Below are 55,702 nucleotides of genomic sequence, written 5' to 3'. Positions count from 1 at the left end.
TTAATACGGCGATATCTTTTCTAACAAGGGTTTCAGGACTTTTCTGCACCACTAATATCCCGACATTGACCGGCTCGATCGACGCAACCGAAAACACCCATCTTTTCGATAAAATAGGTTTCCCCATTAACGCTGTTTTTCCATGCGGGCGACGCGCTGTTTCACCGCCACCACACTGTCAGGATTGAGGGAAATCGAATCGATTCCGACACTGACGAGAAACGCGGCAAAATCCGGATAGTCGCTGGGGGCTTGTCCGCAAATTCCCACTTTTCGATCGAACTGATGGGCGGTTTCAATCAGGCGTCGCACGTTACGTTTAACGGCGGGATGGCGTTCGTCGAACAAATGCGCCAATTCCGAAGAATCGCGATCGACCCCCAACACCAACTGCGTCAAATCGTTACTTCCAATGGAAAAACCGTCGAATCGCTGGCAAAATTCGTCCGCCAGTTCCACGTTCGCGGGAATCTCGCACATAACATAGACTTGCAATCCCTTTTCGCCCCGTTTCAAACCGTTTTCTGCCATCACCTCCAACACGCGATCGGCTTCTTCTGGAGTCCGACAAAAGGGAATCATCACCAGCACGTTATCTAAACCGATAGATTCGCGCACTCGTTCGATGGCGCGACATTCTAAAGCGAACCCTTCCCGGTATCGATCGCTGTAATACCGAGACGCGCCGCGAAATCCCAACATGGGATTGGCTTCCTCCGGTTCAAACTGCGCCCCGCCGATTAAATCGGCGTATTCGTTGGTTTTAAAATCGCTCATACGGACGATCGCAGGATGGGGATATTGCGCGGCCGCAATTTTAGCAATTCCCCGCGCCAAACGTTCCACGAAATACTCAGTTTTGTCCGGGTATCCCCGGGTCAGTTCTTCAATTTGCTTCCGCGCCGCTTCGTCTTCCAACTCGTCGAACTTCACCAACGCCATCGGGTGAATTTTCACGATGTTATTGACGATAAATTCCATCCTCGCCAAACCGATGCCTTCCGTGGGGAGTTTCCACCAGCGAAACGCCGCGTCGGGAGAGGCGATGTTCGTCATAATTTGAGTTTCCGTCTGGGGAATCTCGTCGAGATCGACTTCCTCCGCCTCAAAATCGAGACATCCCTCGTAAATGTAGCCGCGATCGCCCTCCGCGCAAGAGGTGGTAATTTCCCGTCCGTCGTCGAGGCGGTCCGTGGCGTTTCCCGTTCCCACGATCGCCGGAATTCCCAACTCGCGACTGACGATGGCGGCGTGACAGGTGCGTCCGCCGCGATCGGTGACAATGGCTTTAGCATGTTTCATCACCGGAACCCAGTCGGGATCGGTCATTCCGGTGACGAGAATCGAGTCGTCTTCAAAGCGATCGATCTCCTCAGCCTCTTGAATACAGCAAACTTTCCCGGCGGCGATGGCGTCGCCGATACTCACCCCAGACAACAGGGTTTCGCCATCTTCCTTCAACTGATAGGTTTTGAGGGATTCCGCTGCTTTCTGCGATTGGACGGTTTCCGGACGCGCCTGAACGATATATAACTCGTCCGTTTCGCCGTCTTTCGCCCATTCAATATCCATCGGTTTGTCGTAGTGAGATTCGATGGACTTCACCCACCGCGCCAGTTCGACAATTTCCTCGTCCTCGAGAACGAAGCGATCGCGTTCCGATTTCGTGGTTTCGATGTTTCGCGTGGTTTGAGAGCCACCTTTGGCGTAAATCAGTTTTCGTTCTTTTGTTCCCCGTTTTTTCTCTAAAATGGGTTTTAAATTCGGATCGTCTAACAACGGTTTAAAAACGCGAAACTCGTCCGGCGTGACGCTTCCGCTGACGACGTTTTCTCCGAGTCCCCAAGCGCCATCGATGAGGACGACATGGGGAAATCCGGTATCGGTATCGAGGGAAAACGCCACGCCTGCCGAAGCTTTATCCGATCGCACCATTTTTTGGACGCCTACCGATAAAGCAACTTTCATGTGGTCGAAGCCCTGAGTTTCCCGGTAACTGATGGCGCGATCGGTAAATAGCGAAGCGTAACATTTACGACAGGCGTCGAGAACTTCGTCGTCTCCCGTTAAGTTGAGAAACGTCTCTTGTTGTCCGGCAAAACTGGCTTCGGGAAGGTCTTCGGCGGTGGCGCTACTACGGGCGGCTACGTCCACTTCCTCGGTATTGTACTGTTGGCTGAGTTCGTGATAAGCTTTGCATATTTCTGTCTCGATATCGTCGGGGAATTCCGCGTTGCAAAACAGTCGGCGGATGGCTTTTCCGACTTTGTCGAGGGGTTTGCGTTCCTCGTGTAATTTGTCGAGTTCCCCTTGGATTTGATCGACCAAATCGTTGGCGTCGAGAAACCGTCGATAGGCGTCGGCGGTGGTAGCGAAACCGTCGGGAACGCGAATTCCCCGTTCTTGCAGGGTTTGAATCATTTCGCCGAGGGAAGCGTTTTTCCCGCCGACGATCGACACATCGTTAGAATCGAGCGTTTGGAATTTGCGGATATAGGGATTTGGGTTCGTCATGGTTAAATCGATCGATTGGGTTTTGGTTGGAATAGAAAATACAATAGAAGAGTCAGAAATAAATTCAAAATTAGTCAATTTGATTGCTTTTTTAGCTCTCATTTTTATATTTATTTTATGGTTTTAATACCACAGAAATACAGAGAAAACAGAGCAGTTTGGGGACAAAAATAATTGGTATCAGTTCCGTATTTCTGTCTTTGTATCCTCCGAATTTCTGTGGCAATAGTCAAGACTTAAAGCCTAGTTTAATCTGTTTTTTAAATTAATTATTCCCGGGAATTTCGAGATTATTGATAACCTCTTTCGCCCCAGCTTCGTAGGCTTCTTCTGTCGCTTGCATCTTTTCAAACTGGCTGTCTACTTGTCCGGTTAGCATGACGATGCCGTTGTTTGCAGAGACTTCGACATCTTGATATTCCACCATCGGCGACCAAATCATTTGATTTTCGATATCCTCGACCAGTTCGGGATCGGACTTGGTGACGATCGCCACATCGTAATCCATCAAAATCGGATTCCAATCGTAAAAATAGGTATCGTAACTGAGGAGTTCGTAATCGACTTCAATGTCGTTAATTACCGAGACGACGCCTTCAGACAACGCAGCTAAATCCCCCGCTTCCCACTTCTCGAAATAGGAATCGACGACGCCGTTGAGGGTGACAATACCATCGCTGACCGATATTTCAACATCCTCCGCTTCCAGATAGGGATCGCGGCGCAACGAGGCTTTGATATTTTGCGAAATTTCAGAATCTGCCGGACGCGCTTCCGGTTCGACGTTGATATTGTTTTCCACTTGCCAAATGCCCATCGTATTGCTGGCATCTTGGGCGGCGGCGCGTTTAGCTTTGAGGTTGTCTACGGTTCCGGCGAGGGTGGCGACGCCGTTATCGACGGCCACGGCGATGTTAAAGGAAGAGACGCGAGGATCGTAAAGTAAGGCGTCGTCGATGGCCGCTTCGATTTCGCTGTCGGTGGCGTTGGTAAACGTAGAGTCCCGGGTCATGGTGTCTCGCGCCCAGGCTTCCACTTGCAGTTGTTCGATATCCACGGCGTCGACGCCGGCCACGTAGGCTTTGGCTTCGGCGAGGGATTTTTCAAAGGCACTGCCCACGGCACCGCTGAGGACGACGCGATCGCCGTTTTCCACCGATACGTCGATCGAACCGCTATCGATGCGAACGTCCCATTGCAACGCCTGTCTGACTTCTTCGGCAATTTCACCAGCGGCGCGGGTGTCGGCGGGGTCGATGCGGACGTTGTTCTCGATGTCCGTTAAGCCTTCAACGCCTTTGACGACGCGGGAAACGAGCTGTTTTTCTTGCCAGGATTCCACGGTTCCCCCCAACATGGCGGTACCGTCTTCGACGTCTACGGTGATTTCCCAGGCTTCCGTGGCGGGATCGGCTCTCAGGGCAGCTTGCACGTCTGACACGAGTGCGTCGTTGCTGATTTCGGGGGGTTGCACTTCGATGTTGTTGACGACGGCGCGAACCCCTTTAGTCATTTCAGCGATGCGTTTGGCGCGATCGAACGCCAGTAGGTTGTCCACGGTTCCTGAGAGGGTGACGATTCCTTCGTCCGTTTCCACGAGAATATCGGAAGCGGTCAGGCCGCGGGCGACGCGATACTCGACTTCGATGGCGTTGGTAATTTCACTGTCGTTGGCCGCAGCGTCGGACAGATCGCTGACGGTGCTGTTGGTGGTAACGGCGTCGGGACTGTCGGTTTCGGGGGTCGATCGCTGACATCCGGTCACGGTCAATACGGTAACGACCGTTGCCGCCAGTGGAAAGGTTTTTAGAGATTTCATGGTTCGTTCGATCGTCGAGTCAACATCAAGCTTGTTGGGAGGAGGACGAGACTGATTGAAGCGAGAACACCTCGTTCCGTCGTGGGGATAAAGGTAGGGAAAGATGCGATCGCAAGGGCTGACTTAACGATCGCACCTTTCTACAGACCCCACACCCTCACTCTAAAAAACCCACCACAAACCCACGTCTACCAAAAGAAAGACTGTATTCTCGTTCGATCGAGATAGATGGGGGAATCAACCCAGACAGAATCGGACAATCGCCGGATTCAAGCAAATTGCAAAGAAATGTATCGTTTGGGTAAAAATCTGTTACTGTTGCAAGCAAACAGAGTAACGCTACCGATCGCGTCAACGAAGAGGTTAAAAAAGAGGTCAATAATGCGAATTCTATTTGTCGCGGCAGAAGCAGCCCCCCTAGCCAAAGTCGGCGGAATGGGCGATGTTGTGGGCGCATTGCCCAAATACCTCCGGAAATTAGGACATGACGTTCGCGTCTTTATGCCCTACTACGGCTTTTTGCCCGACAAAATGGAAATTCCCCAAGACCCGATTTGGTGGGGAAATGCCATGTTTCAGTCCTTCGCTGTCTACGAAACGACACTTCCGAAAAGCGACGTTCCGCTTTACCTGTTCGGACATCCTTCGTTCATGCCCCGTCGCGTCTACTACGGAGACGATGAAGACTGGCGGTTCACCCTCTTCGCTAACGGAGCGGCAGAATTTTGCTGGAACTATTGGAAACCGGACATCATTCACTGTCACGACTGGCACACCGGGATGATTCCCGTCTGGATGAACCAGTCGCCGGACATTACCACCGTGTTTACGATTCATAACTTGGCCTATCAAGGACCCTGGCGTTGGTATCTCGATCGAATTACCTGGTGTCCTTGGTATATGCAAGGCCACAACACGATGGCAGCGGCAGTTCAGTTCGCCAATCGCGTCAACACAGTCTCTCCCACCTACGCCCAGCAAATCCAAACGGTGGAGTACGGAGAGAAAATCGAAGGATTGCTCTCCTTCATCAGCGGCAAACTCAGCGGGATTCTCAACGGTATCGACACGGAAAGCTACGATCCCGAAACCGATCCCCATTTGGTGCAGAACTTCACCGCCGACACCATCGAAGATCGCAAAGCCAACAAAGTCGCCCTGCAAGAAGAACTCGGCTTGGAAGTCAACGCCGACACCTTCCTCATCGGTATGGTGACGCGACTCGTCGAACAAAAAGGCATCGATTTACTGCTGCAAATTCTCGATCGATTCATGGCGTACACCGATTGTCAGTTCGTGTTGCTGGGAACTGGCGAACGGTACTACGAGACGCAAATATGGCAACTCAGCACCCGCTATCCGGGGCGCATGGCCAGTTACTTACTCTATAACGACAGTCTCGCCCGTCGCATCTACGCCGGAAGCGACGCCTTTATGATGCCGAGTCGTTTCGAGCCTTGCGGTATCAGTCAAATGTTAGCGATGCGCTATGGTTGCGTTCCCATCGTCCGCCGCACTGGGGGATTAGTCGATACGGTATCTCACCACGATCCTATGGGCGAACAGGGGACGGGATTCTGTTTCGATCGATACGAACCTCTAGACTTGTACACCTGTCTGGTGCGAGCCTGGGAAGGCTTCCGCTACAAGGATCGCTGGCAAACCCTGCAACAGCGGGGAATGCGTCAAGATTTCAGTTGGGATCGATCGGCGTTAGACTACGACAACCTCTATCGCAGCATCTACGGACTTCCCCCGCGCACGATGGAAGATCTGGCCGCCGAACGAGCGGAGAAAGAGGAATCCGAAGCCCAAGCAGAATCAGAAACCAAAGAAGTCGCTGCTAAAGAATCATAGACGGTGTACATTGGTGGTGCGTGACGATTTCTTGGTCTCATTGCGACACCCGATTTTTCAAGTCACGCACCCTACCCGTCTGTTTCCTGTTCCCTTGGATTACGGCATCACCATCGGAATCAAACCGTTTTCGGGAATGTAATCTTGGAACCGCTCGTCTTCAGCGAGAACCGCCACCAAATGCAGGTTCCAATCCGGCTCGGTGGGTAAGTCCACCCAGGGAACGGCGATTTCCAAACATTTGTTCACGGCCACTTTGACGCGGCTTTTACTGGTACGCCAGCCATCGTGTTCGATGGACTGATTCATTTGGTACGACTGACTGATTAAATTCACTTCCAAATGAGTGGCGAAGCGATAGTTCAGCGGCGGCGCGTCCGGTAAATCCCGCAACGGCGCGGGACTGGTGTACATGGGGCGCTGGGGATAGTACCACAACAGATGCAACTCTGAGGGACAATCTTTCCCCGGTTCCACGCCTCGCTTGAAGTCCAAGCGGAGATAGAAGTTTAAGTGGTCTAATCCATACCACAACCGCTGTACGGGACTGCTGCGGTGCATGGTTCCCCGCGAGCCGCCCACGTCGATACGTCCGGCGTGGTCCCAATCCTGCTCGTCTCCCACGCCGTCGATGACGGGATGGATGAAACTTTGCGGGCGCATATCGCCTTTTTTCTCGTGGGCTTCCAGGGGATAGCGCACGTCGTCGGGAATGGGTTCGTTGAGGGCGTGGTAGAGGGCGCCGAGGTGTTCGCGGAACAGTCGATCGAAAATGGCGTCCTGTTCGGAGGAATGACCTTCGCCGAACCACCAGAACCAATCGGAGCCTTCGGCGGCGTAGAGAGCTTCCCAGGCTTCTGGGTTGTTTTCCTCGGTGGCTTCGGGATGGTTGGCCAGGGTTTGACGCGCTCGCGTCAGCATATCCCAGGCTTTGTTTTTGATGGGGTCGCCAATCCAAGTGGTGAAACTTCCATCGACCCAAGAGCCGCTGTGCAGTCGATCGCTCGGGAGGGTTTCGGTGGGGGGGAATCGATCGATAAAGTCCGAGACTGTCACCAGTTCGATCCCGTGATGGTGACTGAGAATCTGGTACAGGGATTCGAGGAAGGGTTTTCCGTCTTCTTTGTAAAACTCCCAGCAGTTTTCGCCGTCGAGGGCGATGGTGACGAGCCAGGGACGCTCTAAACCATCGCCTTCTTGTCGGTGTTTGAGCGATCGACCGATGGCTTCGAGGTGTCCCACCAAATCCGCAGCCGCTTCCTTCGGGGCCATCGACCCGTAAGTAAAGCCGATGAGGTCGGACAAACGGTGATCGCGGAACACGATCGCCAAATCTCCCGCATCGGTTTTCAGGCGATAGGGACGATACAACAACTCTGGCTCAAAAACATTTCCGTTACTGTCGCGGTGGAAGAAATGTTTCTTCGTCCAACCGAGAACCGCTTCGTCCGAACACAGCCAGTTAAAGCCTTGTTTGGCCACATCGTACAAAATCTCGGGACTCACCGATTGTTCGGAAGGCCACAAGCCGCGAGGTTCCCGTCCGAATCGATCGCAATAGAGTTTCCAAGCTTTATGTAAATGTCGCGGAATGTCTTCTTTCCACAAAAAGCGATTTTTGGGAAGTTCCATCTCCGGCACCGCCACCCGACCGGAATTCGTATCCGCCAACAGCGGTAAAATCGGGTGAGTGTAAGGTGTGGTGGTGACTTCGAGCTGTCCCGCCTCCTGCATCTTGCGGTGTTGCGGCACGATGCGCGAGATAATCTCTTTTTGCTTGGACAAGATGCGCTGTCGATCGCTGAGGCTGAAATCTCGTCCTTTTTTCAACCATCCCGCAATATCCGGGTCGTCCCAAAACAGCGGATCGATCCAAGCTAAATTGTGCCACGCCAGCAAGTCGCCGTAATCCCGCTCTTGCCAGTTGTCCAAACACCAAGCAATCCCCTTCTCGTGACGCTCCTCGAACAGTTCCCGATATCGCGGATGGGGGTCGATGAGGGTGTGGTGATTGGCATCGAAAAACCGCTCGAGAACGAAGTGTTTTCCCTTGAGATCGAGCTGGTCGGTCGGCGTCAGCAGCAGCTTAAGATAGGGGTCGAGAGCTTTTCCTTCGGCGTAATCCTCCAGTTGCAAAATCAGCGACGGGACTAAGTTAACCGTCTGGTGCAGCTTGGGATACTTTTCCAGTAACAGAACGAGGTCTAAATAGTCTTTCGTTCCGTGAAGGCGCACCCAGGGAAGGCGATACTGTTCCGAATCGGCGGAACTGGCGGCTCGACTTTTGTAGAGGGGTTGGTGCTGGTGCCAGATAAACGCGACGTAAAGCGGATGTGACATAATCCCGGTGAGTTGCTGTGAAGGATGGAACCCAAATTTATGTTACGTCGAAGCTATAGATAGTACAAAGCCGAGGGGGTACCCCTCGACTTTGACAATACGCGATCGCGTTGCGAGACCAATGCAACGAACGCGATTAAGTCACGCGATTACATCACCTGTTCGACTTCGGCGATTTCGGGGATGTACTCCCGCAGGCGGCGTTCGATACCCATTTTCAGCGTCATTGCCGAACTGGGGCAAGAGCCACAAGCCCCTTGCAGGCGCAGTTTGACGATAGGGCCGTCGATGTCCATCAGTTCGACGTTACCGCCGTCAGCCATCAGATAGGGGCGCAGTTCGTCTAAGACTTTTTCGACGTTTTCTTTAGTGAGTACGAGCGTCTCCATAGTGATGCCTCAGTAGGTGTGTCTGTCGGTTCAGATCGAGAACCGTTCGCATTTTCTCGATTGTACCGTTTTCGTCCCGTCCTTGCGGATCGATCGCCCTCGAGCAAACCTGCTACGCTGAGAAGAGAAAACAATCCTGCCCAGATCGATGAGTCAAGAAGACACTAAGGCGATCGCCCGAGAACTGAAACTCCACGCTGTCATTCTCGGCGGATTCGTCGCCGTGATGTGGGTTGAGGAAATTCTCGACCAATTCGTATTTGGCGGCCAACTCAACGCCTTCGGAATTTACCCCCGCGAACCGGACACCTTGCGGGGGATTTTGTTCATGCCCTTTCTGCACGGCAATTTCACCCACCTGATTTCCAATACTGTCCCCTTTCTCATCTTAGGATGGTTGGTGATGGTGCGGGGAATCCGCGATTTCTTTATCGTCACCGCCGCCGCTATGTTACTCGGCGGGGTGGGGGTGTGGCTGTTCGGCGCACCGGGCATTCACATCGGCGCCAGCGGTGTGGTATTCGGTTATTTGGGCTTTTTGCTGTTGCGCGGCTTGTTCGAGCGCAGTTTTCAATCGATCGCCCTGTCGCTCATGGTCGGATTTTTCTACGGTGGTCTAGTTGGGGGCATTTTGCCCGGACAACCGGGAATTTCCTGGGAAGGCCATCTCTTCGGTTTCCTCGGTGGAATTTTGGCCGCCAAGTATATCTCCCGCAGACCGCATTAATTTTTCAAAATGGGTAAGAAAAAACAGAAGTTTCCCCATTTGTTGGGGTCGAAATGGACGGCGGTGCAGAAAACTTGGGGCTGGCGACATTTTCAAGTGGTCAGTCGTAAAAACGAAGGCGGATTTGTCTTTGCGGAAATGATGGCCTCTTGCGATTCGCAAGTCCGGTTTTGGCTGAACGCGAAAACCCTCAAAAATCGCAGCCAATGGCGTCCGGGTTGGAAGTCGCTACAGGAACAGGAAGAACTGGAGATTCCCCCAGACGTGGAGGTTTTGGAAGAATGGTAGGGCGGCGATCGCGCTTTTTTTAGACCTCGACGATTCTCAAAATTTCTTCTCTGTGCTAGGATAACAAACCCGCAAGACCCTTTCCGATAAAACGACTTAAACTTTAATCTTAAAATTCCTATGTCTCGCTCTTCTTTAAAAACGTACAATAATCCTAAATCCTTAAAACCACCGCTCAAATGGGCGGGGGGAAAACGCTGGTTAGTGAAATACTTACAACCTTGGTGGGAAACCCATCAAGACAAGCGTTTAGTCGAGCCGTTTTGCGGCGGACTGGCTGTCACTTTGGGGTTAAGTCCCCAACAAGCCTTGCTCAACGATATTAATCCCCATCTCATTAACTTTTATACCTGGGTACAAAAAGGCTTAAAGCTCGAAATTCCCACTTGCAACGATAGCGAAGTGTACTATCAACATCGCGAACGCTTTAACGAACTCATCGAACAAAATGCCTACCACCAAAAAGAAGCCGCCGAAATTTTTTATTATTTAAACCGAAGCGGATTTAACGGGTTGTGTCGGTTTAACAAAAAGGGAAAGTTTAACGTTCCGTTTGGAAGGTATAAAACCATTAATTATATAGCTGACTTCAAAGATTATCAAGAGTTATTTGAAAATTGGGAATTTAAAAACCTTGATTTTGAAGAATTAGACATTGAAGATAGTGATTTCATCTATGCCGATCCCCCTTACGACGTGGACTTTCGGCAATATTCCAAAGATGGCTTTGACTGGGAGGATCAAGTACGTTTGGCGAACTGGCTGGCGGATCGATCGAATCCCGTCGTCACCTCCAACCAAGCCACTGCGAGAATTGTCGAACTGTATCGCAATTTAGGCTTTGAAATTAAAACGATCGACGCGCCCCGATTCATTAGTTGCAACGGCGATCGCACCCCTGCCAAAGAAATTTTAGCCTTCAAAAGGCTGTAAGTTAAAATCCCCCCAAGTTCCCCGAATCACAGAAACATCGACAACTGTCTTTTAGAGTTTAATTTTTATAACAAAAGCTTGCGGATTTTGCGATATTATTGTAAGTTGGCTAGAACGAAGTGAAACCCAACAGAGCCAACCCAATGGATAGGGGAAATCCATGGCTAGAAATACGGGAACCGGGGCAGTATTAGAAAGCATGATTTTGCCGAGTTTGTACCGGGGAAAATACGCCTGCGAAACCCAGAAAATCATCGGAACTCGACCGGGAGGAGGCCGCCATAAAATCGATGCCGTTGCCACCTCACTGCATTCTCGCCAACAATTTCTAATTTCATTAAAATGGCAACAATCGGGGGGAACCGCCGAACAAAAAGTTCCCTTTGAAGTAATTTGTCTTCTCGACGGCATGCGTCAAAGCAGCGGTCGATATCAAAAAGCCTATTTAGTCTTAGGCGGTGAAGGCTGGTCGTTACGCGAATTTTACGTCAGTGACGGCTTAAAAGAGTATATCGACTATCATCCCTATGTTCGCATCGTAACCTTAGAAAAATTCGTCGCCTTAGCCAATTCCTCCCAACTCTAATCGGCGAGTTGCGTTCGGTTTGAATGAATAAGGCGTTGCAGTTTAAGAATTTTTTAAAAGTCAGTTCTCTTGACGTCCGTGCAAGGTGTGATATAGTCGTGTCCGAGTCGATCGCCGAACCTTGAAAGCTATTTCGTATCGATGAATACTAATTTCAACAGCCAACTCAACTCCGAGGAAATCAAGACTTTGATTTCTCAATTTTCTGCGGATGACGTACTGGAGTTGAAAGAAAGTTTGGAAGATTGGTTAGAGTCTACCGCCACCGTATCGAGTGAAGAGGCGGGATTGTCGGAATTGGGAGAGGGAGAGCAAGTCAGCTAGTTCTCGTTTTAACCCGTTTTAGCTTTCTGCTTGCGTTGGCGGCTGTCGCGATTGCGATCGTTCTCTTTTCTAGTATATTCAATATAATCGTAAAACTTTTTCGGCATCGGAATTTTCTGCGGTGGTAGACTTTCATCGACCGTTTTCAAATATCGGATGAATTCTTGACCCAGAACCTCTCCGAAAATCGTGGGAACAGCGTTCCCCACTTGCTTGTACTGTTGCGCTTTCGTTCCGCAAAATCTCCATTGAGGGGGAAATCCTTGCAGTTGTGCGACTTCCTGAAGCGTCAACCGTCTTAACGAACCATCTTTGAGGCGAATCCAATCTTGAGATGACGAACCCGTGACAGTTCTCGCCGGAAGTTGGGTATCGGCGATAAAGGTACCTTGTCGATATCCCCAATGTCCGCCGGGTCGCGTCGATTCCACAACTCCCGAACTTTTCAAGCCAGATCCTTCGGGAATATCTTTTAACTTTTGTGCGAGTTCTGGTGTCGGTCGAATCCAGTTATCTGAATTGGAATCGGCGTATTGTTCGAGAAATTCTCCCAGGCTTTTCCAAGGTTTTAAGGGTTGATGGAGTAAATCCAGTTGAACGGCGTCCCCTGCTTTTCTGGAAAACGTGGCTGGGGGAAATAATGGTGCAGTTCCATGTTTGACTCCCATGATAAAACAGCGAACTCGTCTCTGAAAAGCGCCGTAATCTGCTGCGTTGAGTAAATCGACGCGACAGGAGTAGCCGATGGCTTCAAAGGATTCGATTATCGTTTTAATGACACCGCCGGGAATGCCGTTTTTGTCTTTGGCGGTGACGAGTCCTCGGACATTTTCAAATAGAAAACATTTGGGTTGCAGTTCGTCTACGATTCGGACAAATTCTAGAAATAATTGCCCTCTGGGGTCGAGGACACTTTGCATTTTTCCAGAACTGCTAAAGGTTTGACAGGGTGGACCGCCGACAACGAGATCGATCGATCGTCCTTGCGATAAGTCTTGTCCTGAGAGTTTGGTAATATCGCCAGGGACAATTTTCGTATGTTCGAGAAATGTGCGATTTTTATGTTTGATGGGAAGTTGTTGTTTTTGGTTTTCTCGTAGGGTTTGACAACAGACTTCTTCTACGTCGTTGGCACCGACGACGGTAAAGCCAACTCGTTCTAAGCCGATATCTAAACCCCCGGCACCGGAAAACAGGCTGACGACTGTAAAATTAGACATCGATGTTATTCGCTCAAAAACTGACTGATCTCTTCTAGCCCATGTTCCCAGAATACAATATGACCCGAGGATATCAAAGATTCAACCTCTGAAATTGGTATGAATCCCGCCAAAACTGCACCAAACACGAAATTTTCACCAAAGGAATTTTTCCACTCTTGCGCTTTGTCGCGACATTCCTTGATTCGTTTAAAGGCATCGATGCGAACGCCAATCGCTTTCGCTTCGAGTAGCATTAACTTTTTGCTTTTTTTGAGACGGATTGCAAAATCTGCTTTTTGGATGTTGTGTCCTTGAACCCTACATTCTCGCGAATACTGTCCGGGCAGTAAATCCGTAATTTTACGGATAGTTGTTCGAGATGCAACTTCTATGTATCCGGCTTGAGAAATGGCTAATGCAATTTGATTTTCTTGTAAATCCTTTCTCCAGTTCCTGAAAGCTGTGATTGAATTTTGATTTCCAATTAACGAGCAAGTCCATTGTTTAGCATAATGCCGAGCCAATTGAAGTTGTTCGCGATCGAGGTCAGTATTATGCCACACAAAACGGTTGCGATCGAGGTTGTTTGAAATAATATTTGCAATACCAGGGGCAAGTTTTATTAGTCGCGAATATTGAAGTCTAGTTTGAATTTTTTGATGTTCATAATTAGCAGTTGTACGAAGTCCGACTAGCTGACCTAACTTCATTTGACTTAAGCAAGGAATCGTACAATATCTTAATATTTTAATAATTCGACTATCTTCCAGAATACAAGATTCAGTTATAAACTGAAAGCCGTGAGTTAAATCTTCTGCAATATCGTAAATCTCATCGCATCGATCGGCTGCATCTACATAAAGCTGCTGAGCCATGTCAAAATAGATTTCAACTTCGCGATTCTCTGAAATTTTACAGTTTTCTTGATAGTTCATTGCAATCGATCGATAACCTAAAAAGGTCAGGCAGAGCCTCTTCAGACTCCACCTGAAAACAAGACGGCGACAAACTACCGACTCAATAACTTCGGTAAACGGAAAAGTTTCAATCCACCTGAAAGCGTTTCTCGAAACGAACCGTTGAAATTGTCGATGTAGGTAAACAACACCGGAACCACCACCAGCGTTAACATCGTCGAAGTGGAAAATCCGCCAATGACCGAAATCGCCATCGGGGAACGCACCTCGCCGCCAGCACCCAACTCCAAGGCAATGGGTAACATTCCCGCAATCGTCGAAATGGCGGTCATGAAAATCGGACGCAATCGCGATACTCCCGCTTCTACAATGGCTTTGAATTGCGGTAAACCTTGCTTCTCGTTGGCTAAGGCGCAATCGACGAGGAGAATGGCGTTTTTCGTCACTAATCCCATTAATAAGACGATGCCGATGAGGGCAAATAAGCCCAGTTCTTTTTGAGCGATTAACAAGCCTAATAACGCTCCGCCGATGGACAAGGGTAACGCTACCAAAATCGTTAAAGGATAGAGGAAGTTGTTGTATAACAACACCAGAATGGCGTAAATACACAACACTGCAAACGCTAACGCTCCTAAGAAACGACTGAATACGTCGATCATGATTTTGGCGTCGCCCGATGCCTGTTGGTATACTCCAGGGGGTAAGGGATTCATGGCGGGGAGGGCTTGCACGGCTTCGACGGCGTCGCCGAGGGAAATGCCCTGTAGGTTGGCTTCGATCGCCACTTGACGCGATCGATCGAATCGATCGATCTGGGCCGGACCGCTACCTAACGTAATTTGCGCCACAGACGACAACGGCACCAACGACCCCGATTGAGTGGGAATTTCTAACGTTCGCAAAGTATCCAAATCGTGGCGGTAAGGTTCGGCAATTTGCACGCGAATCGGAATTTGACGATCGGGTAAGTCGAATTTGGCTAAGTTGGCTTCGATGTCTCCGAGAGTGGCTAAATTGGCAGTTCGGGCGATCGACTGCACGGAAACCCCCAAATCTGCCGCCCGTTCCACATCCGGTTTAATCAAAATCTCCGGTTTCACCAAACTGGCACTGGATGCGACTTCCACCAAACCGGGAATCTCCCGCATTTGGCTTTCGAGGTCGTTCGCCGCTTGCATCAACGCCTCGGGATTGTCGCTTTTCAGGACGATCGAAAGGTCTTTACTGCTACCGCCAGCCCCCGAGGATTGGAAGCTAATTCGTGCGCCGGGAACTTTCGCAAAATCCGGGCGAATCTGTTCTTCATATTGTTGCTGGTCCACCTCGCGATCGCCCTTGGGTTTCAAAATTGCCGTAATCGTGGCTTCGTTGACGCGACTTTCCGAACCGCCGCTACCGAGGGTTATAAATACGTTTTCTGTAGCGGGATGTTCGAGGAGAAGACTCGTGAGGCGATCGCTCACCGTCTCCGTTTCCTGCAACGTCGCCCCTGGCGGGAGTTCCACGTTCACCGTACTAATCCCCTGGTCGCCTTCGACGAACAGTCCTTTGGGAATATACGGCACTAACTGCAAACTGCCAATGAAGAACACCACCGCAATTAATAACGTGGTGATGCGGTTGCGTAACGCCCAGGTGAGAACGCGGCGATAGGGACCCGGTTTCGGCGAGGGATTCATCCTATCTGGTTGGCAAATCGCCGAGGCTTTGGGTTTGAGGAGATACGCCGACAGCATCGGCGTCATCGTCGTGGCCACCAACGTCGAGAACATGGTGGACACCGCCACCGTTACCCCAAACGGTTGGAAAAACTGACCGGGAACGCCGCCCATGAACGCCACGGGCATAAATACGGCGACAATGGTGGCAGTGGTGGCGACGACAGCTAAACCGATTTCGTTGGCGGCATCTAACGCCGCGTTAAAGGGCTTTTTGCCCATTTTGAGGTGGCTGTCGATGTTCTCGATCATACAAATGGCGTCATCGACGAGGTTCCCCACCGCCAACGCTAACGCCAACAGGGTCATGCCGTTGAGGGTGTAGTTCAACAGTTGCATCACCATGAAGGTGGGAACGATCGACAGCGGTAATGCCACCCCGGTAATCAGGGTTGCCCGCCAGTCGCGGAGGAAGAAGCCGACGGTGATGGTGGTGAGGAGACAGCCAAAGACGAGGGCATCGATCGAGGCTTGGTAGGAATCGCGAATTTCGTTGGCGCGGGTGAAAATCAGATCGATGGCAATGTCGTCGGGGAGAACGCCGGAGGTGAGTCGTTCCACCTCTTGACGCACTCCTTCTTCAACGGACACTAAACTGGTTCCGGTACTCCGCAATACGGAGAACGCCACCACGTTTTCTTCTCCGTCGCGGGTGGCGAACTTCGCCATTTGTCGGGGATCGGCGAAACTATCTTCGACTTTCCCCAAACTGGAAAGGGGAACGGAACCGCCGCTGGGGAGAACGATGCGATATTGTTGCAAGTCTTCTACGCTGGGCGCACTTCCCAGGGTGCGGATGCTTTGTTCTTGACCCCCCGCTTCCGAACGTCCGCCGGAGAGGTTGGTGTTGAAGGCGCGAATTTGGTCGTTGACTTGGGTGGCGGTGATGCCTAATGCTTGGAGGCGTTGGGGGTTCAGTTGCACGCGAATTTCACGATCGACCCCTCCCGTGCGTTGAATTTGCGCCACGCCGGATACTTGCAAGAGGGCGCTGCTAATGTTGCGATCGACCAGTTGACTGAGTTCTTCAACCGAACGTTGGCTCGATCGCACCGCGTAACTCATAATCGCACCCCCTGCGAACTCCAACCGCTGCACGATGGGTTCGTTAATATCCTGGGGTAAATCCTGGCGAATTTGCGAAACGGCGTTGCGAACGTCGTTGGTGGCGCGATCGGTATCGGTTCCCAAATCGAAGTTAATCGTTGTCACCGATACGCCGTCGTTGACGGTGGACTGCAACTCGTCGATATTTCCCAATCCGGCGACGGCGTCTTCAACTTTCTGCGTCACCTGAGATTCCAGTTCCGCCGGACCCGCCCCCGGTTGGGTGACGGTAATTTGCACCACGGGAACGTCGATGTTGGGGGTGTTGTCGATTCCGAGGCCGAAAAACGAGGCCATCCCCACGAGACTGAGGATAATAAATAGAACGAGGGTAGGAACGGGACGTTTGACAGACCAGGTGGAAAGGCTCATGGTTTCTGGAGATGAGGGGGGCGAGGAGATGGGGAGATGAGGGGATGATGAGGTGAGGAGATGGGGAGATTTCACATCATCACATCATCCGGTTGTCGCATCATCGGGTTACGGTTCGCGATCGACGATCGCCACCAAATCGCCGTCTTTGAGGTATCCTGCACCAGAGACAACGACGCGATCGCCTGGGTTTAAACCGCTGAGGATTTCGATTCGCGATTCCGTGAGGGTTTCGCTGTTTCCGAGGACTTCGCCCACTTCCACGGTTACGGCGGTGACGGTGTTATCCGGGTTGAGGCGGAAGACGCGGGCGGTGGCGTCGGCTTGCGGAACGATCGCGCGGGCGGGAATCGTCAACCCTTGGACGGTGTTGGTGGTAATCTCCGCTTTTAGGAACATCCCCGGACGCAGTAAATCGCTGGCGGGTAAGTCGATTTCGACGGTGGCTTCGCGACTTTGGGGGTCGATCGTCGGTAAAATCTCTCGAACTCGTCCGCGCAAGTTAATGCGAGAGTCGGCGTCTGAGGTGATGGTGACGGGAGAACCCGGACGAATTAACGGAAGTTGCGTTTCGGGGACGGTTAACTGTAACTCTAGCTGTCCGTCGGCGATGAGGGTAAACAACTGTCCCGAGGGACTGGTGACATCTCCCACGCGGGCGTTGCGTTCGGCGATAATTCCGCCTTTCGGCGCGAGAACGCGGGTTTGGGCGATGCGAGTTTGCAATTCTTGGACGACGGCGCGATTGTTCTGCACCCCAGCTTCGGCGTTTCCGACATCCGCTTGAGAAGCGTCGATTCCGGCGATGGCGCTGTCGAGTCTGGCTTGGGCGCTTTGCACGTTGGCTTCGGCGTTGGCGACGTCGGCTTTCGCACTTTGCACGTCGGCTTCGGCCACTTGCAAGTCTTCGATGGCTTTGTTGTATTCCTCTCGCGCCGTCCGCACGTCCGTTTGACGCAGTTCTGCTTCCTGTTGGCTGATGGCACCTTGGGCGGCGAGGCGGTTGTAGCGATCGACTTCCCGTTGGGCTTGTTCGAGGTTAGCTTCGGCTTGGGCGATGGCGGCTTTGGCGCGATCGCGGTTGGCTTCGGCTTGCAGAACCCGGCTTTTGGCTTGCAACACGCCAGTTTTGGCCTGGGCGAGATCGGCTTGGGCTTGGCGGCGCGTCGATTCGGCTTGGGTGATGTCGGCCACGGCGCGATCGACTCCCGATGTGGCTGAATCGACTTGAGACAGCGCCCCGGCTAACTGGGCTTGCAACACGGAATCGTCGAGGAGGGCGAGGACTTCTCCGGCTGCGACTCTGTCGCCTTCCTCCACCCGCACGTCTACGATTTGCAATCCGGTAATTTGGGGCAAAATCGGCAGCAAATCGTAAGCTTGGACGGTTCCCGTGGCGGTGAGAGTCCGCGCGACGGATTCGGCGGTGACGGGGGCGACGGTAACAGTTTGGGTGGGGGCGGTTTCAGTTTCCTGGGCTTCGGCGGGGGCGTCGGAAGGTTTCCCTGAGAGAAGCTGTCCGCCTACTGTGGCGAGGACGATTCCCACGCCAACCCCGACGAGGATCGATCGCCAACCGCCCAATCGTGGGGGTTGCGGTTCGGGTTCGATGGGTTGAAAGTCGTTGTTGGGGGGAATGTCGGTTTGGGGAGGGTTGCGATCGGGTTGGGAGGATACGTCGTAACTCACGGCCTGACTCTTGTTAGGGGTTGGGATTCTTGAAGGGTTCGTGTTAAACGAGGGTTTTATTAAGAATTGTTGCTTTCATTATAAAGGAGTCGATCGATATAAAGGTGGACTGGGGCGCGATCTCTGGGGCGGTCGATCGAAAATTTTTTCTTTTATCATAAAACGGCAAATAAGTCAACGCTTAAAGCGAGTGAATTCACGAAAATTAAATAATAGATGACTCTAGATCCCCGGCATCTCCAAGATGCCGGGGATCGGGTATGGAAAGTATCGATTGGAAATTTGGCGGCAAACCACTTAATCCTCCAGCAACTCTTCTATTCTTGCTTTTAATTCCATCAAATCGGGATGTTGAGTAAGATCGAGTCGATCGATCGCCCATTCAAAAAAACTCGACAGAGAAATGTAGTGCGATCGTTGTCTCTGCATTTCTTTTTGAAGGTCTTTTCCGTGGAACCAAATCAAATAGCGGTTTGCTTCCCAAAATTCATCCTGACTAAAATCGTGTTGATAAAAAGTTAAACGGTGTTGGAAATTTTCAGGTGTTACTGAAAGCGCCGCCTGTCTAAATCGATCGACCAATTCTAACCTCTATTTTTGCAGTCTTGAAGCGTCAAAGACTCCGGAAGTTTACCACTGCCACCTGCCCAAGTCGTTTTGAGTTGTTCGCGAGCTGCACTGGTTTGCAATAAATCCCCCAAAGCCCAACGTACAGCCTGGTAGAACTTTAAGCTTTTTGCACTCGTTTCAATCCAGTCGGCGATCGCTTCAATACCAGGCGAATCTCCATGTCCCCATTTCGATGCAGTCTCAAGTTTTTCTTGAAATTTTTCTCTCCAGTATTGATGGATTAAAATCGGATCTAAAAGATAATTTTCGATGCCAGAACGATACGTGGTGATAACCCTCCGACTTCTCCTCCTATTGCCCAAATGGAGTAATTGACTGTTTGGGGTAGGTTGGACATCGAAATCTCGATCTCGAAAAACAATATATTTCTGATTTTTGGGTTCTTCTGGAAAAAAGTATCCCTGAGCAAATATAGAAAAGGTAAACTTTCCACCTGCTGAGACAATCGTGCATCGATCTGCCGCTATTTCTTCCGTTATTTTGGACAGTAATCGATAGTCCAAGCTAGTTTGCTTCCCTTCACAAAAAAAGAAAAATTCCACGACTAACAACACTCACGCTCACACCTCAAGACGAATAATATGAGATTCTGGGACAAGTTGTTCGATATAATCCGAATGAGTGGTAATGATAAATTGGTTGTTTTTACCCAGCTTGGGCAAAGCTCTTAACAAGGCTTGTTGCATGGGTGGATGTAAGTGCAATTCCAACTCGTCAATCAAAATAACTGAATTGTGGATATTCCAACTTGCAAAATCCATCAATATAGGAAATATTGCCCGTTCTCCTCCTGACATTTCTGAAATTTCATACTGATTTTTACCATCATAGAGATAAAACCAAGGCTCGCTTAAAATATCGTCAATTTCAGCTCGCGGTACTGGCCCTTCAAAACTTCGTTCTGGAAACACAGTTTTATAGGCTTGTTCGATCTCGGCATATAAATCCTTCTGTCCGGGGCGTAGCTCTCGAATTTTTCCGCCTACTAAATCCTGATGAAATTGTCGCCACTTTGACAATCTATCTCGCAAAATATCGTTAGTAATTTCAATCTTGTTTTGGGGGTTTTCAGGCGTCAAGCTCGTGGAAGTTCTCTGTTCGGTGTACCAAAGGATCGTACCCACTTTTTTAAACACTTGGAATCCTTCAAAACGAACCAGTTGTTTCGCATATTCTCGTCCTTTAAACTGAAATAATTCCGCCGCAGTATTCGCCTGCACTTTAATATCTTTCCATTGGAGATTCACCCTATGCTGAGCGGCAGGAGAATGTAAATCGCGTCCCATCTCCTGTAATTTTTCCTGAAATTCGCGAACTGCCTGAATTTCCGTAGACGAAAATTGGACTTGCATTTCAACTTCTGGCGCAAACCTTCCCCAGTTTTCTCCTAAAAGTTCGTAATAAAAACCCGGCCATTCTAATTCAGTCACATTTCCCAATCGTCCCGTCGCGACTCCTAGCGTGGCTGCAATTGCTTGTAAAACACTAGTTTTTCCCGCACCATTGTTTCCGATTAAAACAATGAGGTCTCGTGCCAATCCCGTTTCGGGATCTGTAAAATCCAATATGGGAGAATTGCGAAATTTTTTAAAATATTTGAGTTGAACTGACTGAACTTTCATGGGTGTAGTTTTTTTAAAAATACGAGTTTTCTTCAAAGATTTATCGTTGGGTGCAACGTGGCAACACGATCGCGTGTTAAATCGAGATCTTCGGCTACCTCAGTCAGCGGTGACTGTTAAAAAAACACCGATAACGGCACAGATTCTTCGGCTTCCGCGTCCCGTGTCAAGCTATCGGACAAAAACTGAATGAGATCGCGCTTTTCGTCAGGACTTAACTCCAGAAGTGTCGCTTTGAGTTCGGCAAGTGTCATAAGAAAACAAAGAACCCTTAACCTCAGTGTACTGTAGTCGCTGCGTCTTCCTCGCCTCCAGCAGTACGTTAGGGAAAAAACCGAATGGATTTGGAATTTCTAACCTGTGCGATCGATCCCCCCATTCGCTACACCCCCAACGAAGCAAAAAAAGACGAGATCGCTTCCCCAGACGATCGATCGAACCCCCATTTTCCCAAAATCCCCGACGGCTACCCCTCGATAGGATCGATCGAAGTCATTACACTGTGTTAAGAAGAGAAGCCGTCAGAGTCCGACCCTCTGACCCTCTTCTGCTGCTGACACCTTAAGAAAACGTGCCATGCTGGATTTGAACGCCACCTTCGACAACCAACCGTCCGCATCCGACGACGCCCAAACCGCGCCGCAGGCGAAGTCTGACGCCACACCGCCTAACCTGGCATTCGTCCAGCGTCACAACGGTTCCATTCCCCAAGACATCGCGCAAATGCTGGAAATCTTGGGGTACAATTCAATCGATTCCCTCATCGATGCGATCGTTCCCGCCCAAATTCGCCTCAAACAACCCCTCAACCTCCCCCAACCCCTCAGCGAAGCCCAAGCCCTACAACAACTGAGATCGATCGCCCAAAAAAACCAAATCTTCCGATCCTTCCTCGGAACGGGCTACCACGACTGCATCACGCCCCCCGTCATCCAACGCAACATCCTCGAAAACCCCGGTTGGTACACCGCATACACCCCCTACCAAGCCGAAATCGCCCAAGGAAGACTCGAAGCCCTCCTCAACTTCCAAACCATGGTGATAGAACTCACGGGGATGGAAATCGCCAACGCCTCCCTCCTCGACGAAAGCACCGCCGCCGCCGAAGCCATGAATCTCAGTCTCGGCGCGTCCAAATCCAAAGCCAACGCCTACTTCGTCGATGCAGGCTGTCATCCCCAAACCCTCGAAGTCGTCAAAACCCGCGCCAACCCCCTCGATATAGAAGTCATCGTCGGCGACTGGAAAACCTTCGACTTCAGCACTCCCGTTTTCGGGGCCTTGTTGCAATACCCCACCACCACCGGGGCAGTTTGCGACTACCGCCAGTTTATCGAAACCGCCCACGAACAGAAAGCGATCGTCACCGTCGCCGCCGACCTTCTCAGCCTCGCCCTCCTCACCCCTCCCGGCGAATTCGGCGCAGACATCGCCGTCGGAAATACCCAACGCTTCGGCGTTCCCCTCGGTTACGGCGGACCTCACGCCGCCTACTTCGCCACCCAACAAACCTACCAACGCAAAATACCGGGGCGCATCGTCGGCGTGTCTAAAGACGCCAGCGGAAAACCCGCCTTGCGTTTAGCGTTGCAAACCCGCGAACAACATATCCGCCGTGACAAAGCCACCAGTAACATCTGTACCGCCCAAGTTCTCCTGGCGGTGATGGCGTCGATGTATGCGGTGTATCACGGGCCGGCGGGTATCCGTCACATTGCCGAAACCGTCCACCAACGCACCGTTATGTTAGCCGAAGGCTTGAAACGGTTGAAATTCAGCCTCGGCGAAACCGCCGTTTTCGACACTCTCACCGTCAACGTCGGTTCGGCGGATACCATTGTGCAACGGGCGGCGAAAAACTACATCAACCTTCGCAAACTCAACGACACCCAAATCGGCATCAGCCTCGACGAAACCACCACCGACGCCGATTTAATGGATTTGTGGCAAATCTTCGCCGACAGCGACGAGTTACCCTTTACCCTCGACGAGGTTCGCCAAGTCGCCGCCGCCTCCGACTCCAACTTGGCGAAGTCTCCCTTACGACGACAAACCCCCTATCTCACCGATGCGGCGTTCAATCAGTACCACTCGGAAACCGAGTTACTGCGTTACCTGCATCGTTTGGAAACCAAGGATTTGTCCTTGACGACTTCGATGATTCCTCTGGGATCTTGCACCATGAAACTCAACGCCACGGCGGAAATGCTACCCGTCACCTGGCCTGAGTTTGGCAAGATTCACCCCTTCGCCCCCAAATCCCAAACCCAGGGCTATCAGTTAATGTTCCAACAACTCGAAGCCTGGTTAGCGGAAATTACTGGATTTGCGGCGATTTCGCTGCAACCCAACTCGGGCGCCCAGGGAGAATACGCCGGATTGCAGGTGATTCGCGCCTATCACCACCATCGCGGCGACAGCCAGCGCAACGTCTGTTTGATTCCCGAATCCGCCCACGGAACGAACCCCGCTAGTGCGGTGATGTGTGGGATGAAGGTGGTGTCGGTTCGTTGCGATAAAGCCGGAAATATCGACCTGGCGGATTTGAAGAAAAAGGCGGAGAAACATGGGGAGAAACTGGCCGCGATTATGGTCACCTATCCGTCTACTCACGGCGTTTTTGAAGAAAGCATCGTTGAAGTCTGCGACATCGTTCACCAATATGGCGGTCAAGTTTATCTCGACGGGGCAAATCTCAACGCCCAAGTGGGACTCTGTCGTCCGGGGGATTACGGGGCGGACGTTTGCCATTTGAACTTACACAAAACCTTCTGTATTCCCCACGGCGGCGGCGGCCCGGGAATGGGGCCGATTGGCGTGGCGCAGCATTTGACGCCGTTTTTACCGGGTCATTCGGTGGTGTCGCCTCACGGTGAAACGAATTCGGAGGCCATTGGTGCCATTTCCGCCGCCCCCTGGGGAAGTGCAAGTATTCTGCCGATTTCTTGGACGTACATCGCCATGATGGGGGCGCAGGGGTTGACGGAGGCGACGAAATTGGCGATTCTCAATGCCAATTACATGGCGCGTCGGTTGGATGCGTTTTATCCGGTGTTATATAAAGGAGAGTCGGGGTTGGTTGCCCACGAGTGCATCCTCGATTTTCGTCCACTTCGCAAGTCGGCGGGGATTACGGTGGACGATGTGGCGAAACGGTTGATGGATTATGGGTTTCACGCGCCGACGATGTCTTGGCCGGTGGCGGGGACGATGATGGTGGAACCGACGGAAAGCGAGTCGAAAGCGGAGATCGATCGCTTCTGCGAGGCGATGGTGGCGATTCGCAGTGAAATCGAAGCCTTGGAATGGGGCGAGGTGGACGAGTCGAACAATTTGCTCAAAAACGCACCTCATACGGCAGAATCGTTGATGTCGGACCGTTGGAACCGTCCTTATTCTCGGGAAAAGGCGGCGTATCCGGCGCCTTGGACGCGGGAACATAAGTATTGGGTTCCAGTCAGTCGCATTGATGCGGCGTTCGGCGATCGCAATTTGGTCTGTTCCTGTGTGGGGATGGAGGCCTATGCTGAAGAGACTGAGGCGGAGGATGTAGAGGACGACTTCGACGCTGATTTTTAGGGTCGAAATGGCGTAAGGTTTTGGGGTGGGTCTTCCCGCCCCAGAAGGGGGACAGTATTGGGTTGACAGTATAAGATCCCCGGCATCTTAGAAATGCCGGGGATCTGGAGGAAACCACTTACTATTACTTGTATGGATTTCCCTCTTTTTCGATTAAATAACGGAGTTTATCTCTGAAATAGCAAAAACTAGGCGATCGATTCTTGTCTATATTCATTTCAAGAGTAATTGTTTTCGCCCAAATTGTTTTCTGCTCGCCAATTTTTTGCCCTCCTAATTTCGATAAAGATTGAGAGCCGCCAGGATATACTGCATCAGCGAGTTTTTCCCAAGCTCCACAAATTTCATCGTTTTCATAGGAATTCAAAATAGAATCTTTTGCGTTTGGATAAGCTGCTTTAATTGCATCTAGATCGCCTAAATACCAGGCTTCTCCTTCTTCAATAGCAATACAGAAGTATGTTTCGGGCTTATCCGAACAGTTATCTAAACACTTTATAAGTTCTTGCCTAAATCTATGAAGACATTTATCATCTAGATCGCAAATTACGATAAGTACAGCCGAGTAGTTACTTTTTGAATAGGCGCGAAATGTCTTCCCATAGCCTTGAATAAGTTTCGGAAGCCGATCTAGCAAAATTCTTTTTTGTGCATCAGAAGATGGCTTTAAATTTTTAGGAATCTGCCCAACTCCTTTGTATGAATGAATGTAATACGTATGATTTTCTCCGATTATTTTGGGAACGAGAATATCGAGAGCATACTTTCCAGAAATATCCTCTACCAGAATCTCAAAATGCATTGTTTTTACGATCGATCTAAGTAGTCACTATACCAAAGACTACCCAGAGGCAATCCTTGATTGACAAGATTTTGTATAAGCGGATCTTCACTGGCTCGCTTAATCTGAGAAAAGCCATCTTGTCCTTTTTCTAACACCCAGACTTCTTTAGGTTCTAAGGCATCTACAAAATAGGGCTGATGTGTAGTAACAAATACTTGCGATCGACCTCGATAACCTGTGGCGTGTTCTCTAAACTCTTGAGCCAGGGTTTCTAACAGTTTATGATATAAGCCGTTTTCGGGTTCTTCTATGCACAAAAAAGGGGGAGGAGTCGGGTCTTCTAAAAGTAACAGGTAAGCAAAAATTTTTAAGGTTCCATCTGACATCTGTTGAACGTAAAATGGGTCTTGAAATCCTCGTTCATTGAATTTCAATAATAATCTTCCATCTGGACTTTTTTCGGTACTAATTTTTTCGATTCCAGGTATTTTTTTTGATATTTTATTCAGAACAGATTTAAACTTTTTACTATGTTCTCGCTCCATAAACTGCACGACGTTCCCTAAGTTGTCGCCGTGAATATTCAGACGTTTTTGCGGGCCGGCTAAAGGAAGACTGCGAGCAGCATCTGGCGTGAAGTAACTCAAATACCAATTCTCAACAAATTGTCGAAACAAAGAAATTCTAGGATGCTGTTTTAAAGCTCCTAACGTTGCAATCCCTAATTTTCTTTTATCATTCAATTCAACAACTTCAGTTTCTTTGCTCTCTTCTCGATCTTCATCTTTTTTGATTTTTTCAATTAAGTTAAATAGATCGAAATCTCCCGTATCTTCTTTGACTTGTTTTCCCTCTTCTTCGCCTTTCCAAGCAATACCTTCTCCATTGTTTAACATCAAAAAGGAAAACGGCCATCCGGTCTTTTGTCCTTTGCGTCTTTGCCTGAGTCTCTCTCGTTGTACATAAGGTCGCTTTTCAGAATCGAGATCGATCGCCAACTCGTAAGTAATCGGTCGGGCTTTGCTATCTTCTTTATAGTAGATTTCAAATTCAATCGCCCCTTCTTGTCCTTGCGATCGTATCTTCTCAAATCCGCCACGTCCTCGGGCATCACAAGCTTCTTCTACACCACTTTTCAGGCAATCTGACAGAAAGCCAAAGGCATCGAAAAGAGTACTTTTGCCGACCCCATTTTTGCCAATTACTGCTGTCATTGGCGTAAGAGGATCTACTTTTTGTGTGTTCCACAATTTTCCTAAAGTTATGTTTTTTAGCGTCCTATAGTTTTTTATTTTAAAACCCTGAATTCCAGCCATTGCCAAAAATGAGGAACGTTGAAAATAGAGATACTTTTAGGATGCAATCGATTATTGAAATGGGTTGGGGATTGCTGACCTGCCTCGTAACGGATAGACTATAGACTTACGGATAGATGATATCGTCTACCTTACTAGATGCTGGGGTATATGGCAATTCGATCGATCGCGTTGAGTGCGTCGGTTGTCCTGCTGACGGGATGTTCGGCGGCGATGGTTCCGGATTTGGAAGATCTCGCCGGGGAACCGGCTTCGTCGGCGGAAGTGGTGGCGGAGGAATCGGTGGCTTTGATGACACCCACCCCTACACCGTTGACGACGGGAAACGCAGCGTTAAATGGTTGGGAATTCCGGGTGACGGACGTGGCGTCGCCGGGAAAATCCTATCGCGGTCAGTCGGCGGTGTATAAGGCGGAAGACAGTTGGACGGTGGTATCGGTGGGGATTAAAAATGCCCATAGCGACCCCCAGGAGGCTCAGGACGCGCCGTTTTTGCTGTTTTTGGCGAAAGTTGTCGATTCGCAGGGAAACGAGTACGGCGTCTCGGAAATCGATTATAAGTACGATTTGGAGTTTTCGAGGAAGTCGTTCGCGTCGGGAGAGGTGCGATCGATGGATTTGTTGTTTAATACGCCGCCAGGGGTACGGGTGACGGAATTAGTGGTGGAAACAAGGGATTTTCGGAATCCGGTTCGCATTGGGTTTTGAGTCGAGCCGCGACGCCGGTGAGAGGAACTTCGGGGAGAAAAAATTGAGATTTCGATGTGTCAAAATATCGGATTTATGGGAAACAATACTCTGGTAAAATTCAGAAGTTTTATATTTTTCGATCGATATATAGGATTTTAGAGTCACCTTCAATTATATTGCAAACTGGATGTATATAATATTATAATTTGAGGGATATTATTGACAAGGATTTAAATTATGTATCCTTGGACGGCTTTAGTAACGGTTTCTGCCCTCCTGGTTTACTTCGTCATTACCATCAACGTGGGACGGGCGAGAGCAAAACACAAAGTGATGCCCCCAGCTATCTCGGGTAATCCAGAATTTGAAAGAGCGTTTCGCGTCCAACAAAATACGGCCGAACAACTGATTTTATTTCTACCACTCCTCTGGATTTTCTCAGTTTTTGTCAGCGAAATTTGGGGCGCTGTCCTCGGTGCAATTTGGGTTTTTGGACGCATTTTATACGCCTGGGGCTATTACCAAGCGGCGGAAAAACGGATGCTCGGATTTGGCATGGGGTCTTTAATGACGATGGCGTTATTGCTGGGGTCTCTCGTCGGCGTTGTCTGGAATTTATATCAAAAATTAACCTAGTCGATCGCCCCTCCGTGTCCTCCGTGCCTCTGTGGTGAATCGACTCCGATAAAATGAACAGAAGCACTCCCGTTTCATTATGATTGCTATTGTCGCCGAACCGCACGCCTCCTATTCATCGCCCCCTTCCACCGCCCCTTACGTGGAAGTTCTCGTCGATAATCCCGGTTCCGACAAACTCTTCACCTACCGCATCCCCGACGACATTTCCCTCAATCCCGGCGACATCCTCAGCGTTCCCTTCGGTTCCCAACAAGTCGGCGCGATCGCCGTTCGCTTCCTCGCCAATCCCCCGCAGGAACTCGACGTCAGCCGCATTAAACCCATCGATGACGTAATTTCTCCCGGTTTCTTCCCCCCGAGTTACTGGAACCTGTTGCAACGCGTCGCCGATTACTACTGCACTCCTCTGATTCAAGTGATTCGCATCGCCTTACCGCCGGGATTGCTGAAGCGATCGCAACGTCGGTTGCGACTGAACCCCGACAACATCCCCAACGGCGCCGAACAGTTCCTCAATCCCGTGGCGCGTCGGGTGTTGGAACTGTTGCAACAGTCGAAATCGGGAAGCTACACCGCCGCCTACGTTCAGCAACAAATTCGCGGGGCGCGTCGGGGAATTCGCGATCTCGTCAATCGCAGATGGGTAGACAGTTATCTCGAACCGCCTCGGGTTCCCAAACCGAAACTGCAACAGGCGGTGACGCTGTTGAACGCCAATCCTGCGGTGTATGGGGAACTGACGCCGCGACAGCGGGAAGTTTTACGATTTCTGCAACGTCAGGGGGGCGAACTCTGGCTGACGGATTTGATGCAACTGGCGCGAACCAGTCGCGGTGTGGTGGCGGCGTTGGAACGTTGTGGTTGTGTCGTGGTTGAAGAACGGGAGATTCTGCGCCGGGAGATGGGGGAAGCTGTCAACGCCGACGCCCCGAAGGAACTCACCCCCGCCCAAAGTGCGGCGTTAGAGCGGATTTTGGGCTTTTCGGGATACGCCGAAGCCTTGCTTCACGGGGTAACGGGTTCGGGAAAAACGGAGGTTTATTTACAGGCGATCGATCCGATTCTGCGTTCTGGGAAATCTGCGTTAGTTCTGGTTCCCGAAATCGGACTGACGCCGCAGTTAACCGATCGATTCCGCGCCCGCTTTGGAAAACGAGTCTGCGTCTACCATAGCGCCCTCTCGGACGGGGAACGGTTCGACACTTGGCGACAAATGCTAATGGGAGAACCGCAGGTGGTCATCGGAACGCGATCGGCGGTATTCGCCCCGCTTCCCCATTTGGGCTTAATCGTTCTCGACGAAGAACACGACAGCAGTTTCAAACAGGATCGCCCCGCCCCCACCTATCACGCGCGAACCGTGGCGCAATGGCGGGCGGAATTGGTGAATTGTCCGGTGGTGTTCGGTTCTGCAACGCCCTCGTTAGAAACCTGGTTGGACTGTCGCAGCGAGGAAAAACACTATCTTTCCTTACCGGAACGGGTTCGATCGCGTCCCCTTCCCCCCATCGAAATCGTGGATTTGCGAAGCGAACTCAAACGGGGAAACAAATCCATTTTCAGCCTTGCATTGCAAGAATCCCTCCACAACCTCTCAGAAACCGGACAACAGGGAATCCTCTTTATCCACCGTCGGGGTCACAGTACCTTCGTCTCCTGTCGCAGTTGCGGCTACGTCCTCGACTGTCCCCACTGCGACGTTTCCCTCGCCTATCACTACACCCACGAAGGGGCGACGAAACTCCTCCGCTGTCACTACTGCGGCTATACCCGCCAACATCCCCCCAACTGTCCCGAGTGTGGTTCCCCCTATCTCAAATTTTTCGGAAGTGGAACCCAACGGGTGATGCAGGAGTTGGGGCGACAGTTCCCGAATTTGAAAGCGATTCGCTTCGACAGCGACACCACGCGACGGAAAGGGGCGCATCGGGCGTTACTGACGCGGTTCGCCCAGGGAGACGCCCAGTTGTTGGTGGGAACGCAGATGTTGACGAAGGGGTTAGATTTACCGTCGGTGTCGGTGGTGGGAATTGTCGCCGCCGATGGTTTGTTGAACTTGTCGGATTACTGGGCGGGAGAACGGGCGTTTCAGACTTTGACGCAGGTAGCGGGACGGGCGGGACGCGGCGACGATCCTGGGCGAGTGGTGTTGCAAACCTACACGCCAGAACATCCGGTGGTTTTAGCGGTTCGCCGCCACTGTTACGAGGCGTTTGTGGAAGAGGAGTTAGCCCAGCGTCAGGTGTTGAACTATCCACCTTATGGAAAGTTGGTGTTGTTCCGGTTGAGTGGGTTGGATGCGGCGTTGGTGGAACGAACGGCGATGGAGATGGGGGAGGCGTTGTTACCGGAAGCGGGGTATGAGTTGTTGGGGCCGGTTCCGGCTGCGGTGATGCGGGTAGCGGATCGGTTTCGCTGGCAGATTTTGTTGAAGTTTGAGGGGGATGTGGGGATAGATTTGCAGGAGAAGATCGATCGGTTGAGGCAGATTTGTCCGCAGACGGTGAAGTTGTCGGTGGATATCGATCCGTTGAATTTTGGTTGAGTTTCGAGATCTAAGTTGGTGACAACGTTAGCGTTATCTGTGATGGCAGCAGGAGTAAGATAGGTGTGTCTATGGGGATCTTGCCAAGCTCGAAGTTCCTCATGAATTCAAAGCCCTCAACAGCCTTGACAGAGTCTAGCGGTTTTGGCTATATTGCTAAATAATCACGATACTGCAAATCTTACAATTTTATCAATTTAGTTAAATCTAAGTATAAATTGGCAAAAGTGCATGATAAACGATAGAGAATTTCTACATGGAGCTGCTTTTTTGAGGTTAATTAACATGGGCTTACCTATAACGATAACTCATGTTTCTTCGATACACCCAGCTCTATATATAGTAAAGTCAGAACAAAAGCTTTCAGGGATTCTATTCAAAGTTTCTACTAAAACTAGACCTGCTTGGTCGTTTACATTTAGTTCACAAGAAAACAAAGCAATCAATACCTTAAAAGACTCTCGTCAAAATCTGAAGTTTTTCGTTGCACTTGTTTGCCATAAAGATGGTATATGCTGTCTTTCAGAAAATCAACTTCTTTCAATTTTTGACAACTGCAAATCAAGCTTTGCAAGACAGAGGGTATCTATTTCGAGGAAGGCTAATGGAAGTTATTATGTAAGTGGTTTTAATCGATTAAGAATGCAGAAAACAGTCCCGAAAAATGCCTGGCCAAGATTAGTAGTCTAAGTCTATGGCCACTAGGATATAAATTTCAATACTTGCAGTATCTTACGAGGATTAAGTTTGTGATGGTTGACAACGGAGCCAACATCGAGACGAAGGGTTATTGCATTGACAAACTTTTGACAAGAATTTCTAAAAATATTGATGCTAGAACATCTCAACAAGTTAAGAACACTGCTTGCGAAGTAGTTCAAAATTGTGTAAAGGTTTACTCTCAAACCTTTGGTTTTGGTAATGTTGGATTAGGTGGATCAGGTATAGTCAGTAAACTACACCAGTCCGAGATACCACTAAACGGTACAACAGGATTAATTTACGGTCAGGTACAGAGTGGTAAAACCTTAACAACCATTTCTACGCTAGCCATGTTATCCGCCAATAAGTTCCAATGTTTTATTGTCCTTACTTCGGATAACACTTGGCTAGGCAAACAAACTGCTAGCCGTTTCAGAACAGAATTGGAGGGTGGACCTGTAGTATTTGATTGGGAACAGTGGAGAAAAGATCCTAAAAGTTTTGGTAAAAGTCTTAAGGATTATATCCAAGACACAGGAGTTGTTTTAGTTTCGACCAAAAACATCAAGCATTTAGAGGCTTTACGAGAAGTTTTGAATGCCGCCCAAGCAAAGGCTGTACCTGGAGTTATTTTTGATGATGAAGCAGATAACGCTAGCTTGAATACAAACGAGTCTAAGCAGGCTAAAAAAGGAAAGTCTAATGTGCCTGATAGTTCTATATTTGACATTATTGGAAAAATCAGAACGACTATACCCAATCACATTTATATTCAAATCACAGCAACTCCTCAAAGTTTATTACTCCAAAGTCTAAATCATCGTTGCAAGCCTGCATTTTGTGTACTTTCAAAGCCGGGAAGAGACTATATGGGAGGTAGTTTGTTTTTTGACGAAGAAAACTCTAATTACTGTAAGTTTTTTGATAAAAGTGAATTAGATATTTTAAAAGGTGGCAAAATAAATCCTGGCGATAGCTTGGAAAGTATTCCAAAAGGGTTGAGATTAGCATTATGTTGTTTCTTTTTGGGTTCTATGTACAAGATGTTGGAGTCAGATGACGTAAGTACAAAATATTCTTGTCTTGTCCACATTTGTTACAAGAAAATTAGCCACGAAAACATAGAAAATGTAATTCGCTACTTTGTTGTATGGCTCGATCAATCTTTAAGAAATAAGCGTTCTCAAACAGATCGAAATAGAGCTTACAAATATTTAAAAGAGGCATATCAAGAACTTAAAAATACTGCATCTAATATCCCTGATTTAGATAGGCTGATCGACGAACTAAAATATAAATTGAGAAATGCAATTCCTAAAGTTATCAATGCTGATAATCCGAATAAAGAACCAGGCTACGATTGCGGAATGAATATCTTAATTGGTGGAAATCGTCTTGGTCGCGGCGTAACCATAGATGGCTTGATGGTTACTTACTACGGACGTGATGCCAGGCAAAAGATGATGGATACAGTACATCAACATGCCCGTATGTTTGGCTATCGAACAAAACTGAAAGATGTTACTCGCCTATTTGTCCCAGAACATATCTTTAATGATTTTAGATTGATTCATGAGTCAGATGAAGGAATGCGTCAGGTTATAGGCGATAATCCTAATAATTTACCCGTACAACCTGTGTGGGTAGGCAAAGACCTAAAACCTACTCGATCGAATGTCTTAAATCCCTCTGAAATTAGCGCTTTTACCCCAGGGATATCAACTTTTCCTCGCGATCCAATGTGGAAGAAAAGCGATATTCAAGAACATACAGAAGTTTTAGATTCTTTGTTAAGAGAATACACAGAAGAAAATATTTATCATGAAGTAAATATCGATTTTTTGATCGAACTCTTGTCTCATACTCCATCACAACCGGTTATGGGATACGTCTGGGAAGATCGCCGAGTTCGCGAAGCACTTAAATCGATGAAAAAGGAGGGGATTTGTAAAGGTCGCCTAAATGTTCGTCGAGGCAAGGGTCAATCAGGGCTAAAACTAAAACGTCAAGAATTATGGACCAGGAGAAGCTTTTTTACTAGCGGATGGATCAGATATGCTCAGCACAACTATCCTGATGTACCTACGCTTATACTCGGGTATGAAAAAGGAGATAAAAAAGAAGGCTGGGACAATCAGCCTTTATATCTTCCGACACTAGTTTTTCCGAAGACTAAGTTTGTTTTCATGTTTAACTATTCTGAAGAACTTTAAAAATTCAAGGCTCTTCGGAGTTTAGGGTGACAGAAAAACTAACTTCACGAGATTTCAAAGGTTGTGGCTCTCAAATTTTCAATTTTTTGTATCAGATGATACATTTCTAGTCACAAACTCCGAAGACCCAAATTCAATTGGAGAAACAGGCAGGTGAGAAATCATAATAAAAAACTGATTTGCAGCGATGCTTGGCTGGTTCGACAACTTTGGGATAGAGGGGATTCACGAAGCCACGACCTGAAGTAGCGTTGCACTCCGATCGCTCGCCGCTTGCAGTTCGGTTTCGGTGAGGGCTTCGAGTTCGGCTGGTAACTGTCGATCGAACTCAATACCCCGATCGCGTGCCTCCCGCCAAGCTGCCATCAGTTCGGCGAGACGTTGCTTTTGTCCTTCGCTAAAGTAAGGATCGCCTCGAAAGCTTTGCAGGACGATCGTACCGCCGAAATCCGTATCGCTGAGTTGGGCGGTGAGTGCGTCGAGGGCTTGCCCTGCGGTTTTTCCACTGGATTGTTTGTCGCCAGAGATGGCGTGGTAGACAGGGGAACCATCGGGGCTTGGGATGGGAAGGATGGCGATGGTCTTCATGGCGATCGCTCTTCTTTTACTCCAATTCTACTCGCACGGTTCGATCGCGTGATGTCGATGCTACGACAAGGTAATGTTATCGAGAGAAAGAACTCCTTCATCGATATCCGGCCAAGTCTCGGTCAGTTCTGGCAAGGTTTTCAGTAGAGAAAGCAAGGAATCGCGAGGAATCGGTTCGACGATTAATCGATCGCCCTCTTTGCGTACCAACACTTCTGTACTGGATAAGGATAAGTCCGGCGGAATGGTTAACACTTGTTCTTGTCCGTTAGAAGATAGAGAAAGATGGCGTGAGTTTTGCATCAAAAAACCTCCTTGTTCGTATTGTACGAACGGGTTTGAAGTCTTCCAAAGCCTTCGCGGGTACATTCGGAAAGGTCAGCGGGTTCAAAGGAAAGGCGTCCGATTTCAATCTCAAAAAACAATTGCTGAGCCTCACGCTCTTTGGAGACCCTAAAAACTTCTTTGACGATTTCAGTACAGTCTGAATCGTCATAAATCAAGAAATTTTGAGGAATCCCAAACTGATGAGCTTCAAATCGTAAGATAGAAGCACATAATCCGTGAAAAGTTTTTATGGTTAGATAAGGCAGTCGATCGGGACAGTATAAGGATAGCCGCTCTTTCATTTCTTTGGCGGCGCGATTGGTGAAGGTTAAACATAGAATTCGCTTAGGATCGACTCCTTCCCGAATTGCCCGTACAACTCGCTCTGCTAAAACGCTCGTTTTCCCGGTTCCGACTGGAGCCAGCACCAAAATCGTACCGACTAAGCGATCGATAATCGCTTTCTGTTCTGGGTTAAGCTTGCTACTGTACATAAAAAATAGGGCGTTGGAAAAGGTTCTACGCTTTAGTCAATTCGCAATGTTTTTAAAAATTTAAAACCTGTTACAATTCCGCTGGCATTTCTCTTATTTCGATCGATCGCACTCCACCAAAAGTTTAGGGGCGATCGATCGGGTCGTCACTCTCGATCGAGACTCTTCCCCATTCTACCCAGACGCTTCGATCGCTCCCCTGACAATTGCACCCGTTCCGAGCGATCGCAGGCCGAATTGCCTCCTCGAGAGGAGCAATTGCTCCGAAAAACCCCGTCCTCACGAAAATTAGCCGATTTTACTCGAACTCACCTCCCCCTTTTGCGTGATTTTACTGAAAATATTCCAAGGTTAGTCGCAAATATTAATAATTGTAACAAAATTCGTAAAACGGTTCGTTGGAGAGCGATAAATTAGAATTGTCAAATTTCAGAACTCTATATTTTTGATAAAAAAGTCTATAAAAAGTAAATTTTTTTGAATTTTTATTTTGCGATTATCAAAAACTGTAACCCTTATCCTAAAATAAGTGTGGAGTTTTCAAGGGAGTCCCAGAACCCTCGCCCCCATAGTTTTACGGATTTTTAAAAAACGACTTTTAAGGCATCCTGATAAATGCTGTAGCTCTTTCAGATCGGGGCAACCCTTAAATGTAAACTCTTCTGAGCGAGCTTTTCTCTACAACTGCCATTATGGGCGTAATTTACATCGGCGATCGCGAAACCGGAAAAACCTCACTGGCTCTCGAACTCGCCCATCCGAACCATCAGTATGTCAGCGTTCTCTATCCTCCCTACAGCCAGTTGAAAGCCTTGCTGTACAGCGATGTAGAAGGGAGAACCACCGCCACCGATGCCAGCCAATCCATTTACGATCGCAACCTAGAAATCGAAGTGGTAGTTCCCACCCAACGCAAAAAAATTTACACCGACTGGATAGACACCCCCGGTGAAATTTGGCGATCGAGTTGGCAACAAACCAACCCAGAATTATGGGAAAATTTCCTCGAAACCGCCCGCAAGAGCGAAGGGGTTCTGCTGGTGGTTCCCCCCTACCGGGAAATTATCCGCAAAGACGATCGCATCGACCCGGAAAACTTCGTTACTCAACAACAATGGATTCGCCGATTCGATCGCTGGGTGGAATTTTTCCAACACGACTGTCCCCACGTCAAACATATCGCCCTCTGTCTCAACAAAGCCGACCTCATCGAGGGAATCGACCTCAAACGGGAAGCCCAACAACTGGCTTATCACCCGCAAAAGTCCCGCCTGAACTGGATGCAGCGGAACAACTACGTTTTCAAGCGATTCTTCCGTCCCGTTCGATCACAAATCGCCCAACTCAACCAGCGACCCTCCAGCTTAGCCGTTAAATGCTTCATCACCAGCATTTACAACCGCGAACTGCTCGAACTTCCCTGGATTTACCTGGGAACCTACCTCCGCAGCGACACCTAAACTAGCGACACCTAACCCTTTCCAGCAAATGGGAAACATCTGTATTATCGGCCCTCGGGCTTCGGGAAAAACCACCTATCTCGCCGGACTCAGCTACTTTGACGAATATCGCGGCGCTCGCAGTCGCTACAAAATCCGACCCCTCAACGACGACTCCCGCGAACTTACCGACAAAGCCGAAAACACCATCTTACAAGGCCTGTCCGTCGATCCCACTCGCCTGGGCGATCGAATCCACACCGTAGACGACCTCCCCTATTATTCCTTTCAAATCGAAATCCAAGGGGGACTGTTCAAACCCCGCAGCATCGTCCAACTCAACGTCCGCGACTATCCCGGCGAAGTTTTCGAGAAAATTCTCCACGCCAGCGAAGAAGACAGCATTTACGAAGAATTCATCGACGAATGTTTGATGGATGACGTCGAAGGTTGCTTGCTGCTGTTTACCGAATGGGAAAGCAGTAACGACGGCTTTTATAGCAAACTCATGAATCGTTTCATCGAAATGATGGACGAACGCGATCGCCTCAACACCTATCGCCTGGCCGTCGTCATGAGTAAATGCGAACGGGGCGAAATCTGGCCCGGACGACTCGACCCCGAAACCGACCTCTTTGGCGTTTACCTCAAAAAAACCCTCAAAACCCTCAAACAGAGACTTCCCCCCCAAAACCTCCGCTTTTTCGCCATGTCCACCTTCGGCGTTTTGGGACGTTACGACCCGCGACCGAACCGCGTCGACGCCTACGGAAGCGACGGACGAGCCTCGATTTTACGCGACCCCCCTCGTTGGAAACCCTACAACCTCATCGAACCCCTGTATTGGTTGAACCGTCCGTAGGGACGAACGGCGTTCGCCCCCGCCCCAAACCACAAACCGTCACATCTATATATATGTTGTTTTTCATATATGTTGTTTTTCCGTCGTAAAAAAGCCGATTCTCCCGATTCCAACCCCTCTCCCGTCGAAACAGTCGGTGACGATTCAGTGTTGCGAGTCATCGGCGATCGCGGATCGGGAAAAACCGCCTATCTCGCCTCCTTAGCCTACTGGCCCAACGCCAACGCCGAGAGTCCCGTCCAAAGCGTTACCCCCGTCGGCGAAGAAGGACAAGAACTCATCGACAAAGCCAGAGACATCCTCGAACAAGGACTCGAACTCGAACCGACAGACCTCAACGCCGACATCGATGAAGTCAAAGATTACACCCTCAGCATCACTTTAAAAGATCGCTTTTCCTGGCTGAAAGGGTCGGGAAAACTGGTTCGACTCAACGTCAGTTGCAAAGACTACGCCGGGGAGTTTTTCTCCGACCTCCTTTATAAAAGCGGCGACGCCAGACTAGAAGATTACCTCGACGATTGCTGTTTGGCGTCGGGATTGCTGTTTCTCATCGACGGAACCAGTCATCGCAAAGACGGCGAGTATGCGATGGGGATGGAGAAATTATTAATGGAACTCGATCGCTCCGATGTGGAAGTCCAGCGGCGGCGAATTGGCTTGGTGTTGAGTAAATGCGAACAGTCGGAACTGTGGGTGAACCGACACAAACCGGAGAAACTGGCCAAAGCCAGATTTCCCAAACTCTCGGGTCAGTTGGAAACTTGGTCGAAACTCGGCGGCGGTTCCGTGGAGTATTTCGCGACCTCAGCTTTTGGAATTTTGGGACGACAGTATCCCGAACCGAACTCGCGGCGGTTGCGGAAATCTCGCGAGGGGACGACTTCGGTGATTAAGAAACCCAAACGCTGGCGACCTTTTGGCTTGGTGTCTCCCATTTACTGGCTTTGTACCGGGGAACGCCACTCAGAACTCGATCGCGATTAGCGGGCGATTTTTCCGGTTTTCCATTATTGCAAAATACGATGAACGCAACCCTCGAAATTCACGAATTCAGTACAGGAATTGAGGTCAAACCCACCGCCAACGGATGGGAGTCGGGGGGATTTACCGGGGAATACATGAACCGGACGATCGACCCGATTCCGAAAGCGGTGTTGGATGCGATCGCCAATCGGGAATTTGCATTAGCAGAGGGGAGTTCGATCGCCGTTCCGGCCCTAGTCGGACGCGAAGTGACGGGATACGGCGAAACCTGGTCGGTGGTGGCGGTGGTGACGCGGGGAACTGACGATCGCGGTCGCGGCGTGTCGTTATATCGCTATTTTCTCTGTCGCGGCGAGGGGTATATCGAGGCGATTTTGCGGTGGATGGGACGACAAATTCGGGTATTCAACCCCTTTGAAACCCAGGCTATCGGACAACCCCATCAATGGCAATTTTCCCCGACGGCGGTTCCGTTAAAACCGGAATTTCAGCAAATGTTGTTAGACTCGCCGCCGATTGTGGTTCCCGCAACGGAGACCTGTACCCCGTTAATCTTAGATCGAATGACTCAAGAATTGACAAAAACCGGGGGTCGGTCTTGGGCGTATCAAGTCGCGGCGTTGGAACGTCCTGAGTATTTTCAAGTGATGTATCCGGCGAGTCCGCAAGCCGAAGCCGTGTTCCGACAAGTGTTAGCCATTCGTCCCAGTTCCTCAGTGGTGGTGGCGGGGGAATCGGCGATTAAAACGGCGATTAAGGCCATAACCAACGGTCGCGTGAAACGAGTACATATTGAGACCTTGGAAAATGCTTGTAGCAATCCTCAAGTTGATGAAAAATATTGGAATACGCTGTTAAATAATCAGGGAGCTTCGCAAGCGTTAAAAGAGGGAATGTATGACAGTCGCAACGTTCGGCTTTTGACGCTAAACGCGATGTTCGTCCCGAAGTTTTTGCCGGATTTTTTGGCGTGGCTCCATAACTCTAAAAAATCGGAAGAACATTATAAAGCGTCGTTAAATTTACAGGAATCGATCCTCAAGCATTTCCCCAAAATTAGCGAAGATTGTCCGCAAATTTCGGAACGGATAAAACATGGAATTTGTATTGTTGTTAATCGCTTAGTGGATAAGCCGCAAGTTTTGACAGAATCGGGATTTTTGTTGACCTCTAACAAGGGATTGTGGTCGCAAGTTTATCGTCGATCGCTTTATCCCCAGTTGGAAAACGATTTAAATCTCATGCGAGACCATGTTTATGGTAAAAAAGATTTAGGATTTCAGGCGACAAAATATGGCGAATGTTCTCAGTTTTTAGGAAATCTCAGTCAGTTTTGGAAATTGTCAGGACGGCGAGATTCTCGGTATTCCACCTTGGCGATGCTGTTTGCGGCGGCGGGAACCCCTAAGCTGGCGGCGATTTGTTATCAAATTGCGGAGGGGGACGTTCCGAAGTCGGTGTTTTTGAAAGTGTCTGCGAACGAGTGGCGATCGACCCTCTTCGGGATGACGATTACCCGAAAGCTGGAATTCGGGGATTATGTGGATTTGTTTTTGTACGAAACGGTTGATATTGGAGGAATTGAAATGTCGAGAGCAGTGGCGGGTTTGATTTTGGCGATCGTTTTAGGTTTAGGTTTTTTTGGAGGATTTAAAATTCGGGATGGAAAAATACATGATTTAAGTAAAAAAGCCGAGAATTACGATCGAGATATAAAAAGTAGAGATGAAGAAATTCAAGAATGGAAAGATTTTGTTGAACAGTCAAATCGGACAAGACAGGGGCTTATTACCCTGCAAAATCAGTTAAATGAAGATTTAGCTAACTTTGTAGAAAATCCAAACCAAAATTCTGAGATTCAACAAGAATCATATACAAATGCATATACATTGTTTCAATATACTTTAACCAAAACGCTTGATATTGAAGGTTTTAATCTGAATGAAATTTATACGAATAAAGAGAAGTGGGATGAATTTTTAGAAGCCGTAAAAAAATACCAAAGAGACAAATTTGGAACAAAAAACCCTGATGGCATTATCGATCGAGGTAAAGAGACAGCAAAAAAACTCGAAGAAGATATTCGGAAGTTATTAAATCCACAAACACCAGAATGAATTTTTATAAAACCTCAAGCCTTCTCCGATAAACCTGTAAATATTAGGTTCCGTAAACTCCACCCAACGACAAGACTGAAAAAAACAGGGGTTTTCTAGAAAACCATGACACCCACACCCAAAGCCGCAATCAAACGAATGATGATTCGAGGGAAAGTGACACTCGAATTAATTGAGGTGTTGGAAAACGCCATCCCCGAAACCCCTCGCCAAACCTGGGAAGACATCACCGATGCGTTAGGGGTAGAAGCCGCGATACAAAACGGCGTTTACACGAGTCAAACCGTTCGTCTCGCAACCCTGAGAGCGATTCTCGTCCCTCAGTTTCTACCGGATTTCCTCCTCTGGCTTCACCAATCCCCCGAAAATCCCTATCTCATCTCCGAAAAGCTGCAATCGGACATTTTTCAAGTTCAGTCGAATGTTTTGAAGCCGTTTCTTTACTTCAAAACCAAGTTTGCAAAACTGACAAAGCAGCTTAATTATGGATTAAGTATACTCATTTATCAATTGGTTGATAAATCTCCCCAAATCATCGATAAAGCTATCTCATTATTAAATTCAAAATATGGATTGTGGTCGCAGATTTATTTCCATTCGTTTTCTCTAGAACTCGAAAAGAATTTTAGCCAGATGAGAAGCTCTCTAGTGGATTCCTCAACTCTCTATCTGGAAACTACTAAATATCCCAATCTACAAAAACTGTTTAACCATATTTCTGGATTTTGGTTAGAGAAAGATTCCCAGAAATGGGATATTCGTTACAAGCCGCTGGCGGTGTTGTTTGAAAAACTGGAAAATCACAAGCTGGCGGCGGTGTTTTATCAAATTGCGGAGGGGGACGTTCCGAAGTCGGTATTCGATAAGGTTGCGAGTTCTTATCCCATCGCGGAGGTGTTTGGGTTAACTGTCATTTGTCAGAAATCTGTGGATTTTTCGGGAATTCAGAAATTCTTTCCGAACTTCAAATCTTGGCAAAATACCGAGTTTTTTGTTTTCATGGCGGTGATTTTCGTGATTTTGGCAGCAGAACCGCTTTATCAGTGGGTGTCTCGGGTGGATTTCCGCCGAGTTGAGGAACCCGGGATTTCTGGAAGTATCGCTGAGTTTATTGATTCTCCTTCGAGTCAGAATGTGAGTCAACTTGTGATGTCGCCTCGGGAGTTTGAGGAGGCTTCCCGAAATTTCAACGAAACGGCGTCAGAAATTTACAAGTTAAGAGAACAGTTATATTTGGAAAATGAGAATACGAATTCATGGGGAGACAAAAATTTTAGTGAAGTCTTTCTGGAAGCGTTTGCAAACAGTTTGAATTTGAATCCAAATCGAGATAGTTATTCTAAGAATCAAGTCATTTTTGCGATTTATCGCTACCAGAAGGAAAACGGATTTACCGCTGATGGTATTGTTTTATCGGGGAGTGAAACTCAAGAAAAGCTAGAACGAGATATTCGACACTCGATTCTTGAGTCAGTGGAATCCCATCACGACCCGCCAAATTTGTAAAAACAACCCTCTTTTTTCGCTAAGTTTGGAACTGTTGGGTTCCGTAAACTTCACCCAACCGACCTCTATTCAAGGTAATATGCGAACCTACCTTTATATACTTGCAGGACTCACTTCCGCTCTCCTGGGGTGGAACCTCGGACAAGTGTTTCTCAGCGATTTCGGTTGGCTGAAACCCTTTCCCGAAGTGGTTTTGTTTCCTTGCATCGCTATTTCTCTCGCCATAGGAAGCGTCGCCAACGAGATTTTTCTCAGTAATCCCACTCGTCCCAAACTCAGCTTGCGGATGCTGCGAGTTCCCCTACTCATCGCGTTCGGTGTGGGAATTCTTTCGGGATTGCTCGCTGGAGGAATTTCGCAAATTCTCTATCTTCCTCAAGTTCCCGTTCCCGCTTTCTTTGTCCGCATTTTCGGTTGGTTGGTGGTGGGAGCCGCCGTCGGTTTTACGGAAGGATTGAGCTGGCGATGGCATAGTTTAGAAGCGGGAAACCCCAAACGCTTTCGACAACGGCTTATCCTCAGTGTCGCGGCGGCGTCTGTCGCCAGTTTTATCGCCGCCATCTCGTTTGAGGTGGTTCGTCTTTTGGGAATTTTTACGAAAGATTTGAGAGTCTATGAAGACCCTCTGGGTTTTGCGATTCTGGGGTTGTGTTTGGGAATTGCTTTCAGTATTACGAACGCTTCTCCGAGTTATCTTCCGGCGTTGAGAGCCGGAGCCGGATTCGAGTATCGGGGGGAAGATTATGAGGATATCGACCCGCTGAAACCTGTTGATAGTGATGAGGATTCTGATGAGGTTCCCAGTATCGATCGCTCCTTGCTCCAATTTATCAGTTACCGTTCCCAGGAGGAATACGACGATGAGGACATCCTCGAGGAAGGAATCTCGGTGGAACTCCCCACCACGGGAACGGTTCGCATCGGTTCGGCGGAAGATTCGAGTTTGCGACTTCCTCACCTTCCGTTTCACGCGGCGGATATCCAGTTTAAGGGGAAAGATGCGGTTTTAGTTCCCAATCGCAAGTTTTTCCAAACCATCGCGATTAATGGGACGCGACTGGGTTCTCGTCGTAATGTTTCGCTCAAACATAATTATGTTATTACGTTCTATACTGTCGATGAAAACGATATCGAAACGCCGCAATACTATCGATTGGTTTTCTACAATCGCTTTCTCGACCCGATGGCTTAGCGGTTTTTTGTTCGCCGTTCTCGGAATGTCTCCGGTGTGGGGACAAACGACGGAAATTGTCGGTCGTCCCCAGGTGAACGAGGATGAAATTATTCTTCGCGTTCGCGTGACGGAGGATGGCGAACGTCCGGCGATGTGGCTGGAGGAAGAGGATTTTCAAGTTGTTGTGGATGGGGACTCGACGATCGAATTTTCGGCGACAAGTCCTGATGAAACGGAACCGCCTCCGGCTTGGATTGTGGTATTAATGGATATGAGCGGGAGTATGAACCAAAACGATCGCAGCGGACGACGAAAACTCGATGGAGCGATCGCAGCGACGCGGGGTTTTGTAGAGGAAATTAGCGATCGCGGTGAGAATACGAAAATTGCAATTCTCCCGTTTGGAGAAGGTCGAGGAACCTGTCAAGGTTACGAGGTGACGGAAGCGGCGATAAACCAGCGGTTTTTCCCAGCCAGCGATTTCAAACAACAAAATATACTCGATCGACTCGCCAGTCAAACCCCTTGTGCGTCTACGAATATTTACGACCCCCTCTCGACGGCGATTCGCCTGTTAGGAGATGAGGACGACCGGAGATTTTATCTTCCTGATGATTTACCGGAAGATTCTACTGAACCGGAACCTCGGCTTTCGGTGATTCTCCTCTCGGATGGCTACCACAACCGAGACTTTGAAGAACGGGATTTTGCGGCGTTGGTCGATTTGCTGAAACGCCATGATAATATCGTGGTTCATACGCTGGGGTATGGGTTGACGACAGCGGAGTTGGGAGAAAAATACAAGTTGGGACGTCCGGCGACGCGAGCGGATATTCAATCAAAAACGAAACCCGATAATCCGGTTCCCGATGAGGAATTTGTGGACGAAGAACGCTTGCGGGAAATTGCAGAAGCATCGGGGGGAATCGCAGAGTTTTCGGCTCAAGCTGATGAAATTTCAGAGGCGTTACAGTTGTTTTTAAATGCTCTGTTGGGAGAGTACGAAATTGTTTACATCGAACCCAATGCGGAACGGGGTTCGACACATGAGGTCAAGGTTCAGGCGACAGTCAACGGAGAGGAAATTCAGACAAAAGGAAAATCGTACATTATTCAGGTTTTCGGTCGAGAGGTTTCGCGGGGAACGCGGTTGACGATGACGGTTGTGGTGTTGATGCTGTTGGGTTTTGGAGGTGTTTTACCGTTTTGGAAATGGAGTCACTGGCTTAAGGAACAGGCGGAAGAAGATTTTTAATGGGTTTGAAAAAATCGCAGAAGTTTAGAGGTCATTATAATGTGGAAGCAATGGATTTCGGTGGTTTTGGTGGTCATGGCGAGCGGTTGTGCGTCGATTTCTCCTTCGTCGGAAGGAGCGGAACTGGATGCGGTGTCGGTGGGATGTCCGGATTCTCCGCCTCAGTTATCTGGCGATCGCGTCACTGAGGTTTCGCTTCAATATCAACGGGTTCGCCAGTCGGGAACGGTGACTCATGGGGAAGCAGTCGGATATCAGTTTGAGGCGAAATCTGGTCAAAGGTTGAACTATCAGGTTTCGTCGAATTTGTGCGTCTGGCTGTTTTCTCCTGACAATCAGTTAGTGGAGACGGCGACGCTTCCGAAAGATGGAAATTATGTGTTGCAGGTTTCGGCGGAAAATCGACGGACGGATTTTGAGATTGAGATGGCGATCGATCCCTTCGATCGATCGGATTTTCCTCAAGCTGAATGTGGCGATGCGAAACCCACTGACTCGGCGGCGTATCCGGTAAACTTTTATCCGGTGAACGCTCCCTACAGTTCGCAAAATCTGCAAAAGGCGAAATCCCTCTTTTGTCGAGATGCCTATAAGAAGTATCGTAAAGACTCGCGAGATTATAGCGTTCAAATTGCCTCGTTTACGAGTCTGGAAAAAGCTCAAACCTTCGCCGATATCGTGAGTTCTGAAATTTCGGGGGTTTCCGTGGGGGAACCGACGGTGGTTGAAACGCCGTGAGGCGAGTCAATTCGGGGAGAGGGAATCCGGTTTGAAGAGCTTCACGACACCCGCAATTGAGGGGAAACCTATAAAAGTTGGAGTTCTCAACCGGGGTTCGTCAAATTGCCAGTTAAGCGGAAGAACGGCTCGTGAAAATTAATCGAAATTTTGGGATATTTCCGCCTTGTCTTTTGGCTTCAATATTGCTATTATATAGTTGTGAAAGTTTTCGTGAAATTCCGGAAAACCCCTCGCCAAGAGAGACGGTTTCTTCTGCTTCAAGGTCTTCAAATTGTCCCGAGTTTCCCGCGCAAAGTCTGACTGACCCCGAGTCGATCGATCTCGACGGAAAAACTATTCAAAAAACAGGAACCCTGCCAGCAGGCGAAGCGATCGGATTTACCTTTGTGGGGAAAACCGGACGGGAGTTCGACATCCAACAGAACGAGGAAATCTGTGTTTGGGTTTATACGCCAGACAATCAGATTTTCTCAGGGAAAACCTTACCCGTGGATGGAACTTACACCGTTCATGTGGAGCCGCGAACAGATGCAACGACCTATCGTCTCACCTTAGAATCGAGCGAAGAATCGATCGAGGTGGAAAGGCAGAAAATCATACAGCTAATCGAAGGCTATCTCGAAGCCAAATCACAACTGTTCGGTCCGTCGCTCGATCGCGAACTGGCGAAAAAATTTCTCACCGGAGAACGTTACGAGAAAACCCAAATCTCCATAAAATGGTTGCAAGAAAACGAGGCCTACTATGATTATCGATTAAGTCGCCTCGACGACAGCCGAAATTTTTCCCAAAATGGCGACACGGCGACTCTCGAAGTAACGATTACCGAAGAATTAAGCCTTTATCGGAACGGTCAGATCGATCCCAACAATAGTTCCAACGGACCTAAATCTCGAAATTATCGTTTTACCCTCAAAAAAATCGGCAGCCATTGGAAAATCGCTAACATTGAAAAACTCTCCTAACCCTTCCCTCTCCCCTGTTTTTTGAGCATATGGATCGCGATTCGATCGAGCGAAACCTAAAAAACCTCACCCAAAAACTCCGCAAACCTTTACTTTTCGGTCTCTTCGGCGGAACCGGATGTCTCGCGGCGGCGGGAATATTGGGAGAAACCTGGCTGTATCTGACCCGACGACCTCCCACCACCGTCACCGAACCCCAAGCCGTGGTTCTCCTCATCGACAGTTCCAGCAGCATGAGCGAGGGAAAACTCCCCGAAGTCCAAGAGGCCGCCGCCGAATTCGTCAACCGACAAGACCTGGACCTTCACGACCTGGCCGTTGTCGCCTTTTCCAACAACCCGCGACTCCTCGCCAACCTGGACGCCGAGGCCGCCGAACTCCACCAAGCCATTTCCAGCCTTTACCCCTCGGGAAACACCAACCTCTACGAAGCTCTCAACGCCGCCGCCTCGGTGTTGCGAGACGCGGAACGGGAAACCCCCGCAACTCCCCACATCCTGCTGTTTACCGACGGTCAACCCAACAATCCCTACGGAGCGGAATCGGTCGCCAGACAACTCCGCAACGCCGACATCAACCTCGTGGCGGTGGGAACTGGAGACGCACAAATCGACTATTTGGCGATGTTAACTGGCGATCGCAACCGGGTGTTTTTCGCCAATTCCGGGGAAATCGACAAAGCCTTCCAAGCCGCCGAAAGCGTCATTTACGGAAAACAACTCGTGGAATCCGACGACAGCGGCGACTACGGCTTAGTGTTCGGCGTCGTCCGCATCGGCGTGTGGACGGGATTTTTGGCGTTGGGAACCTCTCTGTTCTTAATCGTCGGACAAAACTACACCCTTCGCCGTCGTTGGCTCTCGGCGTCGGAAGCGGCTCTGGGTGGGGGTGGCGGCTTCCTGGCGGGGTTGACGGGGGGAGCGGTGGGACAGTTGGCGTTCGTCCCGGTGGCGAACGTTCCGGCGTTGTCGTGGCTGGCGAGGGTGACAGGGTGGACGCTGCTGGGAACCCTCGTTGGTGGGGGGATGTCGTTTTTTGTTCCCAATCTCCCTCTATCGAAAGCGTTGCTGGCCGGAGCCTTGGGTGGGGTGTTGGGAGCGGCGGGATTTCTGCTGTTGGAGGCGATTTCGGGAGCGATCGCGGCTCGTTTGGCGGGAGCGGCGATTTTGGGTTTTTGTATTGGGTTGGCGATCGCGTTGAGCGAACAGTTCGATCGAAAAGCGGTGTTATACGTTCGTTGGACGGATTCGGAATTTACAACCATTTCTTTGGGGAAAGAACCGATCGAAATCGGAAGTTCTCGCAACGCTCACGTTTATTTACCGAAAGATGCGGGGTTTCCTGCGAAGTTCGCTCGAATGTTTGTGGAAAACGGCAAAGTGATGTTAGAGTTCGATTCCTCGATTCAAAAGTTGCCGAAGTTTAAAAATATGAAATTGTTACGACAGGAAGTTGAAGATGGGAGTCGCCGCAAGTTCGGTCAGGTTTTGTTGGAAGTCAAACAGAAAAATATTGTTAAATCTTTGCCGAGCAAAAGTCCTTAATATAAAATATGTATTTGTCAAGTATTTTTCATCAAAAATAATGGTTCGATATACATTTTTGCTCGCCACTGAAAAAACGCCAGATCCGAATTATGTCTCTCATCATCTCGATTTACCACCCGCCTTAGAAAACGACCCCGATCGCCTGTTCGATCGAGCCTTTTGCGAAGACTTGCGATCGATCCTCCAACAGAAAACCGACTGCGCCATCAACGACGTACAGCTCGATCGCATCGTCAAGGCTTGGCTCGAAGACATCAAAGAAGGCTATCGAAATACCCGTCTAGTTCTCGAACTTCCTCCCCTCGAATTCGAGAACGTCCATCAACTCCAAGACGAGGGCGATCGAACCGTTCCGCCGTTAATTCCCCCCGATTTATCCGATATTGCACCCCAAGGGGGAGCCTTACCGCCATTGACATTTAATTAACCGTTCAATCCCGTTAATATCGAATTCAGAATTACGATGCTTGACGTTACCATTACACCCCATCTCGAATTTTTAGCCGCCGACAAACCGGGACAAAAACTGTTTGTCATGTTGAAACTGCGTCCGAATCGGGACGTATCCGCCAGTCGTCCTTCAACGAGTTTTAACTTCGTCATCGACACCAGCGGTTCCATGTATGACGACACCGATTTAGGAAAACCCAAAATCGACGTAGTTATCGACGCCTTAAACAATCTCGTTCGTTCCCACAAAGCCGATTCGCGCGATCGCATCGCACTCGTCCAATTCGACGATTCCGCCTCCATCTTGCTTCCCCTCACCCCCGCCACCGACACCGCCGCCATCCAAACTGCGATCGATCGACTGCGGGACTTCAGCGGCGGGACTTGTATGGCGAAAGGGATGCAAGACGCACTCGATCTCTTGCAAAACTGCGATCTCAGCAGTCGCCGTACCCTGATTTTCACCGACGGCGAAACCTTCGACGAAACCGACTGTCGAGAACTGGCGATACAATTCGCCAAAGCCGGAATTCCCATCACCGCCTTAGGCGTCGGCGACTACAACGAAGACTTGTTGGTGTATTTGAGCGATCGCACCGGGGGACGAGTTTTCAACGTCGTCGAAACCGCCAACACCGCCGGAACCACCGACATCGCCATTTCCGAACTTCCCAACACCATCTTTCAAGAAGTCCAACAGGCGCAAGCAGAAGTCATCAACAACCTCAAACTGAACCTGCGAACCGTCAAAGGCGTAACCTTGCAACGTCTCAGCCGCGTCTACCCCGATCGCGCCGACATTCCCCTCGATACAGAACCCTACCTCATGGGAAGCGCCCTCGCCAACGACGACACCGTATTTATCCTCGAATTCGACATCGACAGTCGCGCCGGTTCGCGGGTTCGCATCGCGCAACTGGGGTTAACTTACGACGTACCGGGACAGCAGCGACGCGGCGAACTTCCTCCCCAAAACTTGGTTGTCCAATTCGTCGCGGGACGCGGTGGCGTGGCGCAAACCAATCCCGAAGTCATGGGATACGTACAGCAGTGCAACATCGGTCAGTTGGTCGATCGCGCGGCCTCGGTTGCAGAAAACGATCCGGACCAGGCGCAAAAACTGCTCGAAACCGCCAAACGAGTGACCGTCAAAATCGGCAACGATGCCATGTTGCAATCTCTCAATCTCAGTATTGACGAAGTTCGCAAAACTCGCAAGTTGTCTTCGGGAACTCGTAAAACCGTGAAAATGGGAGCCAAAGGAAAAACCGTCAAAATGAGCGATAGTCCCAACGAAGGATTGTCTGAAGAACAAATCCGTAATTTGACGGGAACTTAGGGTTTTTAAACTTCGCTTTTTTTTCGATCGATAGATTTTAACGATACATTTTAAGGAGACTCAACAATGTCCGTGACTTGCGCCACTTGCGGCTACGATAACAATCCCGCCGATGCAGAATTTTGCGACGCCTGCGGTGCAGAATTACAAACCGCTGCCGCCGCAACCCCCGCAGCTTCAGAACCGCAAACTTCGCCGCTGGATTCGACGCCGGAAATCGTTTCGATCGCACCGCCTGCGCCAACATCTCCTCCGTTGAATTCCGAACCCGAAGCTACGGTGACTTCAGAAACACCAACACCGTCTTCAGAAACGACAACTTCGGCGCGTTTAGTGGCGAAACAACCGAACGCACCGCAACCGGAATTTCCGTTAAATTCGGTGGCGTTGGTGGGAATTTTCGATTCGGATAGCGGTCCAGTGGATATCGATCTCGAAACGTTTTTTGGCGGAGAAACCGTGTCTCGACATCATGGGGAAATTTACCCGGATGGGGACAATTGGATGGTGAAAGATTTGGGTTCGACGAACGGTATTTTTATTAAGCCGAGCGGTCAAAGTCGTTTTGGTGCGCGAATTACGACGCCGACGGCGTTAAATTCTGGGGACGAGTTAGCCTTTGGTAAGGTTCAGTTTATTTTTCAAAGTCCTTAGTTCTCTGGTTCTGTTTTTTTGTAGGTTGGGTGTAGCGAAGCGAAACCCAACAATCTCACTTTTGAGAATTCACCACAGAGGACACAGAGGGGTTTTGGGATTCAAATTCCAATTTTGATGGAATGAGTTTGAAACAATCGTGATTTTAGAAAAGAGTCTGTTACAAATTGATTCGTTTGCAGTGACAGTTCTCGAATCTCTCGGTCAGCAAAACGGTCAAATTCGCTATTTTAAGGTAAATTTAGAACGAGAAGACGGCGACGGTTCAGAATTGGGGTTGTTGCGCGTGGGTTCAGCGACGGGTTTGCTTCAGCAAGAGTTGCAACTGCGGGAGAGTTTGGGGGAGTATGCGTTGGTTGCGCCGTTGTTGGCGAAGTTGACGGTTTCTGACATTTCTGAGGTTTTGCAAGATTCGCCGATTTCAACAGTTGAGGAATCGGAGGAATTGGAAAATGAAATTGAGGTTGAGGTTCGTTCCTCAATCCAACCGAATGAGGAGAGTTTGGAGGAGGTTGAAACCACAGAGGGGGACTATTTAGAAGAGGAGTATTATCCAGAAGAACCGCTTCCGGGGGATGATGGCGATCGACTGTTGTTATTAACAGCGTTTCCCGAGGAACAAAAGACGTTAACGCGGTGGTTAGATACGACTCATCCTCCTACAGAGATTTTAACGACGATCGCGCAACTCTGTCAGTTGTTTTGGTATTTCCATCAAAATCAAGGGTGTGCGATCGATCTCGATCCGGATTTTATCGAAATTCGCCAACCGATTCGCGTTTTCGATCTGACGAACGTTTATCCTGAAGGAACGCCGCTAAACTCGGGTTTAATGGGGACTTATGTTGCGCCGGAACTAGCGTCGAATCCCGTTCCCGAGGAGAAAAATAGTACTTATACTATCGGTGCGTTACTCTATTGTGCCTTATTGGGAGAACCTTGGGAACCGGACGGGTCGATCGATTCCAAAATCTGTGCGGTTCCCCGATTTTCTCAACTGTTGGAACTTTCTTTATCTCCGGTTTCAGACGATCGTTTTTCCCTGGAACAGTTACGGAGTTTGCTGATTGAAACCCGCAACGAGTTAACGATTCCTCGGGTAACGTGGGAAACCGCCAGCGACTCGACGGTGGGATTGTCACCGCGACGCCTCCATAACGAGGATAGTTACGGGATTTTACAATGGGATCGATCGCAGTCTTCCCCAGTTCTTTTAGCAGCGTTAGCGGATGGAATGGGAGGAATGGCGGCGGGAGAAGTCGCCAGTCGGGTGGCGGTAGAAACGGTTCTCGAGGGATGGCGAGAAACTGACAAAACTTCCGATGAATTGGCGGGAAGTCAGCGTTTAGTTGCTCTTGTCGAACAAGCCAACTTAGCGGTTTCAGAGGCGGTTGAAAACGGGGGAACCACGTTAAGCGTGGTGTTGGCGGAATCTCGAAAATTGTCGATCGCTCATGTCGGCGACAGTCGTATTTATTTAATTAAAAATGGCGAAATTCGTCAATTAAGCGAAGACCATTCATTAGTGGCGCTTTTGGTTGCAAGCGGTCAAATTTCTCTTGAAGAAAGTCAAGAACATCCCGATCGAAACGTTTTGACGAAATCTCTCGGCTCGAAAAAAACACTCGCCAGCGGTTACGTCCAAAGCATTAGCGATATTGAATTGCAGGATGGCGATATAATTTTACTGTGTTCTGATGGGGTTTGGGATTTTATTTCAAATCAAGATTTTTTAGAATTGTTTGAAGACTGCGAGAGTTTAAACTTAGCAGTAAAATCGGCAATTCAGCAAGTTTTGAAATGGGGCGCTCCCGATAACGCGACGCTCTTGGCGTTACGCTGTCGCGTCAGTTTTCCTGAAGTGAGATTTGAGAAGTCTTGAGTGAAATTTGGGGTTCACCACACCATAACTTGAGGACACAGAGTTTTTAAAATCCTGTTACGCTGAGATAAAACGCCTTGAACGATGACTAATACTTGTCCGTCTTGTTTGCATGAAAATTTACCCGGAGAGCGCGTCTGTATTGTCTGTGGAACCTCTCTCACACCGACGATACAGAGCGTTTCTTCGACTCCTGGGAGCGCGATCGCAACGCCAAGCGTTTCCAGCCTACATCTTCCCAGCGGAACCTTACTAAAAAAGGGAATATATAAAGTCATAAAAACCATCGGACAGGGGGGATTTGGGATTACTTACGAAGCAGTTTATTGTAAAAATAACGCCCGAGTTGCCATTAAAGAACTTTGGCCAGAAAATGGTTATCGGCAGGGCAACTCGGTTTTGTGGCCGTCGTCAATTTCCCCCATCGATCGAAACGAGCAAATTCAAAAATTCAAACTCGAAGCCGCCAACTTACAACGCTGCAACTCTCCCAATATTGCCCAAATTTACGATTGCTTTGAAGAAAATTCCACCATTTACATGGTGATGGAATTTATCGACGGTTCGACATTGCTTAACATACTCGAATCTAAAAAGCAAATTCCCGAAACAAAAGTTATAAATTACATCAAACAAATTGCAGAAGCCCTAGAAAACGTCCATCAAAACCAATTACTCCATCGAGATATCAAACTCGAAAACATCATCATAGACCGGAGCGATCGAGCCGTTTTAATCGACTTCGGCACCGCCAGAGAATTCATCGCCGGAAAAACCGCCGATATGACCGTATTTCTCTCTCCCGGTTACGCCCCCTTCGAGCAGTATTCCAAAACCGCAAAACGCCTCAAATCCAGCGACATTTACGCCCTCTGCGCCGCCACCTACGAACTGCTAACCGGACAACTTCCCAGCGCCTCAGTCGATCGCGCCACCGCCATTTCCAACGGTTCCCCCGATCCTTTAATCCCTCCCAGAAAACTCAATCCCAACCTCAGCCCTCACCTCGAACGAGTCGTGTTAATGGGATTGCGTTTCCGCGCCGAAGAACGCATCCAAAACGCCCGCGATTTAATCGCCGCCCTCGATGGAAAACTCGTTTCGCCCCTCCATCAAAAAGCCAGAAATTTCATCAGTCAAAACAACCTCACCGAAGCCGTCAACACTTACGAAACCTGCTTAGAACGAGAACCCGACAACACCGAAATTGCCATCGAACTGGCGCTGACCTTACTCCATTTATACCGCCAAAACCCCTCAGACCACTTGCTCGATCGCGCCGAAGCCGCCGCCCGCAATGCCCTCGGAACCCCAGACGGGCGCAGTTACGGCGTTTGCGGCTTCATCAATTGTCAGCGCCAACAATGGAAAACCGCCGTCAAACAACTACAACAAGGACTTCACCTCAGCCCCAACCAAGCCTGGATGCACACCAACCTCGCCTGGGCGTTCGGAAACCTCAACGACTGGAACGCCGCCCACAGCAGCATTCAAACCGCCTTGCAACTCAATCTCAACGATACCTTTGCCCTAGGCGTACAAGCCTGGATTGCGTTCCACCGCCAACAGTGGAAAACCGTCGTTCGGGCGGGAACCCAAGCCATTTTTAAATCTCAGCAAGACTCGCCTCAAATGGCAACGGATTTAAAATCCTGGGTGTATCCCTTCACCATCGCCGCCTTAGAACGAGTCACAACGCAAAAAGGCAGCGATGTCGCCCGCCGAGTTCGCGCCTTCGTCACCCAAGTTCCCGATAACGCCGTCGCCTTGGGATTGCAAGCCTGGTACGAATACCGACAAAGCAACCTCGCCGCCTGTCGCCAAAGCCTGGAACTCGCCAACTGTTGCAACAGAGTTCCCGATTGGGTTGCTATCAACGGCGGCTTAATTTACGAACATCTCGACGATTGGGCGAGTGCAGCGCGATTTTACGAAGAACGCCACCTACAGAATCCCCAAGATGCTTGGATTAACGCCCGTTTGGGAACAGTTTTAGGGATTTTGGGGCAGTGGAATTCGGCGAAACCCTATTTGGAAAAAGCTGTGAAACAGAATCCTCAACTTCCGCAAGCCTATCGAAATCTCGGTTGGGTTCTGTCTCAGTTGCGAACCGTTGATGGAAAAGTCGAATCCGTTCGGGAGTTGCTGGCGGCGTATCGTCAGGCGGTGGCGTTGTGCGAAACGCAACATCCCGAGGCGGCGAAGGAGATTCGTACTCTGTTTCAGGGAATTGGGATTTCTCTGTAAAATTGAGAGAGTCGATACAGAGGGGTTTGGAGAGACTCCGACGCAAGCGTGTAAATTGGTATAGAGCGAAAACCAACCGCAAAGCGATCGATACCGACGCAGTAACGCAACGGTTTCAGAAAAAACCTCTATGACCCTCACCATCTACAACACGCAAACCCGACAGAAAGAACCCTTCCAACCCACCGTTCCCGGTGAGGTGAAAATGTATTGCTGCGGCGTGACGGTGTACGACGACTGCCACCTCGGCCACGCGCGATCGTATATCGTATGGGATACGGTGCGGCGCTATCTCCTCTGGCGCGGCTATAACGTGCGCTACGTGCAGAACTTCACCGACATCGACGATAAAATCCTCAATCGCGCCAAGGAACAAGGGCGCACCATGTCGGAGGTGTCGGAAGAATACATCGACGCCTACTTCCGCGACATTCGCCAACTCAACGTTAAAGACGCCGACGAATATCCCCGCGTCACAGAACATATCGACGATATCTTCGACTTAATTCAACGCCTCATCGAGAAAGATATCGCCTATCCCGCCAACGGAGACGTTTACTATAGCGTGCAATCGTTCCCTGGTTACGGGAAACTCTCGGGGCGCACAGAAGAGCAAATGCAATCGGGCGCCAGCGGAAGAGTCGCCGCTGAAGATACCAAAAAACGCCATCCCTTCGATTTCGCTCTCTGGAAAAGTGCCAAACCGGGAGAGCCGTCTTGGGAGTCCCCCTGGGGGAAAGGGCGCCCGGGGTGGCACATTGAATGTTCGGCGATGATTCGGCGGGTTCTCGGCGACACCATCGACATTCACGGCGGCGGCGGGGATTTGGTGTTTCCCCACCACGAAAACGAAATCGCCCAATCGGAGGGGGCGACGGGTAAACCTCTCGCGAAATATTGGACCCATAACGGAATGGTGCGCGTCAACGGCGAGAAGATGTCGAAATCTTTGGGGAATTTTACGACGATTCGGGAACTGCTCGATCGCTGTAACCCGATGGTGGTAAGGTTGTTCGTGTTACAAGCGCAGTATCGCAAACCCCTCGATTTCACCGACGACGCCATCGCCTCGGCGGAAAACGGCTGGAATACGTTAAAAGACGGGTTGTTGTTCGGCTATCAATTCGGCGAAAAACTAGGTTGGAACCCCGAAGACACCCCGGAAATCCTCGAAGCCGTGGCGGAAAAGTTCCAAACGGCGATGGACGACGATTTCAACACTTCTGGCGGTTTGGCGGTGGCGTTCGAGTTGGCGAAGGAACTGCGTCGCGTTGGAAATATCCTCGTTCGCGGCGGCGAGGTGGCGGTTTCCGCCGAAACGCTACAGCGTCAGTGGGTGACGTTGGTGGAACTGGCGGAGGTGTTGGGCTTGGAAGCGCAACCGGAAGACGCCAGCGAAGCCGCCGACGGCTTGAGCGACGAGGCGATTCTCGCTCTCATCGAACAGCGTCAGGCGGCGCGGAAAGCGAAGAATTTCGCCGAAGCCGACCGAATTCGGGAGGATTTAAAAGAACAGGGCGTTACGCTTGTCGATAAACCGGGCGAAACCACCTTCATTCGGGGTTAAGAGACAATATAGGGGTTGACTTTTAATCGGTTTTGTGATAATCGAATCCTAGATAG

45 protein-coding genes are annotated in these 55,702 nt (G+C 49.4%); 28 read left to right on the top strand and 17 right to left on the bottom strand.

The features are described from left to right. Nucleotides 1–126: 126 nt before the first annotated feature. Together ppsA and ACP5D4_RS05540 are read right to left on the bottom strand one after the other, a co-directional pair. Entirely contained in the window at nucleotides 127–2,514 is a 2,388-nt protein-coding gene (gene ppsA, locus ACP5D4_RS05545; protein ID WP_428010634.1) for a phosphoenolpyruvate synthase, read from the bottom strand. Nucleotides 2,515–2,779: 265 nt separating this feature from the next. After that, entirely contained in the window at nucleotides 2,780–4,333 is a 1,554-nt protein-coding gene (locus tag ACP5D4_RS05540) for a BON domain-containing protein (RefSeq protein ID WP_428010633.1), read from the bottom strand. A gap of 381 nt (nucleotides 4,334–4,714) precedes the next feature. On the opposite strand from ACP5D4_RS05540, the gene glgA reads away from it, so the two are divergent. Beyond that, entirely contained in the window at nucleotides 4,715–6,190 is a 1,476-nt protein-coding gene (gene glgA / locus ACP5D4_RS05535; RefSeq protein ID WP_428010632.1) for a glycogen synthase GlgA, read from the top strand. Nucleotides 6,191–6,289: 99 nt separating this feature from the next. On the opposite strand, the gene ACP5D4_RS05530 is transcribed toward glgA, so the two are convergent. Then, nucleotides 6,290–8,530 carry a glycoside hydrolase gene (locus tag ACP5D4_RS05530; RefSeq protein WP_428010631.1) on the bottom strand — a complete coding sequence of 747 codons (2,241 nt, stop codon included), beginning with the start codon at nucleotides 8,528–8,530 and terminating at the stop codon, nucleotides 6,290–6,292. A 149-nt stretch (nucleotides 8,531–8,679) separates the two neighbouring features. Next, nucleotides 8,680–8,919, bottom strand: coding sequence for a NifU family protein (locus ACP5D4_RS05525; RefSeq protein WP_428010630.1), 240 nt, complete (start codon nucleotides 8,917–8,919; stop codon nucleotides 8,680–8,682). A gap of 148 nt (nucleotides 8,920–9,067) precedes the next feature. Between ACP5D4_RS05525 and ACP5D4_RS05520 the strand changes: the two genes are divergently transcribed. The 5 genes from ACP5D4_RS05520 to ACP5D4_RS05500 all read left to right on the top strand — a co-directional run bounded on the left by ACP5D4_RS05520 (nucleotide 9,068) and on the right by ACP5D4_RS05500 (nucleotide 11,777). Further along, a complete protein-coding gene (locus ACP5D4_RS05520) occupies nucleotides 9,068–9,646 on the top strand; it encodes a rhomboid family intramembrane serine protease (protein WP_428010629.1) in 579 nt (192 codons plus the stop codon). A 9-nt stretch (nucleotides 9,647–9,655) separates the two neighbouring features. Further along, on the top strand, nucleotides 9,656–9,934 hold the full coding sequence (locus ACP5D4_RS05515; protein WP_428010628.1) for a TIGR02450 family Trp-rich protein: 279 nt from the start codon (nucleotides 9,656–9,658) through the stop codon (nucleotides 9,932–9,934). Nucleotides 9,935–10,054: 120 nt separating this feature from the next. After that, nucleotides 10,055–10,867 carry a DNA adenine methylase gene (locus ACP5D4_RS05510; RefSeq protein WP_428010627.1) on the top strand — a complete coding sequence of 271 codons (813 nt, stop codon included), beginning with the start codon at nucleotides 10,055–10,057 and terminating at the stop codon, nucleotides 10,865–10,867. Between the two features lie 160 nt (nucleotides 10,868–11,027). Next, nucleotides 11,028–11,453 (top strand): PD-(D/E)XK nuclease superfamily protein, encoded by a 426-nt coding sequence (locus ACP5D4_RS05505; RefSeq protein WP_428010626.1) that lies wholly within the window; start codon nucleotides 11,028–11,030, stop codon nucleotides 11,451–11,453. A gap of 141 nt (nucleotides 11,454–11,594) precedes the next feature. After that, on the top strand, nucleotides 11,595–11,777 hold the full coding sequence (locus ACP5D4_RS05500) for a hypothetical protein (protein WP_428010625.1): 183 nt from the start codon (nucleotides 11,595–11,597) through the stop codon (nucleotides 11,775–11,777). An 8-nt stretch (nucleotides 11,778–11,785) separates the two neighbouring features. Here the strand turns inward: ACP5D4_RS05500 and ACP5D4_RS05495 are convergent, their stop codons facing one another. The 8 genes from ACP5D4_RS05495 to ACP5D4_RS05460 form a co-directional block, all read right to left on the bottom strand. Beyond that, complete coding sequence (locus ACP5D4_RS05495; protein ID WP_428010624.1) at nucleotides 11,786–12,997, bottom strand: DNA cytosine methyltransferase; 1,212 nt, start codon at nucleotides 12,995–12,997, stop codon at nucleotides 11,786–11,788. 5 nt (nucleotides 12,998–13,002) lie between these two features. Next, a complete protein-coding gene (locus ACP5D4_RS05490) occupies nucleotides 13,003–13,914 on the bottom strand; it encodes a XamI family restriction endonuclease (RefSeq protein WP_074170972.1) in 912 nt (303 codons plus the stop codon). Nucleotides 13,915–13,988: 74 nt separating this feature from the next. Beyond that, entirely contained in the window at nucleotides 13,989–17,096 is a 3,108-nt protein-coding gene (locus ACP5D4_RS05485) for an efflux RND transporter permease subunit (protein WP_428010623.1), read from the bottom strand. Nucleotides 17,097–17,204: 108 nt separating this feature from the next. After that, nucleotides 17,205–18,785: an efflux RND transporter periplasmic adaptor subunit gene (locus tag ACP5D4_RS05480; RefSeq protein ID WP_428010622.1), complete on the bottom strand. Its 1,581-nt coding sequence runs from the start codon at nucleotides 18,783–18,785 to the stop codon at nucleotides 17,205–17,207. Between the two features lie 297 nt (nucleotides 18,786–19,082). After that, nucleotides 19,083–19,367, bottom strand: coding sequence for a hypothetical protein (locus ACP5D4_RS05475; RefSeq protein WP_428010621.1), 285 nt, complete (start codon nucleotides 19,365–19,367; stop codon nucleotides 19,083–19,085). Nucleotides 19,368–19,369: 2 nt separating this feature from the next. Then, nucleotides 19,370–19,969, bottom strand: a complete 600-nt coding sequence (locus ACP5D4_RS05470; RefSeq protein ID WP_428010620.1) for a hypothetical protein — start codon at nucleotides 19,967–19,969, stop codon at nucleotides 19,370–19,372. Nucleotides 19,970–19,975: 6 nt separating this feature from the next. Next, nucleotides 19,976–21,073 (bottom strand): AAA family ATPase, encoded by a 1,098-nt coding sequence (locus ACP5D4_RS05465; RefSeq protein ID WP_428010619.1) that lies wholly within the window; start codon nucleotides 21,071–21,073, stop codon nucleotides 19,976–19,978. A gap of 80 nt (nucleotides 21,074–21,153) precedes the next feature. Continuing rightward, nucleotides 21,154–21,291, bottom strand: a complete 138-nt coding sequence (locus ACP5D4_RS05460) for a hypothetical protein (protein ID WP_428010618.1) — start codon at nucleotides 21,289–21,291, stop codon at nucleotides 21,154–21,156. An 84-nt stretch (nucleotides 21,292–21,375) separates the two neighbouring features. Here ACP5D4_RS05460 and ACP5D4_RS05455 point away from each other — a divergent pair, with 84 nt between their 5' ends. Together ACP5D4_RS05455 and gcvP are read left to right on the top strand one after the other, a co-directional pair. Beyond that, nucleotides 21,376–21,546, top strand: a complete 171-nt coding sequence (locus ACP5D4_RS05455) for a hypothetical protein (RefSeq protein ID WP_428010617.1) — start codon at nucleotides 21,376–21,378, stop codon at nucleotides 21,544–21,546. Between the two features lie 67 nt (nucleotides 21,547–21,613). Further along, complete coding sequence (gene gcvP / locus ACP5D4_RS05450; RefSeq protein WP_428010616.1) at nucleotides 21,614–24,616, top strand: aminomethyl-transferring glycine dehydrogenase; 3,003 nt, start codon at nucleotides 21,614–21,616, stop codon at nucleotides 24,614–24,616. Nucleotides 24,617–24,740: 124 nt separating this feature from the next. On the opposite strand, the gene ACP5D4_RS05445 is transcribed toward gcvP, so the two are convergent. Beyond that, a complete protein-coding gene (locus ACP5D4_RS05445; RefSeq protein WP_428010615.1) occupies nucleotides 24,741–25,418 on the bottom strand; it encodes a DUF4276 family protein in 678 nt (225 codons plus the stop codon). Nucleotides 25,419–25,423: 5 nt separating this feature from the next. Then, a complete protein-coding gene (locus tag ACP5D4_RS05440; protein ID WP_428010614.1) occupies nucleotides 25,424–26,716 on the bottom strand; it encodes an AAA family ATPase in 1,293 nt (430 codons plus the stop codon). Nucleotides 26,717–26,866: 150 nt separating this feature from the next. Between ACP5D4_RS05440 and ACP5D4_RS05435 the strand changes: the two genes are divergently transcribed. The 4 genes from ACP5D4_RS05435 (at nucleotide 26,867) to ACP5D4_RS05420 (ending at nucleotide 33,505) form a co-directional block, all read left to right on the top strand. Beyond that, complete coding sequence (locus ACP5D4_RS05435) at nucleotides 26,867–27,424, top strand: hypothetical protein (protein WP_428010613.1); 558 nt, start codon at nucleotides 26,867–26,869, stop codon at nucleotides 27,422–27,424. 219 nt (nucleotides 27,425–27,643) lie between these two features. Continuing rightward, nucleotides 27,644–28,042 (top strand): MAPEG family protein, encoded by a 399-nt coding sequence (locus tag ACP5D4_RS05430; protein ID WP_428010612.1) that lies wholly within the window; start codon nucleotides 27,644–27,646, stop codon nucleotides 28,040–28,042. 79 nt (nucleotides 28,043–28,121) lie between these two features. After that, nucleotides 28,122–30,590, top strand: coding sequence for a primosomal protein N' (priA, locus tag ACP5D4_RS05425; RefSeq protein WP_428010611.1), 2,469 nt, complete (start codon nucleotides 28,122–28,124; stop codon nucleotides 30,588–30,590). A 752-nt stretch (nucleotides 30,591–31,342) separates the two neighbouring features. Next, the gene (locus tag ACP5D4_RS05420) at nucleotides 31,343–33,505 is read left to right on the top strand and encodes a Z1 domain-containing protein (protein WP_428010635.1); all 2,163 of its coding nucleotides are present in this window, start codon (nucleotides 31,343–31,345) and stop codon (nucleotides 33,503–33,505) included. Nucleotides 33,506–33,730: 225 nt separating this feature from the next. Here the strand turns inward: ACP5D4_RS05420 and ACP5D4_RS05415 are convergent, their stop codons facing one another. The 3 genes from ACP5D4_RS05415 to ACP5D4_RS05405 are packed head-to-tail and all read right to left on the bottom strand — an operon-like array spanning nucleotide 33,731 to nucleotide 34,914. Continuing rightward, on the bottom strand, nucleotides 33,731–34,093 hold the full coding sequence (locus tag ACP5D4_RS05415; RefSeq protein ID WP_428010610.1) for a hypothetical protein: 363 nt from the start codon (nucleotides 34,091–34,093) through the stop codon (nucleotides 33,731–33,733). A 60-nt stretch (nucleotides 34,094–34,153) separates the two neighbouring features. Next, complete coding sequence (locus tag ACP5D4_RS05410) at nucleotides 34,154–34,396, bottom strand: antitoxin (RefSeq protein WP_428010609.1); 243 nt, start codon at nucleotides 34,394–34,396, stop codon at nucleotides 34,154–34,156. Further along, complete coding sequence (locus ACP5D4_RS05405) at nucleotides 34,396–34,914, bottom strand: UvrD-helicase domain-containing protein (RefSeq protein WP_428010608.1); 519 nt, start codon at nucleotides 34,912–34,914, stop codon at nucleotides 34,396–34,398. The genes ACP5D4_RS05410 and ACP5D4_RS05405 overlap by 1 nt, the downstream gene beginning before the upstream one ends. A 692-nt stretch (nucleotides 34,915–35,606) precedes the next feature. Here ACP5D4_RS05405 and ACP5D4_RS05400 point away from each other — a divergent pair. From ACP5D4_RS05400 to cysS, 16 genes are all read left to right on the top strand, one after another. Beyond that, a complete protein-coding gene (locus ACP5D4_RS05400) occupies nucleotides 35,607–36,374 on the top strand; it encodes a hypothetical protein (RefSeq protein WP_428010607.1) in 768 nt (255 codons plus the stop codon). A 28-nt stretch (nucleotides 36,375–36,402) separates the two neighbouring features. Continuing rightward, nucleotides 36,403–37,215, top strand: coding sequence for a hypothetical protein (locus ACP5D4_RS05395; RefSeq protein ID WP_428010606.1), 813 nt, complete (start codon nucleotides 36,403–36,405; stop codon nucleotides 37,213–37,215). Nucleotides 37,216–37,284: 69 nt separating this feature from the next. Beyond that, a complete protein-coding gene (locus tag ACP5D4_RS05390) occupies nucleotides 37,285–38,202 on the top strand; it encodes a hypothetical protein (RefSeq protein ID WP_428010605.1) in 918 nt (305 codons plus the stop codon). Nucleotides 38,203–38,240: 38 nt separating this feature from the next. Then, a complete protein-coding gene (locus ACP5D4_RS05385) occupies nucleotides 38,241–40,319 on the top strand; it encodes a hypothetical protein (protein ID WP_428010604.1) in 2,079 nt (692 codons plus the stop codon). A 426-nt stretch (nucleotides 40,320–40,745) separates the two neighbouring features. Then, nucleotides 40,746–41,825, top strand: a complete 1,080-nt coding sequence (locus tag ACP5D4_RS05380) for a hypothetical protein (RefSeq protein ID WP_428010603.1) — start codon at nucleotides 40,746–40,748, stop codon at nucleotides 41,823–41,825. A 79-nt stretch (nucleotides 41,826–41,904) separates the two neighbouring features. Continuing rightward, a complete protein-coding gene (locus ACP5D4_RS05375) occupies nucleotides 41,905–43,017 on the top strand; it encodes a hypothetical protein (RefSeq protein WP_428010602.1) in 1,113 nt (370 codons plus the stop codon). Continuing rightward, nucleotides 42,944–44,254, top strand: coding sequence for a vWA domain-containing protein (locus tag ACP5D4_RS05370; RefSeq protein ID WP_428010601.1), 1,311 nt, complete (start codon nucleotides 42,944–42,946; stop codon nucleotides 44,252–44,254). Before ACP5D4_RS05375 ends, ACP5D4_RS05370 begins: the two co-directional genes overlap by 74 nt. 39 nt (nucleotides 44,255–44,293) lie before the next feature. Beyond that, complete coding sequence (locus ACP5D4_RS05365) at nucleotides 44,294–44,992, top strand: hypothetical protein (protein WP_428010600.1); 699 nt, start codon at nucleotides 44,294–44,296, stop codon at nucleotides 44,990–44,992. A 185-nt stretch (nucleotides 44,993–45,177) separates the two neighbouring features. Beyond that, nucleotides 45,178–45,960, top strand: coding sequence for an ARC6/PARC6 family protein (locus ACP5D4_RS05360; protein WP_428010599.1), 783 nt, complete (start codon nucleotides 45,178–45,180; stop codon nucleotides 45,958–45,960). Nucleotides 45,961–45,989: 29 nt separating this feature from the next. Continuing rightward, nucleotides 45,990–47,504: a vWA domain-containing protein gene (locus ACP5D4_RS05355; protein WP_428010598.1), complete on the top strand. Its 1,515-nt coding sequence runs from the start codon at nucleotides 45,990–45,992 to the stop codon at nucleotides 47,502–47,504. A 40-nt stretch (nucleotides 47,505–47,544) separates the two neighbouring features. Then, nucleotides 47,545–47,934: a hypothetical protein gene (locus ACP5D4_RS05350; RefSeq protein WP_428010597.1), complete on the top strand. Its 390-nt coding sequence runs from the start codon at nucleotides 47,545–47,547 to the stop codon at nucleotides 47,932–47,934. A gap of 36 nt (nucleotides 47,935–47,970) precedes the next feature. Further along, a complete protein-coding gene (locus ACP5D4_RS05345) occupies nucleotides 47,971–49,296 on the top strand; it encodes a vWA domain-containing protein (RefSeq protein ID WP_428010596.1) in 1,326 nt (441 codons plus the stop codon). A 66-nt stretch (nucleotides 49,297–49,362) separates the two neighbouring features. Then, nucleotides 49,363–49,950, top strand: coding sequence for an FHA domain-containing protein (locus tag ACP5D4_RS05340; protein ID WP_428010595.1), 588 nt, complete (start codon nucleotides 49,363–49,365; stop codon nucleotides 49,948–49,950). Nucleotides 49,951–50,089: 139 nt separating this feature from the next. Beyond that, nucleotides 50,090–51,832: a protein phosphatase 2C domain-containing protein gene (locus ACP5D4_RS05335; RefSeq protein ID WP_428010594.1), complete on the top strand. Its 1,743-nt coding sequence runs from the start codon at nucleotides 50,090–50,092 to the stop codon at nucleotides 51,830–51,832. Between the two features lie 84 nt (nucleotides 51,833–51,916). Beyond that, on the top strand, nucleotides 51,917–54,079 hold the full coding sequence (locus ACP5D4_RS05330; protein WP_428010593.1) for a protein kinase domain-containing protein: 2,163 nt from the start codon (nucleotides 51,917–51,919) through the stop codon (nucleotides 54,077–54,079). Nucleotides 54,080–54,209: 130 nt separating this feature from the next. Beyond that, nucleotides 54,210–55,646, top strand: coding sequence for a cysteine--tRNA ligase (cysS, locus tag ACP5D4_RS05325; protein ID WP_428010592.1), 1,437 nt, complete (start codon nucleotides 54,210–54,212; stop codon nucleotides 55,644–55,646). Nucleotides 55,647–55,702 lie beyond the last annotated feature (56 nt).

This window comes from Baaleninema sp., assembly GCF_049974805.1.
Classification (GTDB): Bacteria; Cyanobacteriota; Cyanobacteriia; order Cyanobacteriales; family Geitlerinemataceae; genus Baaleninema.
Note: the sequence above shows the minus strand (reverse complement) of the source record. Positions and strands in the feature narration are given on the sequence as shown.

Coding starts and splice junctions, on each gene's coding strand:
- ACP5D4_RS05400 (WP_428010607.1), top strand. CDS start 35,607: ATGGGCGTAATTTACATCGGCGATCGCGAAACCGGAAAAACCTCACTG.
- cysS (WP_428010592.1), top strand. CDS start 54,210: ATGACCCTCACCATCTACAACACGCAAACCCGACAGAAAGAACCCTTC.
- ACP5D4_RS05370 (WP_428010601.1), top strand. CDS start 42,944: ATGAAAACGATATCGAAACGCCGCAATACTATCGATTGGTTTTCTACA.
- ACP5D4_RS05330 (WP_428010593.1), top strand. CDS start 51,917: ATGACTAATACTTGTCCGTCTTGTTTGCATGAAAATTTACCCGGAGAG.
- ACP5D4_RS05485 (WP_428010623.1), bottom strand. CDS start 17,096: ATGAGCCTTTCCACCTGGTCTGTCAAACGTCCCGTTCCTACCCTCGTT.
- ACP5D4_RS05430 (WP_428010612.1), top strand. CDS start 27,644: ATGTATCCTTGGACGGCTTTAGTAACGGTTTCTGCCCTCCTGGTTTAC.
- ACP5D4_RS05385 (WP_428010604.1), top strand. CDS start 38,241: ATGAACGCAACCCTCGAAATTCACGAATTCAGTACAGGAATTGAGGTC.
- ACP5D4_RS05440 (WP_428010614.1), bottom strand. CDS start 26,716: ATGGCTGGAATTCAGGGTTTTAAAATAAAAAACTATAGGACGCTAAAA.
- ACP5D4_RS05455 (WP_428010617.1), top strand. CDS start 21,376: ATGGATTTGGAATTTCTAACCTGTGCGATCGATCCCCCCATTCGCTAC.
- ACP5D4_RS05460 (WP_428010618.1), bottom strand. CDS start 21,291: ATGACACTTGCCGAACTCAAAGCGACACTTCTGGAGTTAAGTCCTGAC.
- ppsA (WP_428010634.1), bottom strand. CDS start 2,514: ATGACGAACCCAAATCCCTATATCCGCAAATTCCAAACGCTCGATTCT.
- ACP5D4_RS05415 (WP_428010610.1), bottom strand. CDS start 34,093: ATGAAGACCATCGCCATCCTTCCCATCCCAAGCCCCGATGGTTCCCCT.
- ACP5D4_RS05390 (WP_428010605.1), top strand. CDS start 37,285: ATGTTGTTTTTCCGTCGTAAAAAAGCCGATTCTCCCGATTCCAACCCC.
- ACP5D4_RS05515 (WP_428010628.1), top strand. CDS start 9,656: ATGGGTAAGAAAAAACAGAAGTTTCCCCATTTGTTGGGGTCGAAATGG.
- ACP5D4_RS05525 (WP_428010630.1), bottom strand. CDS start 8,919: ATGGAGACGCTCGTACTCACTAAAGAAAACGTCGAAAAAGTCTTAGAC.
- gcvP (WP_428010616.1), top strand. CDS start 21,614: ATGCTGGATTTGAACGCCACCTTCGACAACCAACCGTCCGCATCCGAC.
- ACP5D4_RS05375 (WP_428010602.1), top strand. CDS start 41,905: ATGCGAACCTACCTTTATATACTTGCAGGACTCACTTCCGCTCTCCTG.
- ACP5D4_RS05500 (WP_428010625.1), top strand. CDS start 11,595: ATGAATACTAATTTCAACAGCCAACTCAACTCCGAGGAAATCAAGACT.
- ACP5D4_RS05505 (WP_428010626.1), top strand. CDS start 11,028: ATGGCTAGAAATACGGGAACCGGGGCAGTATTAGAAAGCATGATTTTG.
- ACP5D4_RS05340 (WP_428010595.1), top strand. CDS start 49,363: ATGTCCGTGACTTGCGCCACTTGCGGCTACGATAACAATCCCGCCGAT.
- glgA (WP_428010632.1), top strand. CDS start 4,715: ATGCGAATTCTATTTGTCGCGGCAGAAGCAGCCCCCCTAGCCAAAGTC.
- ACP5D4_RS05355 (WP_428010598.1), top strand. CDS start 45,990: ATGGATCGCGATTCGATCGAGCGAAACCTAAAAAACCTCACCCAAAAA.
- ACP5D4_RS05345 (WP_428010596.1), top strand. CDS start 47,971: ATGCTTGACGTTACCATTACACCCCATCTCGAATTTTTAGCCGCCGAC.
- ACP5D4_RS05405 (WP_428010608.1), bottom strand. CDS start 34,914: ATGTACAGTAGCAAGCTTAACCCAGAACAGAAAGCGATTATCGATCGC.
- ACP5D4_RS05395 (WP_428010606.1), top strand. CDS start 36,403: ATGGGAAACATCTGTATTATCGGCCCTCGGGCTTCGGGAAAAACCACC.
- ACP5D4_RS05540 (WP_428010633.1), bottom strand. CDS start 4,333: ATGAAATCTCTAAAAACCTTTCCACTGGCGGCAACGGTCGTTACCGTA.
- ACP5D4_RS05520 (WP_428010629.1), top strand. CDS start 9,068: ATGAGTCAAGAAGACACTAAGGCGATCGCCCGAGAACTGAAACTCCAC.
- ACP5D4_RS05410 (WP_428010609.1), bottom strand. CDS start 34,396: ATGCAAAACTCACGCCATCTTTCTCTATCTTCTAACGGACAAGAACAA.
- ACP5D4_RS05435 (WP_428010613.1), top strand. CDS start 26,867: ATGGCAATTCGATCGATCGCGTTGAGTGCGTCGGTTGTCCTGCTGACG.
- ACP5D4_RS05495 (WP_428010624.1), bottom strand. CDS start 12,997: ATGTCTAATTTTACAGTCGTCAGCCTGTTTTCCGGTGCCGGGGGTTTA.
- priA (WP_428010611.1), top strand. CDS start 28,122: ATGATTGCTATTGTCGCCGAACCGCACGCCTCCTATTCATCGCCCCCT.
- ACP5D4_RS05365 (WP_428010600.1), top strand. CDS start 44,294: ATGTGGAAGCAATGGATTTCGGTGGTTTTGGTGGTCATGGCGAGCGGT.
- ACP5D4_RS05350 (WP_428010597.1), top strand. CDS start 47,545: ATGGTTCGATATACATTTTTGCTCGCCACTGAAAAAACGCCAGATCCG.
- ACP5D4_RS05420 (WP_428010635.1), top strand. CDS start 31,343: ATGGTTGACAACGGAGCCAACATCGAGACGAAGGGTTATTGCATTGAC.
- ACP5D4_RS05490 (WP_074170972.1), bottom strand. CDS start 13,914: ATGAACTATCAAGAAAACTGTAAAATTTCAGAGAATCGCGAAGTTGAA.
- ACP5D4_RS05510 (WP_428010627.1), top strand. CDS start 10,055: ATGTCTCGCTCTTCTTTAAAAACGTACAATAATCCTAAATCCTTAAAA.
- ACP5D4_RS05445 (WP_428010615.1), bottom strand. CDS start 25,418: ATGCATTTTGAGATTCTGGTAGAGGATATTTCTGGAAAGTATGCTCTC.
- ACP5D4_RS05530 (WP_428010631.1), bottom strand. CDS start 8,530: ATGTCACATCCGCTTTACGTCGCGTTTATCTGGCACCAGCACCAACCC.